Source organism: Microcoleus sp. Pol12A5 (assembly GCF_036701435.1).
Lineage (GTDB): Bacteria > Cyanobacteriota > Cyanobacteriia > Cyanobacteriales > Microcoleaceae > Microcoleus.
The window spans coordinates 1-57,671 of the sequence record NZ_JAUBQU010000026.1; the positions used below are offsets into that span (position 1 = coordinate 1).

General features: G+C 44.8%; 53 protein-coding genes and 2 tRNA genes (1 of these 55 running past the window's edge). 37 read left to right on the forward strand and 18 right to left on the reverse strand.

Translation table 11 applies throughout. The annotated features are described in order from the left end of the window. Positions 1–387: 387 nt before the first annotated feature. The 4 genes from hpsJ-A to rfbB form a co-directional block, all read right to left on the reverse strand. A complete protein-coding gene (gene hpsJ-A, locus QUA45_RS09570) occupies positions 388–1,065 on the reverse strand; it encodes an HpsJ-like protein, cyanoexosortase A-associated (RefSeq protein ID WP_333148783.1) in 678 nt (225 codons plus the stop codon). 171 nt (positions 1,066–1,236) lie between these two features. After that, positions 1,237–1,905: a cyanoexosortase A system-associated protein gene (locus QUA45_RS09575; protein WP_333094411.1), complete on the reverse strand. Its 669-nt coding sequence runs from the start codon at positions 1,903–1,905 to the stop codon at positions 1,237–1,239. Next, positions 1,905–2,756: a cyanoexosortase A gene (gene crtA / locus QUA45_RS09580; protein WP_333094409.1), complete on the reverse strand. Its 852-nt coding sequence runs from the start codon at positions 2,754–2,756 to the stop codon at positions 1,905–1,907. Before crtA ends, QUA45_RS09575 begins: the two co-directional genes overlap by 1 nt. 387 nt (positions 2,757–3,143) lie before the next feature. Continuing rightward, complete coding sequence (gene rfbB / locus QUA45_RS09585) at positions 3,144–4,250, reverse strand: dTDP-glucose 4,6-dehydratase (protein WP_333094408.1); 1,107 nt, start codon at positions 4,248–4,250, stop codon at positions 3,144–3,146. A 357-nt stretch (positions 4,251–4,607) separates the two neighbouring features. Here rfbB and QUA45_RS09590 point away from each other — a divergent pair, with 357 nt between their 5' ends. From QUA45_RS09590 to QUA45_RS09600, 3 genes are all read left to right on the forward strand, one after another. Beyond that, a complete protein-coding gene (locus QUA45_RS09590; protein WP_333094407.1) occupies positions 4,608–5,153 on the forward strand; it encodes a hypothetical protein in 546 nt (181 codons plus the stop codon). A gap of 457 nt (positions 5,154–5,610) precedes the next feature. Then, on the forward strand, positions 5,611–6,216 hold the full coding sequence (locus tag QUA45_RS09595; RefSeq protein ID WP_333159923.1) for a DUF1517 domain-containing protein: 606 nt from the start codon (positions 5,611–5,613) through the stop codon (positions 6,214–6,216). A 118-nt stretch (positions 6,217–6,334) separates the two neighbouring features. Beyond that, positions 6,335–7,219 carry a hypothetical protein gene (locus tag QUA45_RS09600; RefSeq protein ID WP_333094405.1) on the forward strand — a complete coding sequence of 295 codons (885 nt, stop codon included), beginning with the start codon at positions 6,335–6,337 and terminating at the stop codon, positions 7,217–7,219. A gap of 97 nt (positions 7,220–7,316) precedes the next feature. On the opposite strand, the gene QUA45_RS09605 is transcribed toward QUA45_RS09600, so the two are convergent. The 4 genes from QUA45_RS09605 to QUA45_RS09620 form a co-directional block, all read right to left on the reverse strand. Then, positions 7,317–7,694 (reverse strand): transcriptional regulator, encoded by a 378-nt coding sequence (locus QUA45_RS09605; RefSeq protein ID WP_333094404.1) that lies wholly within the window; start codon positions 7,692–7,694, stop codon positions 7,317–7,319. 14 nt (positions 7,695–7,708) lie between these two features. After that, the gene (locus tag QUA45_RS09610; protein ID WP_333094419.1) at positions 7,709–7,804 is read right to left on the reverse strand and encodes a type II toxin-antitoxin system HigB family toxin; all 96 of its coding nucleotides are present in this window, start codon (positions 7,802–7,804) and stop codon (positions 7,709–7,711) included. A 111-nt stretch (positions 7,805–7,915) separates the two neighbouring features. Next, positions 7,916–8,824: a hypothetical protein gene (locus QUA45_RS09615; RefSeq protein ID WP_333094403.1), complete on the reverse strand. Its 909-nt coding sequence runs from the start codon at positions 8,822–8,824 to the stop codon at positions 7,916–7,918. Then, the gene (locus QUA45_RS09620; RefSeq protein WP_249069860.1) at positions 8,821–9,051 is read right to left on the reverse strand and encodes an addiction module protein; all 231 of its coding nucleotides are present in this window, start codon (positions 9,049–9,051) and stop codon (positions 8,821–8,823) included. The genes QUA45_RS09615 and QUA45_RS09620 overlap by 4 nt, the downstream gene beginning before the upstream one ends. A 203-nt stretch (positions 9,052–9,254) precedes the next feature. Here QUA45_RS09620 and QUA45_RS09625 point away from each other — a divergent pair, with 203 nt between their 5' ends. The 3 genes from QUA45_RS09625 to QUA45_RS09635 all read left to right on the forward strand — a co-directional run bounded on the left by QUA45_RS09625 (position 9,255) and on the right by QUA45_RS09635 (position 12,658). Beyond that, positions 9,255–10,097 (forward strand): Uma2 family endonuclease, encoded by an 843-nt coding sequence (locus tag QUA45_RS09625; protein ID WP_333094402.1) that lies wholly within the window; start codon positions 9,255–9,257, stop codon positions 10,095–10,097. Between the two features lie 12 nt (positions 10,098–10,109). Continuing rightward, complete coding sequence (locus QUA45_RS09630) at positions 10,110–11,543, forward strand: DUF3370 domain-containing protein (protein ID WP_333094401.1); 1,434 nt, start codon at positions 10,110–10,112, stop codon at positions 11,541–11,543. 77 nt (positions 11,544–11,620) lie between these two features. Then, the gene (locus QUA45_RS09635) at positions 11,621–12,658 is read left to right on the forward strand and encodes an S-layer homology domain-containing protein (protein ID WP_333094400.1); all 1,038 of its coding nucleotides are present in this window, start codon (positions 11,621–11,623) and stop codon (positions 12,656–12,658) included. 96 nt (positions 12,659–12,754) lie between these two features. Here the strand turns inward: QUA45_RS09635 and QUA45_RS09640 are convergent, their stop codons facing one another. Beyond that, the gene (locus QUA45_RS09640; RefSeq protein ID WP_333094399.1) at positions 12,755–14,320 is read right to left on the reverse strand and encodes a peptidoglycan-binding protein; all 1,566 of its coding nucleotides are present in this window, start codon (positions 14,318–14,320) and stop codon (positions 12,755–12,757) included. Between the two features lie 134 nt (positions 14,321–14,454). Between QUA45_RS09640 and alr the strand changes: the two genes are divergently transcribed. The 4 genes from alr (at position 14,455) to QUA45_RS09660 (ending at position 18,090) form a co-directional block, all read left to right on the forward strand. Further along, on the forward strand, positions 14,455–15,657 hold the full coding sequence (gene alr / locus QUA45_RS09645; protein WP_333094398.1) for an alanine racemase: 1,203 nt from the start codon (positions 14,455–14,457) through the stop codon (positions 15,655–15,657). Positions 15,658–15,868: 211 nt separating this feature from the next. Further along, on the forward strand, positions 15,869–16,717 hold the full coding sequence (locus QUA45_RS09650) for a mechanosensitive ion channel family protein (RefSeq protein WP_333037311.1): 849 nt from the start codon (positions 15,869–15,871) through the stop codon (positions 16,715–16,717). Between the two features lie 47 nt (positions 16,718–16,764). After that, positions 16,765–17,904 (forward strand): patatin-like phospholipase family protein, encoded by a 1,140-nt coding sequence (locus tag QUA45_RS09655; RefSeq protein ID WP_333094397.1) that lies wholly within the window; start codon positions 16,765–16,767, stop codon positions 17,902–17,904. 97 nt (positions 17,905–18,001) lie between these two features. Next, positions 18,002–18,090: transfer RNA gene (locus tag QUA45_RS09660), tRNA-Ser, on the forward strand. A gap of 157 nt (positions 18,091–18,247) precedes the next feature. Here QUA45_RS09660 and QUA45_RS09665 read toward each other — a convergent pair. Further along, positions 18,248–19,186, reverse strand: coding sequence for a serine hydrolase (locus tag QUA45_RS09665; protein ID WP_333094396.1), 939 nt, complete (start codon positions 19,184–19,186; stop codon positions 18,248–18,250). 108 nt (positions 19,187–19,294) lie between these two features. On the opposite strand from QUA45_RS09665, the gene QUA45_RS09670 reads away from it, so the two are divergent. Together QUA45_RS09670 and QUA45_RS09675 are read left to right on the forward strand one after the other, a co-directional pair. Next, complete coding sequence (locus QUA45_RS09670; RefSeq protein ID WP_333094395.1) at positions 19,295–20,026, forward strand: C40 family peptidase; 732 nt, start codon at positions 19,295–19,297, stop codon at positions 20,024–20,026. Between the two features lie 52 nt (positions 20,027–20,078). Beyond that, on the forward strand, positions 20,079–21,083 hold the full coding sequence (locus tag QUA45_RS09675; RefSeq protein ID WP_333094393.1) for a glycosyltransferase family 2 protein: 1,005 nt from the start codon (positions 20,079–20,081) through the stop codon (positions 21,081–21,083). A 126-nt stretch (positions 21,084–21,209) separates the two neighbouring features. On the opposite strand, the gene QUA45_RS09680 is transcribed toward QUA45_RS09675, so the two are convergent. Then, positions 21,210–22,382, reverse strand: coding sequence for an IscS subfamily cysteine desulfurase (locus tag QUA45_RS09680; protein WP_333094392.1), 1,173 nt, complete (start codon positions 22,380–22,382; stop codon positions 21,210–21,212). Positions 22,383–22,478: 96 nt separating this feature from the next. On the opposite strand from QUA45_RS09680, the gene QUA45_RS09685 reads away from it, so the two are divergent. From QUA45_RS09685 to cheB, 10 genes are all read left to right on the forward strand, one after another. Continuing rightward, the gene (locus QUA45_RS09685; RefSeq protein ID WP_333220450.1) at positions 22,479–23,147 is read left to right on the forward strand and encodes a hypothetical protein; all 669 of its coding nucleotides are present in this window, start codon (positions 22,479–22,481) and stop codon (positions 23,145–23,147) included. Between the two features lie 210 nt (positions 23,148–23,357). Further along, complete coding sequence (locus QUA45_RS09690) at positions 23,358–24,680, forward strand: four-carbon acid sugar kinase family protein (RefSeq protein ID WP_333220452.1); 1,323 nt, start codon at positions 23,358–23,360, stop codon at positions 24,678–24,680. A gap of 426 nt (positions 24,681–25,106) precedes the next feature. After that, positions 25,107–26,258, forward strand: coding sequence for a circadian clock protein LdpA (ldpA, locus tag QUA45_RS09695; RefSeq protein ID WP_333094389.1), 1,152 nt, complete (start codon positions 25,107–25,109; stop codon positions 26,256–26,258). Positions 26,259–26,394: 136 nt separating this feature from the next. Beyond that, entirely contained in the window at positions 26,395–28,161 is a 1,767-nt protein-coding gene (locus tag QUA45_RS09700; RefSeq protein ID WP_333220454.1) for a R3H domain-containing nucleic acid-binding protein, read from the forward strand. Between the two features lie 381 nt (positions 28,162–28,542). Then, entirely contained in the window at positions 28,543–30,219 is a 1,677-nt protein-coding gene (locus QUA45_RS09705) for a CheR family methyltransferase (protein ID WP_333220456.1), read from the forward strand. 3 nt (positions 30,220–30,222) lie between these two features. Then, a complete protein-coding gene (locus QUA45_RS09710) occupies positions 30,223–31,353 on the forward strand; it encodes a chemotaxis protein CheW (RefSeq protein WP_333094385.1) in 1,131 nt (376 codons plus the stop codon). A 548-nt stretch (positions 31,354–31,901) separates the two neighbouring features. Further along, the gene (locus QUA45_RS09715) at positions 31,902–33,362 is read left to right on the forward strand and encodes a methyl-accepting chemotaxis protein (RefSeq protein WP_333220458.1); all 1,461 of its coding nucleotides are present in this window, start codon (positions 31,902–31,904) and stop codon (positions 33,360–33,362) included. 347 nt (positions 33,363–33,709) lie between these two features. Then, positions 33,710–35,569 (forward strand): methyl-accepting chemotaxis protein, encoded by a 1,860-nt coding sequence (locus tag QUA45_RS09720; RefSeq protein ID WP_333220509.1) that lies wholly within the window; start codon positions 33,710–33,712, stop codon positions 35,567–35,569. Between the two features lie 105 nt (positions 35,570–35,674). Beyond that, positions 35,675–38,164 carry a hybrid sensor histidine kinase/response regulator gene (locus QUA45_RS09725; protein WP_333220511.1) on the forward strand — a complete coding sequence of 830 codons (2,490 nt, stop codon included), beginning with the start codon at positions 35,675–35,677 and terminating at the stop codon, positions 38,162–38,164. A 269-nt stretch (positions 38,165–38,433) separates the two neighbouring features. Further along, positions 38,434–39,519: a chemotaxis-specific protein-glutamate methyltransferase CheB gene (cheB, locus tag QUA45_RS09730; RefSeq protein WP_333094382.1), complete on the forward strand. Its 1,086-nt coding sequence runs from the start codon at positions 38,434–38,436 to the stop codon at positions 39,517–39,519. A gap of 147 nt (positions 39,520–39,666) precedes the next feature. Here the strand turns inward: cheB and QUA45_RS09735 are convergent, their stop codons facing one another. Continuing rightward, positions 39,667–40,053: a response regulator gene (locus QUA45_RS09735; RefSeq protein ID WP_015175702.1), complete on the reverse strand. Its 387-nt coding sequence runs from the start codon at positions 40,051–40,053 to the stop codon at positions 39,667–39,669. 740 nt (positions 40,054–40,793) lie between these two features. Here QUA45_RS09735 and QUA45_RS09740 point away from each other — a divergent pair. Beyond that, positions 40,794–43,601, forward strand: a complete 2,808-nt coding sequence (locus QUA45_RS09740; RefSeq protein WP_333094381.1) for a GAF domain-containing protein — start codon at positions 40,794–40,796, stop codon at positions 43,599–43,601. A gap of 101 nt (positions 43,602–43,702) precedes the next feature. Then, positions 43,703–43,774, forward strand: a tRNA-Gln gene (locus QUA45_RS09745). A gap of 477 nt (positions 43,775–44,251) precedes the next feature. Here QUA45_RS09745 and QUA45_RS09750 read toward each other — a convergent pair. After that, positions 44,252–45,754 carry a serine hydrolase gene (locus QUA45_RS09750; RefSeq protein ID WP_333220460.1) on the reverse strand — a complete coding sequence of 501 codons (1,503 nt, stop codon included), beginning with the start codon at positions 45,752–45,754 and terminating at the stop codon, positions 44,252–44,254. Between the two features lie 179 nt (positions 45,755–45,933). Between QUA45_RS09750 and QUA45_RS09755 the strand changes: the two genes are divergently transcribed. Next, positions 45,934–47,046 carry an N-acetylmuramoyl-L-alanine amidase-like domain-containing protein gene (locus QUA45_RS09755; protein WP_333220462.1) on the forward strand — a complete coding sequence of 371 codons (1,113 nt, stop codon included), beginning with the start codon at positions 45,934–45,936 and terminating at the stop codon, positions 47,044–47,046. Positions 47,047–47,168: 122 nt separating this feature from the next. On the opposite strand, the gene QUA45_RS29150 is transcribed toward QUA45_RS09755, so the two are convergent. Continuing rightward, a complete protein-coding gene (locus QUA45_RS29150) occupies positions 47,169–47,360 on the reverse strand; it encodes a DUF2809 domain-containing protein (protein ID WP_445304906.1) in 192 nt (63 codons plus the stop codon). A 520-nt stretch (positions 47,361–47,880) separates the two neighbouring features. Here QUA45_RS29150 and QUA45_RS09760 point away from each other — a divergent pair. Both QUA45_RS09760 and QUA45_RS09765 read left to right on the forward strand, forming a co-directional pair. Then, positions 47,881–48,180: an IS110 family transposase gene (locus QUA45_RS09760; RefSeq protein WP_333220513.1), complete on the forward strand. Its 300-nt coding sequence runs from the start codon at positions 47,881–47,883 to the stop codon at positions 48,178–48,180. 36 nt (positions 48,181–48,216) lie between these two features. Continuing rightward, positions 48,217–48,795 (forward strand): transposase, encoded by a 579-nt coding sequence (locus tag QUA45_RS09765; protein ID WP_333094378.1) that lies wholly within the window; start codon positions 48,217–48,219, stop codon positions 48,793–48,795. A gap of 151 nt (positions 48,796–48,946) precedes the next feature. Here QUA45_RS09765 and QUA45_RS09770 read toward each other — a convergent pair whose 3' ends face one another. Both QUA45_RS09770 and rpaB read right to left on the reverse strand, forming a co-directional pair. Beyond that, positions 48,947–49,588, reverse strand: coding sequence for a cofactor assembly of complex C subunit B (locus QUA45_RS09770; RefSeq protein WP_333094377.1), 642 nt, complete (start codon positions 49,586–49,588; stop codon positions 48,947–48,949). 83 nt (positions 49,589–49,671) lie between these two features. Continuing rightward, positions 49,672–50,403, reverse strand: a complete 732-nt coding sequence (gene rpaB, locus QUA45_RS09775) for a response regulator transcription factor RpaB (RefSeq protein ID WP_071587789.1) — start codon at positions 50,401–50,403, stop codon at positions 49,672–49,674. A gap of 164 nt (positions 50,404–50,567) precedes the next feature. Between rpaB and radA the strand changes: the two genes are divergently transcribed. From radA to QUA45_RS09790, 3 genes are all read left to right on the forward strand, one after another. Continuing rightward, on the forward strand, positions 50,568–52,103 hold the full coding sequence (gene radA / locus QUA45_RS09780; RefSeq protein WP_333094375.1) for a DNA repair protein RadA: 1,536 nt from the start codon (positions 50,568–50,570) through the stop codon (positions 52,101–52,103). Positions 52,104–52,207: 104 nt separating this feature from the next. Beyond that, on the forward strand, positions 52,208–52,378 hold the full coding sequence (locus tag QUA45_RS09785; RefSeq protein ID WP_333220464.1) for a DUF2281 domain-containing protein: 171 nt from the start codon (positions 52,208–52,210) through the stop codon (positions 52,376–52,378). A 137-nt stretch (positions 52,379–52,515) separates the two neighbouring features. After that, entirely contained in the window at positions 52,516–52,701 is a 186-nt protein-coding gene (locus QUA45_RS09790; protein ID WP_333220466.1) for a hypothetical protein, read from the forward strand. Positions 52,702–52,786: 85 nt separating this feature from the next. Here the strand turns inward: QUA45_RS09790 and QUA45_RS09795 are convergent, their stop codons facing one another. Together QUA45_RS09795 and QUA45_RS09800 are read right to left on the reverse strand one after the other, a co-directional pair. After that, positions 52,787–53,431, reverse strand: coding sequence for a TraX family protein (locus QUA45_RS09795; RefSeq protein ID WP_333220468.1), 645 nt, complete (start codon positions 53,429–53,431; stop codon positions 52,787–52,789). Continuing rightward, entirely contained in the window at positions 53,428–53,694 is a 267-nt protein-coding gene (locus QUA45_RS09800) for a hypothetical protein (RefSeq protein WP_333220470.1), read from the reverse strand. Before QUA45_RS09800 ends, QUA45_RS09795 begins: the two co-directional genes overlap by 4 nt. Before the next feature lie 136 nt (positions 53,695–53,830). On the opposite strand from QUA45_RS09800, the gene QUA45_RS09805 reads away from it, so the two are divergent. The 7 genes from QUA45_RS09805 to QUA45_RS09835 all read left to right on the forward strand — a co-directional run. Next, positions 53,831–54,016, forward strand: coding sequence for a hypothetical protein (locus QUA45_RS09805; protein ID WP_333220472.1), 186 nt, complete (start codon positions 53,831–53,833; stop codon positions 54,014–54,016). Further along, positions 54,016–54,597, forward strand: a complete 582-nt coding sequence (locus QUA45_RS09810; RefSeq protein WP_333220473.1) for a hypothetical protein — start codon at positions 54,016–54,018, stop codon at positions 54,595–54,597. Before QUA45_RS09805 ends, QUA45_RS09810 begins: the two co-directional genes overlap by 1 nt. 119 nt (positions 54,598–54,716) lie before the next feature. Then, positions 54,717–54,998 carry a hypothetical protein gene (locus tag QUA45_RS09815; RefSeq protein WP_333220475.1) on the forward strand — a complete coding sequence of 94 codons (282 nt, stop codon included), beginning with the start codon at positions 54,717–54,719 and terminating at the stop codon, positions 54,996–54,998. A gap of 2 nt (positions 54,999–55,000) precedes the next feature. Next, positions 55,001–55,198, forward strand: coding sequence for a hypothetical protein (locus QUA45_RS09820; RefSeq protein ID WP_333220477.1), 198 nt, complete (start codon positions 55,001–55,003; stop codon positions 55,196–55,198). A 116-nt stretch (positions 55,199–55,314) separates the two neighbouring features. After that, on the forward strand, positions 55,315–55,701 hold the full coding sequence (locus QUA45_RS09825; protein ID WP_333220479.1) for a hypothetical protein: 387 nt from the start codon (positions 55,315–55,317) through the stop codon (positions 55,699–55,701). 125 nt (positions 55,702–55,826) lie between these two features. Beyond that, positions 55,827–56,963: a hypothetical protein gene (locus QUA45_RS09830; RefSeq protein ID WP_333220481.1), complete on the forward strand. Its 1,137-nt coding sequence runs from the start codon at positions 55,827–55,829 to the stop codon at positions 56,961–56,963. 70 nt (positions 56,964–57,033) lie between these two features. Further along, positions 57,034–57,671: the 5' portion of a replication initiation factor domain-containing protein gene (locus tag QUA45_RS09835; RefSeq protein ID WP_333220483.1), read on the forward strand. 535 nt of this gene lie beyond the right edge of the window; only the first 638 of its 1,173 coding nucleotides appear in the window; its start codon is at positions 57,034–57,036; the stop codon falls past the right edge of the window.

A 57,671-nucleotide genomic window follows, 5' to 3' on the forward strand; every position in this document is an offset into this window, starting at 1 on the left:
TGTGTACCTTAAGGAAGAAACTTTAATGGTTTCTTTATCTTTACTCGTGTTACGATTCAATTACAACCGTGTCTGCGGTTCTATAGTCTGCGATCTACGGTTTGAGCGCCTGACTCTTTTAAGATACAAGGGGCGGGCTGCGCTAACGACGGATTTGCCTCATTCTAGGTTTTGGCGATCGGCAATAAACAAGATTTATTACCGATATCTTTTGAAAACAAGAAGAGGGAGCGCTCCCCCCAAGGAAATTTCCAGAGTTTGAGAGTCTTCTTCACCACTTCTGAGCCGACTGCGTGCACAGGGCGAATCTTAGTCCTCAACAACGCTCTCCGGGTGCGCTAGGCGCACCTTACTAGCTCAAAACTCTCCACTTAAAACTCAATACTACTAGCGAGCCCAGTCAGTACCGCGCCACAGCGTAAAAAACAAAACACTAGAAATCAGCGCGCCCAGCAGCCACTTAACAGCATTTTTAAATAACCCCACGCGCTGATTTGACTGAACCGCAGCACTTTGCGTCTGTAATCGTTCCTTAGCCGGAGTAATTCTCGAAAGAATTTGCTCTTTCAATTGCTGTGGGTTTTGCGTATCCGCTTGTACCCCCAAACGGGTAAGTTCCCCCGCCAAATTCCTTAAATCTTCAGGACTACCGTTCTTTAGCCGATCTTCGACCTGCTGCAACTGAGCTAATTGTTGGTTTGCTTGAGTAGTAATTTGCTGGTTGTTTTGGTTGTTGACATAGATAGTGCCAAAAATTCCCAAAGGCAACATCAAGAGAAAAAGTAGACCTAGCAGCAGACAAACCCAAGACAAAACCTTCAAAAAAACCTCTTCCAAACCTCTGCGATCGTACCCTTCTCCAAAAAATATCAGCGCCATTGCCAGTAAAGGAACGGGAACCCGTTCCACTACTGCCCCAATCGTCTGCAATTCCCAGAGGCGATTGCCAAAATTAGCTGGTATAAGAACTGCAATCGTATCTAATACAGACAAAATTAATAGACCGTAGCCAATCCAACGCAGTCTGTAGATAGAAAAACCTTGTTCGCCTTGTAAGTCATTCATAAAATAATCAGAGTTGTTGTTAAGAAAAATCTCTCTTGACCCCGCCCAATAACGGATACAAGCCCCCGACAACAGTCATGGAGAATCAAAAATTTTAGACTCTTGTTCCAGCTTCCAGATTCACCTGTGGAGTAAATCTAAAAGCTAAAAGCTAAAATCCACTGACTCAACTCAAGGCTCGGGAAATCGCGGCTGCCACCACCCATACCAAGAAACCCAAGCATTCTCTAGAATTTTTTTGGCATCTTCTGGAGTTGTTTTATCCAAAGGCACAGACATCTGAGTCCACAAACAGCGCCGGTCTTGAATATTTCCCCTACCCAACAACCAAAACAGAACACGGTTTGGCTGCCAATCGCGAGTATTTCGATTATATCTAAACTGTTGGGAAGTTACTGTAGGACTGCCATGAGGATTGATACATGAACTCAAATACAGTCGATTTTGCTGTTGCAAAAGTCCGTGAAACCCCGCGCCTTGAGTGCTTGCCAATGCTAGTTTACCAGGATTCGACTTGAGAATAGTATGTCCCTTCATCATACCTTCCACATCCCCAATGCTGTCTACCGCATAGCGCATCTCTATTTCTAGACCCATGCTATTTTTTTGATATTCATATTTCCTGGCAGCTTTGAATTCTGAATTTTCCTTAATTTCCAGAAGCGCGCTATTGTTTAGTTTCCAATCGGCTAGAGGCACCGACTCGGGAAACTCAAACGGGGTTGCCACATTCTTGCCGTCCGATGGATAGAAAACCAATTTTCCGGCAACCAACAAAACCCCTCCCAAAGTAACAGCCAACAGGGAAAGCCTAAGTGGTTTCCAAGAGGTAATAGCCATTAGAAATTCTGTCCTTCCTTATTTTGGGGTTGGTCTTTCAAAATTGCAAACCAGCAGAATAACCCGAAAATAAATACAGCAATCATAGAAAATATTACCGAACCATTTCCTTCGTGCCAGTATTTAAATGCTTCGGGTTGAGATAGCGATACCAGCACTGCCATGAGAGCAACTCGCGCGGCATTAACTAGAAATGCAGTAATTATGGCCACGAATGGCAATACTATTTTCTGACCCGTAGTGGTAGGAAACATCAGTAAGAAAACCAGAGCTAGTCCTAACAATTGTAGCATCGCATTTACGCCCGAACAGCCGTGATACACTTCCACACTGCCATTTTCCAGGATTAGAAAAACCCCTCTTCGCACCACTTCAAATCCTAGATAGTGGAGGAGGAAAGCTGAAAATTTTGCTGTTAATAGGGCGACATCAACGAATACTCCGATCAATCCCGGAGGAATAGCTGTATAGCCAAGAATTAGAAGTTCCTGCCTATATTGTTTTAGTCCTTTTGTGCCGGAAGCCAGCAATGCGAGACTGATTCCCGACAAAAAAGGCGTTGCTCGAATAAAAAAGTCGTATCCAGATATGGATGAACTTTTGAGCAATATTAAAGCAATTAACGATGACCCAAAGAAGCTGGCAAAAACTCCGCTTTCAAAAGTTAAGGATTCGTGCCTTTCCCAAATGAGAAATGCTACGACTCCCCAAAACAGTAACATTGTACCAAACAGGTCTGTGTCGTTTGTTCTGGAAGTTAGAGTTAGGTGTATGGCAATCAAACCGGAGGCGATGCCTAACAGCCAGTATTTAGGTTCTTGGACGTGCTTGAGCCAGTTTATTTCGGTCATTGGTGCTTTTTGTTTTTCCTAAAAGCTTCTAAATTGCTTAATCTTGTAACTCTATTAAAATTATCAGCTACAAACACTTGCATTTATGCGTTTCGGATGATTTTTAACTAAATCTTCACAATGATTGACAAGGGCGAATGTGTGTGATACTTACCTTTCCCTAATTAAATCTGAAATTAGGCGCAAAGATTAAAGAAAACAGGTTTTTTAACTCTGATCGATCGCACTCAACTAAAAATTTTCCTCCCTCAAACCCCGTTTCTGCACCTAGAGTTCAAATGTAAAGCTTGAAGGCAAGACAGAAACCTTTGTTGGACGCACTCTTGAGCTTGAAAACCAGTTTTTTATCGGTGCTGGTTTTTGGTAGCCCGTGCGTCCAAGAGTAGATTAATTAGAGTAGACTTTCCGGTAGTAAGTTTGATATTCCTCCGAAAGCAGGGGTTCCCACCAATCCCGATGGGCTAAGTACCATTCTACAGTCTGTCGCAAACCTTCTTCAACGGTTACTGAGGGAGTCCAACCTAACTCAGTTTTAATTTTGCTGGCATCAATAGCGTAACGCCGATCGTGCCCGGCTCTGTCTTTGACAAATGCGATTAATTGTTCGCAAGGACGGGCGGGTAAATCCTCAGCTAATTCGTCCATTAGCTGACACAGCATTTTTACTAAATCGAGATTTTTTACCTCGTTGTTTCCGCCAACATTGTAGGTTTCCCCAGGCTGACCGCGGTGAATAACGGCATCTAAAGCGCGGCAGTGGTCGAGAACGTAGAGCCAATCTCGCACGTTTTGACCGTCGCCGTATACTGGCAGCGGTTTGCCCAATAGCATATTGATGCACATTAATGGAATGAGCTTTTCTGGGAAGTGATAGGGGCCGTAATTGTTGGAACAGTTGGTGATAATTGTCGGGACGCCGTAGGTGTGGAAATAGGCGCGGGCGAGGTGGTCGCTGCCAGCTTTGGAGGCTGAGTAGGGACTGTTGGGCGAGTAGGCAGTTGTTTCTGTGAAGGCTGGGTCATCAGGACCGAGACTGCCGTAAACTTCGTCGGTAGAAACGTGGAGGAAGCGCATTTGTGCTTTGAGAGAGGGATCGTCAATTGCTTCAAAATGCTTGCGGAAGGCTTCTAAAAGCGTGAAGGTTCCGACAACGTTTGTTTGAACAAAGGCTGCAGGCCCGATAATTGACCTGTCAACGTGGGATTCTGCGGCAAAGTGCGCGACTGTGGTGATGTTTTCTTCTTTGAGCAAGGTATCGACTAAGGTACGATCGCAAATATCCCCCTGCACAAAACGAAAATTTTCTCCTCCTTCCAAAGTTGCCAGGGTTTGTCTGTTTCCGGCGTAGGTTAAAGCGTCGAGTACGATTACTCGATCGCCCGCATAGGTGCTGCACCAGTGATGCACAAAATTTGAGCCGATAAATCCAGCCCCGCCCGTCACCAACAATCGGCGAGGATCTCGCTCAATGCCTTGAGTCGCGTTGTCTGTCATAAAAATAAGAGTTATTCCAATAACTAAGCCTTTACAAAAGTAGCCTTAAAAGTAGTTTGTCACCAAGTGTTTGCCAGTCTGCAACTAAATTTTCTAGTGTCTCACCGCAGATTTTCTAAGTTGGGCGCGATCGAAGTATTGGTTCACAAAAGTTTAACTTTTACCTTTTTTTTGGCCGAAACGCTTACAAAGCAAGCATTGCAAATTTTTAAGCTGGCAAATTTAAATTTGAATTGCGTGAGGCTATAGCTGACTTTTGCGATCGATCTTCGATATGGGTGGCGCGCAGAGTTGATACATTTGTAAAGAGCTGTTACCATTAATTTTTTAATTATCCTTTACAATCTCCAGAGCACCATGAAGAAGTTTCAAGTGTTAGCTGGCATTGCTTCCGTTGTCGCGATCGCAAGCAGTATCGCTGTTTGTGACGCCGCATCTGCTTTCCCCTGTTCCTACAGCAAATCTGGGGCGGCTAAATCTGGTTCTGCGACAACAATCCTAGGTTCCGGCGGCTCGGAGCGAATGAATCCGTGGAAATCTTACAAAACAGCAGCTCTCGGTTTCCTCGGTTTGGCTGGGCTTGGGGGCGCAGGTGCGGCCTACATGAGCTACCGCGCTGGCAAGCGCGCTTCTGCTGCTTGCGCGGCGATGACCGATAATTTTGAAGTTTTTGAAGAGTCGATCGATCCGATCGCAGATGCAGGTGTTTCTGGACACATGGAAATTCCCGTGTTGCTCGATTTGGGGGCGGCGGGTGCTGTAGCTGAGTCAGCAGATGCGGTTGCAGCCGTTCGGGAACACCCAGAAGCTCCGGGCGGCGAGCTGGATTTGCCAGTTTCACAAGTTGCTGAGTTGAGTTTTGAAATTGCGATCGAACAAGTCCAAAGCGCGATCCTCAAATAGTTATCTCAAACCAAAGTATTCGCTTAGCGCACCTCCAATCTTGCCAGATTGGAGGTTTTTTGACTGGAAATTATCTACCCTAAAATTTATTTTCCTGCCGCTCGCAAAGCAGTGCAAACAATTGAGAACAGATGAATCGATAGCAAACAATATCCTATTCCCGCAAAGCTCTCGGAGGGTTTAATTAATATCAGTTTTAAAAAAATTGCTACCATCCTCAATCTTATACCAATTATTAAAAGTTGCTACTGCCCCTCATGACAAGGCTGTGCCATTTCCCTACTGTATTTGATGCGATTGAAACTGCTATAAAATTAGATGAGTCATAGTGAGATAGTATGTTGTGGAGGCGATCGCTAAAAATACTCTTCAGATCAATCTGAGGGTAGACGGCAAGAGTTCAAGTGACCTGTTATCGTTGAAAATATAGCCCTACAGATTACAACTCTAGGTTATTATGAATGCTTGGCGCGATCGATTCAATCAATTTACAGGTAAAACTCGAGTGGCAGTTTGCCGGGTGTTCGTTCACCTAACAGGCGAAGAAGTTGCACCGCTGTTAGGAGTTCTCAACCGCACCGCCAGAAGAGCAATTGATGCCGATGGCGACATAGCAGTTTTAGGAGAAGGTCTTGTAGAAATTTGCAATCACCTGTTGCAGTACGACAACTACTGGCAATCAGCCGCCAATGAAGGCGATGTTTTTTGGAATGAAGGCGAAGCGGGCGATTATGTGGATGAACTTTTCATTGATTCAGCCGATCGCTATCTCAGCGAGCCTCAATACAGTACATCTGTTTACGATAAAAATTCCCCCTTGTCTTTGCCTGTAACTAGAAATGTGGTGGTGATGATCACAGTTGCTTATGAAGGCGAAGTTCCTGCCCTAGAAACTGACCTTGCTGATATCAACGCGCTGAAAGTCGGTTTAAAAGCCCTGATGAATTTACATTACCAAGAAAGGCTCCGAGCTGTGCAAGTTCACTTTTCTCCCGCACAGTTGGGAGACGAACTTACTAACGACCAAGTGTTGGTCAATTTCCCCGAACTTATTCCGATTTAAGGAAGGAAGAAGTTCGGCAACGGATTCAGTAACGGGTGTAATTGATGTAACTGATGTCGGGAAGAAGGAAGAAGGAGCCATTATCAAACAATCCATGCCAAATTATAAATTACTATTTATGATGCTGCGAAAACTGACAATTTATTTAATGGCTTTAATTTTCTTAGCGACGGCAACTGCCTGCGGTTCTCCAAGCAGACAAACTTATACAAATCCTGCTGGGAATCCAAATATTAACACAGTGCGTCCTACACCAAATAATAATAACTTGAGTCCAGGTCAATATCCCGTACAGCAAGCTACCTACGACGATGCTGATGGCGAATACAGTTTAATGTTGTTGAATACTCCCCCCGGCAGTCCCCCAGTTTACCGAACTACGGATTTGCAAATGGCTCGGTTAACGGATGAAGAAATATCGGCAGGCAAGAAAAGTTATCTAAATGTGGATAACAATCAAGCGGTTTTGCATTTGACAGAAGATTTTAAAATTGAGTACGTTCACAACGTTACCGAAACTGTTCCTAATCCTCAAACAGGTCAGCCACAAACCGTAGTAGTGCGACAGCAATCTGGCTTCTGGGCGCCGTTTGCTGGGGCTATAGCTGGTCAGGCGATCGGCAGTTTGTTATTTAGACCGCAATATTATATGCCACCAGTCTATCAGCCGGGAATTATGACAGGATATGGCGGGTATGGCAATACTTACGGCCAAGCTGTTCAGCGGTATCAAACTCGCTACCAAACTCCGCCTCCAGTTGTGAGAAACCGTCAAGTTTTAAGGACGACCGGCCGCCTGCGATCGCCTACATATAACCAGCCAGTAAGACCCTCAGCACGGCCAAATGGCAATCGATCGACCGGTTCGGGTTACGGTGGGAGCACTTTGAGGCGATCGCCCAACTCAAATTCCCGGCAGCAAAGGCGGAGTCCGAGTTTTGGTAGCGGCAGGAATTCTCGTCAACCGAGTCGCAGTCGTTCTTTCGGGAGTAGAAGGCGTTAAGAATGTAGGGTGCGTCGCCCTCGACTATGGGCGCCTTAGTGAGAAGTTTCCCCCAGCGACGCACCATATAACTATCAAGGTAGATCGAGTTATATTGTTACGCGGGGATTTTTACCGACTTATAGGGTTGGATGAGAATTTCAGCGGGAATCCCCAGTTCTTGATTCAACTTCCGAATCATCTCCAATGTCAAGGAACGTTTACGAGATAAAACCTCGGATACCCTAGCCCGACTACCGAGACATGACTCTACATCGCGACGAGACCATCGGCGAGTTTCCATGTAATAATCAATCGCTTCGATCGCATCGGGGATTGCGATCGGTATGTGTTTCTTCTCGTAGGCTTCCACTAAGGTGCTGAGTAAATCTAATCGATCGTACTCAGGAGTGTTTGGGGCTGCATTAAACAGTAATTCGATTTCTCGAAGGGCTTCCTGATAGTCGGTTTCATTTCTAATTGGGCGCAATTCCATACATCCACCTCTGTTTAGACTATTTCTGCATCTACTTTGTCATACTTGGCATGAGTGCCAATAAATCGGATGAAAATAATACCAAGGTCATAGTGAATTGCCACAAGCAGCCGATACTTCTATCATAACGCGATCGCATCTTGCTTACTAGAAGGTAAGGTTTGCAATCGGGCGATCGCTCGTTGAAGTAACTTTGACCATGTGCATCACTGACCATTTTTTCACGGATGCAAAGATGCACGTAACTTTTCAATATCATCATCCTGAAAGCACTTGGAAAAAGAACGATCTTTGTAGGCATTTGGATGTGGAAGGAAAGCAAAAAATCTTTCACTGCTCCCTATCTTTATTGCCTCAGACACTGAGATTTTTTCAGGGATATTGAATTGACTTTGAATTGCTTTCCTTGCACCTACTCCCAGCACCACAATTACTTTTGCCCCTGCCAGTTCTAAAGTCCTCAACAAATAGGCTTCAACACATTTATATTGCGCTCGTTCTACGCCAATTTCATTATGGGATTTACAATGCACTATTTCGGTAAGCGCATAATCAATTCCTGGAACCACATCCCGTTCAAATAACTCCATAGCACGTTGCCGGACTGCTGCCCAGAACTTAACAGCATGGCTATATGTCCCGTCCATTAGTAAGGATTTCGTACCATTGACGATCCATTCCTTGCGTCCCCCTCCAAAACGATAACTGAAGTAATCTTCCATATCATCGTCTGACCAAGACCAATTTGGGTAGTTTTCAACAGAGCCAATTGATGGATTTGAACTCAGAAAAAGAATAGGAGCTTTCTCTATATGTCCACTCCAAGGCTCAGGTACTTGAAACTTGTCTAAATTGAGCGATCTTTGATAATCAACAATTTCGCTACATGGATGTTCAGCAGCAGGATTTTCTCGACAGAACCGTGCATGGGGGCAATGAGCAATTTCATGTAGCAGAGTTATCTCAGACATTTTAAATGTTGGATTGCTGAATGTTTTAATTATTTGTGGCTTTTCCAATACCCAGGCTCTCGACTGCAATGCGTTACTGCGAGAATCAAAATGTACTACATAGTATTGGACAGCTTCAGCATATTCGGCAAGTGCTTCAGGATGAAATACATACTTCATGGGTCAAGCAACAGCCTCACTTGAGCTAAGGCTTCATCCCCGGGAATTGCTTGGACAGCACCGCTTCGGATCTCGTTACGTCGTTTATGAGCCTCAGTTGTCCAAGCTGCCTGAATTATTGGGTCGATATCGAATTCTAAACTTTCTGCGAGTTTTTCTGCCAAAAGCGCTCTTGATGCACTAGGCAGAGATAAAAGCTCTTCTGTTAGTTGTTCAATTGACCGCATAGCTTGTCGCCAAATGCTTAATTACGATCGTAATGTAACAGATTTTAGACCCATAGAAGGTCATCTATCCGGGGTTGATGTGCTTCGCTATCGCGGCGATCGAACAGCGTAGACAAACAGTTTATCAGACAGTATAAAACCCCTCAATCTAAAATTGCTATGCTGTAACAAAGCATCTGTCCTTTCACGATCGGATAGCTGACATGACCCAAAGCTTCAACCCCACAACAATACCCCCCGCCTTTCCCGATCACACGCAACTCCCCGACTCCGACGGCACTTTTGTACATAACTTCCAAGAACATCCCCAGAGTATCCTACTCACCGACTCCCTGGAAACTACCCTGCAAACCCTCCACCCGGACGGACAATATGCGATCGGGCAAGATTGTGGCATTTACTGGCGCGAAACCGACCCTCCAGAAAAGGGAGCCGAAGCGCCTGACTGGTTCTACGTTCCCAACGTTGGGCCCCTAATAGATGGGGAAATTCGCCGCTCTTACGTGATTTGGCGCGAGTATATTGTGCCATTAATTGCGATCGAATTTGCAAGTGGAAATGGGGCTGAAGAACGAGATAATACTCCTTTATCTCGCTTACCAGAAGGTATCAACCAGAAACCCGGAAAGTTTTGGGTATACGAGCAGATTATTCGCATTCCTTACTATGCGATTTACATCATTAAAACGAGTGAATTGGAAGTCTATAACTGGGTGAATACTCGCTATCGCCGTTTGCAACCAAACGATCGCGGGCATTATCCGATCGACCTGATGGGAGTAGAGTTAGGTGTGTGGGAAGGTAGCTATCAAAATCAGCATCAGCGATGGTTGCGTTGGTGGGATAATCAGGGGAATTTGTTGTTAACTGGTAGCGAACAAGCTAAACTAGAACGCCTCCATACCGAACAGGAACGCCAAAGGGCCGATCGCGCAGAACAAACCCAACGGGATGCGATTCCCCAACTGCTGGCAATGGGTTTAACCGTAGAGCAAGTGGCTCAGGCGCTGTCGCTGTCGGTGGAAGATGTACAGAGATTGGGCTGACAGTTAACTTTCATGATTCAGAAACCAAATCTCTTTTCTCGAATTGCTGGCATTTCTACGATCGTCCTTTGTGCAGCCGGCGGATTGTTGTACGTCAAAAAACCCGTACAATCTGTTCCCGCAAAACCAGCACCCGCAGAAATTGTACAAGCTGCGGAAGTGCGCGAGCTCCCCGGACAACTAGACAGCATCCCCCTCTTCAACAGCGACAGTCCCGAATGGGTCAAAAAAGAAGGTATTTTGCTCTCAACTTTTCCCCCAGACGGCAAAAAATTCCCCGCAGCTCACCTGAACTTTGCCTTTCAAGGACAATTCAACCTGTTTGCTCACCACTTTTCTCACACTCCGCTGAATTCGCGCACGTTGTATATAGGAGCTTTGTTGTACAACCCCAGTTCCGCGCCCGTGACGGTGGAAGTATTGCAGGCAGCCAGTTACCTGATGGAACCAGACGCACCGTTCAAACAGAAACCCGCACTAAGTGAGAATCCCGACGGCGAAGTATATTCCGGCCCTGGGATTAGGGCTGTCGATAGCGTTTTGCGGGGAATGCGGCAGCCGGATTTTCCGGCAAAACTGCTCGTTGCACCGGGAGAAACCGCATTGTTGATGAATCGCCCTATTCCCGTGCGGGGTCTGGAAAAGCCGATAAATGGTCGTTCTACCTTTATGCGGCTCAAAAGTAGCGGCAAGGTTTATGCCGCTACTTTGGCAATGTATGCACCTCAAAATGCTGATGGGGGCGATCCTCTTCGAGGGCTGCGCGAACGCGCGCCAACTCTGGAAGAATGGCAGCAATTGCTGAATAATGGCGGTTTGGCAGGCCCCCGCGACAAAACCCCGACTCCCCCCGACGCCACTTCCGGAAGCCTGATTTACGGCCGCGTGGCAGGGGTGCAGCAAGGTTCTGGATGGGAAGCGGAATTAGTCGATCGCGATGCTAAAAATCTGGCAATTCCCCAGACTGGAAAAGCGATATCCTATGCGATCTCTACCTTGCGCGGGGGCACTTTGGGAACCCAACAAGTGCAAGCCGGAAAAATGCTGGCGCGCTATCCCGACACCGCTTACGAAGCCCACGGCAATTACGGCGTACACTACAATCTGATTTTGCCGCTGCACAACACTGCCCAAAAACCGCAAACGGTAGCGGTGAGTTTGGAAACGCCTTTAAAAGAAGATCTACTCTCAAAAAATGGATTGCGGTTTCGTCAACCTCCCCTAGATTTTCCCTATTTTCGAGGTACTGTGAGGCTGCGCTACCAAGATGATGGAGGTTACGATGTAACTCGCTACTTGCATTTATGGCACCGTGTCGGTCAAGTTGTGGAACCGATGGTAAAGTTGAGGTTAGCTGCGACAGAAACGCGATCGGTAAAAGTTGATTTTATTTATCCTCCCGATTCCACGCCGCCGCAAGTATTAACAGTGAGAACTTTGGAATAGTTGATTTATTTATTTGAGTCACTACCAGACCCAAAAAATATGTGATTTAATTTCTACATTGGTATGTAGGTGACAATATGTCTTCTTCACAACCCCCGTCAGGGGAAAGAAATCCTCTAGGATTGGATGAATTGATTGCGATCTTGGTTGCCTTCGGCACGATGGGAGCAATTTTATTTTGGGTAACAGGTAAAAATCCCGAGCGATTGAATGCCAGAAATTGGCAATTTCCAGCCGTTTTCTCTCAACCTGCTGTGACGCCCGCGAGCCCGGGACTATTAACACCTGCGTCGCCCAATTCGGATTTGCGATCGCCCGCTACAACCCTGATTCCCTCAGAACGGGAAGTCGCACCTGTGACACCTTTAGGACCGATTTTACCGCAAAATCCTCCGGTGGGTGTAATCGTTGTTCCTCCCAACCAGCCAATTGCGCCATCGACTCCCGATCCAGCAATTACCAAACCGAAAACCGATAAACCCAAAGCCGATAAACCCAAAGTTGGGCCCGTTAGATTCTCAGATGTTCCAGACAAATATTGGGCGCGTCCGTTCATTGTCGCTTTAGTCGATCGGAAAATTTTTGCTGAGTCCACCGACAACAAATTTCGCCCCGACGAACCGATGACGCGAGCCGAACTAGCGCGCTTAATTCAACGAATGTCCGACGACAAAGAGCCGATCAGAAAACCAATTGATTTTAAAGACGTAAAAGACAAGAGTCCTGCCGCTCCTGCGATCGATCACACCGTCAAAACTGGATATCTTAAAGGATACCCAAACAATGAGTTCCGTCCCGACAAACAGATTCCGCGTGTCGAAGTCATCGCAGCTTTAGCGAGCGGTTTGAGCCTGAAACCATCAACAAAAGCAACCAAAACTTTACAAGTTTATACAGACAGGGCAAAAGTGCCGAAATGGGCAGTTAACAAAGTAGCATCAGCCACAGAAGCTGGCATTGTTGTTAACCACCCGAAGCGCACACTTTTGCAGCCTAATAGAACAGCAACTCGTGCTGAAGTAGCAGCCATGATTTACCAAGCTATGGCTAAAAAAGGCAAAGTCCCTGCTAAGTCTTCAGAGTATGTTGTGAAGCCTTTAAAGTTGCCCAAATAATATTTTAGGGGCGTTGCTCCGAGCAACGCCCCACAATAACATTTAATCGTTATTGTTTGTAGTCAGGACTCAAGCCTTCACTACAAAGCAGCTAAATTAATCTTGAAACACCATAATACTGCCCGAATAGCACGCTACCCAAACCTGATTAGTTTCCGGATCGTAAGTAATCCCGATCGGACTTGAATTAACCTTCACTGTTTGCAGCACTTTCATATCGCTCGTCCTAACTTTGCTAACAGTATTCGAGAAATAGTTAACCACATAAAGCAGTTTTCCCTGATTGGAAATTGTCATGCTGCGAGGTGCTTTTCCTGTCGAAACTTTATCAAGCACTTTACCAGTTTTTAGGTCAATTTTTGCCACATTTCCTTCACCATTTAAAGTGGCATACAAATAATTTCCATTGGGATCTATCGTCAAATGACGCGGCGCATTGCCAATATTCTTCAGCCATTCTACCGAAAAGTCGATGAGATTCACTTTCGCAATATCGGAAGAACCCATGATAGCAACATAGGCATTTTTTGAGTCGGGAGTAACAACAATTCCGCGAGGGTATGCACCCAGTTTCACTCGCTCGATTTCGAGATTTTTATTGATATCTACTACGCTCAAATCCCAACTGCACCAATTGCTAGATAGCGCGAAGCGATTGTCAGGCGAAACAGCATTGAATTTCGGAACAGCACCTACAGGAATTACCTTTTCTATTTTCAAAGTTTGGGTATTGATGCGGTACAGAAAACTTTGATCGTGTTTGGCCGCTGGAGAACACCTGTCGGTTCCCGGATTGCTAAACCCGGAACCGTACATTTTGTAGTTGGAGACGTAGGCATATTTGCCATCGGTTGAAAAAGCTGCTTCTACGGGAGAGCCTTTATAATTGCCTTTGAATTTAGAAAAGCCGAACTTCGACAAGTTTACTGTATCGGGAATAGTCTTGACTAATTTAAAGTTCCTGTCGTAAACTGTGATTGTGTGACGGTACATCATGTTTTGAGCAAAAAACAAACCCGCTCCCGAATAAACTATTGACTTTGGCGATATGTTACCGTAAATGGTTTTTTTCAACGTCATTTTTCCTTGAGTATTATCAGGAGGATTTACGAGATCTGTGGGTGGAAACTCACTTTCTTTATCCTCGGAATTTTCAGTTTTAAAGGGCGGCAAAGAGGGTTCTTGGGGCTGAGTTTGAGTTTTATCTTCGAGTTCGTTTGTATTATCTGTGGCGGTAGGAGATGGCGAAGATCGATCGACATTTGGCGCGATTTTTTCCGCAGCTTCAATACTCGCCTCTTCCGGCTTACCTTTGAGTGCTGACAAGGTTTTAGGGCCAACAATTCCGTCAACTTTCAGGTTGTTCTCTGCTTGAAACTTTTTCACAGCAGCCTGGGTGAGAGAACCGTAAAATCCTGTAGGCTTACCGCGAAAATAGCCTGCGTTTTGTAGAGTTTTCTGGAGTTCGGCTACTTCCGCGCCGGAATCACCTTTTTTGATGGCGAGTGCGGGATTGACTAAATTGAAAATTGTGAGAGCGATCGTAAAGAAAAGTAAAGGAGTATATGCTAAATTCCGGTGCATTTTTGAGTGGGTCGATCGAGTTTGACCCGCAGCCGTTTCCCAAGTTTCAGCTAAATGTAGGTAGGCTAGTCCGTCCATAGTTTTTACCGGGTATTTTTGGTGCTATGATACACCAGTTAACTTTGATGAAAGAGAGAATCTTATTATAATCAAACTTAGGGTAAAATCTCCAAGCAGTTTTTAATGGTGTAAGCAAGTAGGAGCGATCGACAATGTGGAGTGGGGAACAAACAACCGCAGAATCAACGACAAAAGAATCCCGCCAGACGTTGCTGTGGGACGATAACGGGGGACTTTGCCAGCGGGCTTGGGTAGAAATCGATTTAGCAGCTTTAACTCACAATGTAAAACAGCTTAAAAAGCTCTTATCTCCCCAGACAGAACTGATGGCAGTTGTGAAAGCGGATGCTTACGGTCACGGTGCTGTTGCAGTCAGTCAAACAGCATTGCAAGCAGGTGCTAGTTGGCTGGGAGTGGCGACAATTCCCGAAGGCATAGAATTGCGAGAAGCTGGGATAGAAGCGCCGATTTTGCTGTTGGGAGCAACCCATACAGCCCAACAGGTAAAGGCGATCGCCCATTGGCACTTGCAGCCCACTATTTGTACTGCCAAACAAGCCCTAATTTTTTCGGAAGTTCTCGCAGGCATTAACCAATCTTTGCCAGTTCACGCTAAGTTGGATACGGGAATGTCTCGCCTGGGTACGCCCTGGCAGGAAGCTACAGAATTTGTGCAATTAGTCAAGCGGTTGCCCAATTTAAAATTAGCGAGTATTTACTCTCACTTGGCAACAGCAGACAGTCCCGACCCCGCAGTTATGAGAGAGCAGCACCAGCGGTTTCAGCAGGCGATCGAGCAAATTAAAATAGCAGGAATTAACCCCCCTCGCCTCCACTTGGCCAACTCTGCTGCCGCCCTCGCTGACCCGGATTTGCACTACGATTTAGTGCGAGTCGGTTTAGCTACCTACGGTCTTTATCCAGCACCTCACTTGGAGTCGATAGCCAATTTGAAGCCCGCAATGCAGGTAAAAGCTAGGGTAACGCAGGTGAAAACAATTGAACCAGGAACCGGCGTCAGTTACGGCTATCAATTTATAGCTCAGCGGCAGACACAGATTGCCGTAATTGGTATCGGCTATGCAGATGGTATTCCGCGCAATCTTTCTAATAAAATGCAGGTTTTAGTCAGGGGTGAATTCGTGCGGCAAGTGGGAGCAGTGACGATGGATCAATTAATGCTGGATGTAACTGATATTCCCGATTTAGAAGTCGGCGAAGTGGTGACGCTGTTGGGCAAAGATGGGGAATATCAAATTACTGCTGACGATTGGGCCGCGACTTTAGGAACTATTTCTTGGGAAATTCTCTGCGGTTTTAAACACCGATTGCCCCGCGTAGCAGTAAACTATTAACAGTAGTCCGGCAGGGGTTTAAACTCCTGACTCATAGCTAAAGTCGGTTTAAACCGACTCAAGAGTTTGAAGGATAAAATTATCGATTTTAGTCCTCTTTTAGAGGACTTCCGCTATGAGACAGGGGTTGAAAACCCCTGTCGGACTCTCGCAATAAGCGATAAGACTGAGACTGCAATTCTCAATTTCTAATTCCCAATTCCCAATTAACATGACAGTTATTCAGACGTTTTTACCAATAGCCCAAACCTTCTATTCTCAGCTAAATGCAGAAAGAACACAAGCCTTGGAAGTAGCCCAAGAATTCTCAAAAAAATTCGTAGAATTGGGGTTTAAAATTGTACCTCAACTGCTGTGGGCGATCGGCATATTGTTAATTACGCGATTTGCGATCGGCTTTGCGGGCCGCGTGACTCGCCGAGCACTGAGTCGCACCGAAGCCACACTGCGGAAATTCTTAGTTCAAGCTGCTGAAATTACGATTTTGGTAGTGGGAGTAGTCGCCGCTTTGAGTCAGTTGGGCATTCAAACTACCAGCGTGGTTGCGGTGGTGGGTGCCGCGGGTTTGGCCATTGGTTTGGCGTGGCAAAATACTTTGTCGCACTTTGCTGCTGGGGTAATGTTGATTAGTTTGCGCCCCTTTGAAGTCGGAGATGGGATCGAAGCTGGGGATGTTAAGGGAGTGGTGGACAGCATCGGGATTTTTTCAACAACCGTGGTGACAGACGATCGGATAAAAATTATTGTCCCGAACAATCAGTTGTTTAACGGTACATTGAAAAATACAACGGCAATGGGAACGAGGCGAGTAGACTTGAAGATTGATATTGGCGATCGGCCAATTCGTCCAACTGTAGCTGAGTTATTAGAAATTGCCCACTCTCACCCGCTGGTGCTGGAGAATCCGCCCCCGACTTGTTTGGTGGCCGAGATTACTCCAGATACAACTATTTTATCTCTCCGACCTTGGTGCGCGTCGGTGGCTTACGAACAAGTGCGATCGCAAGTTCAACAATACGTCAAAGAGGCAATGGATGCCGACAACAATCAAGAACAATAGATATAAATCTAAAATCTAAAACCCAAAATTTATCGGAGGTATTTCCCATGAGCAAGTGGTATCCGCAGCAAATTTTGCAAGAACCCGGTGTCAGGATCACCGCCACCGAGAAAGAAACAATTCTCAGCAAATTTCCGCCTGCCGATGAAAACGGTCAAATCTATGCCGACGGAGTTTTTGAAGGCGGCGGCGTGCGGGGAGTTGCATTTTTAGGAGCACTCAGGTGCTGTAGCGATTTGGGCATCCGGTGGCGAAAATTGGCCGGCACTTCAGCAGGTGCAATTACTGCTGCTGTATTGGCAACCGACTTGTCAATTGATGATTTAGAGGAAATTTTAGGACAGCTCGATTACAGCATATTTTTAACTCAAAAAAACAGTCCTCTCATTTTAAACGGCGACCCCGCCGACGACTTGCAATCTCCTGCTTGGACGCTGCTTTTCCTAACAGTTAGCCGTCAGATGGGAGAATATTCGGCGCAGCCGTTCCGACAGTGGCTGGAAGCAATGCTCGGTCGAGGTAACTTGCACACTTTTGCCGATGTCAAACAAATCGTAAAAGACCGGGAATTAAAAGTAGTAATATCCAACCTCACTCGCGGTGAAATGTTGGTACTGCCCGATGATTTACACCGACGCGAATCGACCGATTCCGATACTTTGTATGAGCAGTTGCGACTCCAAAGCGCTGAACATTTTAGCGTTGCTGAAGCTGTTCGATTGTCGATGAGTATTCCCCTATTTTTTGAACCCGGAAAACTCGGCGATGACTTAATTGTAGATGGCGGAATTTTGAGCAATTTCCCCCTGTGGATTTATGACAAACAATCCGTCGGTTCGACTCCTGCACCGCCGCGCTGGTTTACCTTTGGGTTTCGATTAGTCGATACCGGAATTGAGACTAAAGCTAAGATTGATACTCCCCTGTCGATGCTGGCGGCGATGTTCAGAACGATGATGAAAGCAAGAGACCGCTATCACCAGCGAGAAATGGATAAGGGCAGGGTGATTAATATTGATGTGACTGAAGCTGGGGTGACGACGACGGACTTTAATCTCGATGCCGATCGCAAGGCTCACCTGTACCGCTTGGGATATTTGTATACTAAGAGGTTCTTTTTGAGTTCCAATTTTAGTTGGGAGAAGCACTTGAAGGCTAGGGGCTTTGGGGAAGAGGCTGAAGGTTGAGGCCGCGAAAAGTATACAGAGTAAGGGATTGAGGAATTTTTCAATAAGGGGTTGGCAAAAAGAAGATGTGTGTGCTATAGTTAGTTACTGTCATCTTGGAGAGGTGGCTGAGTGGTCGAAAGCGGCAGATTGCTAATCTGTTAAGGGTGTTAACATCCTTCGAGGGTTCAAATCCCTCCCTCTCCGTTTTAAAGCTTCTAGGAAAAAATTCCTTTTAATCAAATTTTTGGACGCTGCTCAAAGCCCATCCCACAAAATTTTGTGGGATGGGCTTTGAGCAGCGTCCAAATAAATTATTTTTGCAATTCAAGTCTAGTCTAGCCGCAATAATCCACTACTAAATCTAATTAAGCACTTTCATCGCTTCGACAAATTGCCGCGATATAAATGGCAAAATCTCTTCATTCTTGCTATTCTCTTTGCCCTCGGTAAATACAACCAACAAATACGGCCGCAAACCCGCTATTTCAATATAAGCAGCATCGTGACGAACTTGGCTTGTCAGTCCCGCTTTTGACCACAATTTTGCTGATTCTGGCAATCCCCCACCTAAAAAACCTGTAACTTGATTTTCGGGATCTGCCTCTAATTCTGCTGGATCTAAACTGCGTTTCATTAAACCCATCATTTCTTGCGATGCTTGGGCAGAAACAGCTACGCCGCCAATTATACTGTGCAGCAAACGCGCCGCTGCATTTGTGGTCAGCATATTTCTATTTTCCATTAATTCTCCCAGAACTGCTCGCTCGCGACCGTAGGGGCCGTCACACCAGGTTTTCTGATTGACGTTAATATTTTCTAATTCTGGCCAATCTAATGATTGAAAGTAACGGTTGACGATGTTTCGCTGCTGTTTCCAAGTTTCAAAGGGGGCGGGTGATAATTCTGGGCCGCTGGTGGTGCCGGTGAGGGCGTCTACTACTAAACTGGTGGCGTCGTTGCTGGAATCAACTATCATATCTCGGACGGCGCGTTCTAATTCTGGGGATGTTTGAATCATGCCTTTTTGCGCCCATTCCCAGATGGCAACGAGGTAGAATAATTTGACGATGCTGGCGGGATAAATTCGTTCGGAAGCTCTAGCGCTAAAACCTCGCGGTTGATATTTCCAAAATTCTTCTGGACTCAGGGCGCCGCCTGTATTGACTCGCACCGGCGGATCGTAGACTACCCAGGTAATGGCTGTACGATCGCCACTTAATCCTGTAAATTTTGACAATGCGGAGTCTATAATGCTACTGCCGAGGGTTTCTAATTGTTCGTCTTTGTGAAAAAATGTCATGGTTAATGGCTGACGCTTAACGGTTAACGGCTAGCAGCTAATGGCAATCTCTCGTTAAATGCGAACAATAAATGCGAACAATTAACAGCAAACAATGAGCAATTAGCAATGGCCAATTATCAATTATCAGATGTTGTGGAGTACCGAGCCCGATCGCACATAAATATTTACGATTCCCCAAAGTGCGATCGATTGGCAACTCAAGCAGCGCTGGGGCGACATTTGCGAGTAGTTGACCCCCCCCAGGTTAGGTCGGGGGAGAGAAATGGCATAGACTCGTTTGTTGAGGGGGATACAACGGCTGTGATGGTGCGGCTGTGCGAAGATGATTATCCGGGATGGCTGGATATTCGAGATGTTGAGTTGCTCGATGTGGCCGAAACAGTGTATCATCCTCTGGTGATTTCTGAGGCAGAAGTTAGGGAAAATTTGCCAATTGCAATTAGTTTTGCTTGTGAGGCTATGAACCAATCCAATTATTATCTTTGGGGCGGTACAGTCGGGCCAAATTATGATTGTTCGGGATTGATGCAAGCTGCTTTTGTGGCTGCGGGCATCTGGTTACCTAGGGATGCTTATCAGCAGGAAGCTTTTACTAAACCTATTAGTATTAGCGCTTTAGAACCGGGTGATTTAGTATTTTTTGGTACGCCGGAAAAAGCAACTCATGTAGGATTGTATCTCGGAGATAATCGCTACATTCACAGTTCGGGACAAGCACAAGGTCGCAACGGTATCGGTATCGATGTTTTGTCGGAGGGTGGGGATCTAGTCAGTCAAGCTTATTACCAGCAATTGCGGGGATATGGTAAAGTTGTGGCAAGTTATCAACCTAGTTAGTTGTTGACGGTTGACTGTTGACGGTTGACTGTTGATATTATCGAATAAAAAAATGGACGCTGCATTATTTTTGGAAAAATTGGCTGCACAGCAAGCTGAGGCTGAGGTTGTTCTTGATGTTTCGGTGGTGGTGCCGGTCTATAATGAGGTGGAAAGTTTGCCTCATTTGATTGAGGCGATCGCCTCTTCTATCCAACCATCGGGACTCAGCTATCAAATTATTTGTGTAGATGACGGTTCTAAGGACGGTTCTGCTGAACTTCTGCAGCAGTTAGCCAGCACTCGCGATGACCTTTGTGCTGTAATTTTGCGCCGCAATTACGGGCAAACTGCTGCCATGTCGGCAGGTTTCGATCGCGCTCGCGGCCGTGCTATTGTTACCCTTGACGGCGATTTGCAAAATGACCCGGCTGATATTCCGCTGTTGTTGGCAAAGTTAAATGAAGGCTACGATTTAGTTAGTGGCTGGCGCAAAAATAGGCAGGACAATACTATCAGCCGCCTGATTCCTTCTAAAATTGCGAACTGGTTAATTGGTCGCGTTACAGGCGTAACTCTGCACGACTACGGCTGTTCTTTGAAAGCTTATAAATCCGAGTTGGTAGCAGACTTGAATCTGTACGGGGAATTACACCGCTTTTTGCCGGCATTGGCGTTTATTGAAGGGGCGAGAATTGCAGAACTGCCTGTGCGACACCACGCCCGCCGTTTCGGTCAAAGTAAGTACGGAATTTGGCGGACTTTTCGGGTGTTGATGGATTTGTTAACTATTTCTTTTATGAAAAAGTTCCTGACTCGACCGATGCACGTTTTTGGACTTTTGGGACTGAGTTCTATGACGTTGGGAACGGTTTTAGGAATTTATTTAACAGTCTTAAAATTGGGTTTTGGTCAAATTATTGGAAATCGTCCTTTGCTGATTTTGGCTGTAGTTTTGCTGTTGACTGGCGTGCAGTTATTTTGTTTTGGTTTGCTGGCGGAAGTGATGATGCGGACTTATCACGAGTCGCAGGGAAAACCGATTTATCGGGTGCGCGAGGTGTTTGGTTCTAAGTAAGGGGTCGATACCAATTATACTCCGCCATAAAAAGAGGGAAAGTTTTGAGTTGTAAGTTAAATAATTTAAAACTCAAAACTACTTCCTAATCTTCAATTCTCTCATCTAAAATCTCAAATTTCAAATCTAAAATTGATTGACTTTTTGAGCTTGTCGGAGAGATGTAATAGTTGCGATCGCGTGTTCGGCGACTGCATCTATTTCGGCTTCAGTATTGAAGCGGCCAATACCAAACCGAATTGAAGCATAAGCTAATTTGTCCGATCGCCCGATCGCTGCTAAAACATGAGATGGAGATATTTTCGCCGAAGTGCAAGCAGATCCCGAAGAAACTGCCGCCGCCGGTTGCAAACCCAACATCAACGCTTGACCGTCAACCCCGGCTACACTAATATTGAGATTCCCCGGCAATCTCTTCGTAGCGTGACCGTTGAGAAAAACATCGCCTAATTCACTCAATTTTTCCCACAAACGCTGCCGCAAATTAACCACTCGTTCGGTTTCCGACTCCATTTCTGCAATTGCCAATTCTACTGCTTTGGCAAATCCAACTATTTGCGGCGGGTAGAGAGTTCCCGATCGCATTCCCCGTTCGTGGCCTCCTCCGTGCATTTGCGGCGCTAGTTGCACTCTCGGTTTGTTGCGGCGCACGTACAGAGCACCGATCCCTTTTGGCCCGTAGATTTTGTGGGCTGTCAAGGACATTAGATCGATATTCATCTCCTCTACGTCGAGGGGAATTTTGCCGATCGCCTGTGCCGCATCTGTGTGAAAAATAATGTCATTTCCGCGACAAATTGCAGCAATTTCTGCGATCGGCTGGATGACGCCAATTTCGTTGTTAGCCGTCATCACGGAAACTAAAATTGTCTCTGCGCGAATCGCTTTAATCAAATCGCCTATATCAATCAGCCCGTCGCTTTTCACTGGTAAAACAGTAATATCAAACCCCAATTTTTGCAAATAGGTACAGGGGTCAAGAATTGCATTGTGTTCGGTTTTTACAGTGATAATGTGCTTTCCTTTACTGAAATAAGCTTCAGCAATGCCTTTAATCGCTAAGTTATTTGCTTCGCTTGCGCCGCTGGTAAAAACAATTTCTTCTGGGGAGGCATTGATCGCTTCTGCTATGATTTGTCGTGACTGTTTTACCGCTGCTTCTGCTTCCCAGCCGTAGACGTGGTTGATACTGGCTGCGTTGCCGAATTGTTCGGTGAAATACGGCAGCATTGCCTCAAGTACCCGTGGATCTACCTGGGTTGTGGCGTGGTTGTCGAGGTATATAGGACGTGCGGACATAGTGCAGTTTTTGCTGAAAAAAGTGTTAGGTTTATTGTAGACGACCCCCTTCTCGTACTACAAAACTTTATAATTAACATATATTTGTGAAGATTTATGCGAGCTGACATTCAGGGATTAGAAATTACTCTCGGTGAGCTCAAGCACCTCACCGGCGCGGGGCCCCATCGCGTATACCGGCCCCCGACAGCGACTAAGTTTGCCCGCGAAGCTTTGAAAACAGTCGGTTTAATTGTTTTGGTTCTCATCAGTTGTTGGCTGCTAGTTGCGATATTTCCTAGAGCTTATTTGTTGTGGTTCGCCCTTCACTTCGCTGCCATAGTTGGTTTAATCTTTGAGGATGCCTGGAAAATTCGGTGCAGCCGGCAAAACCAACATTTAATCAATCTTTTTGATGATGTCGATCGCTATAATGCTATAATCAAAGCGATTGAAATTAATGACAAGATAGAAGATGCTGGCAATGCGGAAGTCAAAATCGGCGATCGCGCAAAAGTTATTCAAGCTTTGCAACTAATCAGAGACGATTTAGTTCGAGCTTTGAAAACTGAAAGAATTCTTAGGGAAAACAAAAAATTTGTCGCTACTAACTCCGAATTGTTTGCCAATAACTTAAGAAATTTGACTGCCCTGCAAATTAGCGATCGAGCCAGCGAACAAGGACGATTGCTCAACGAAGCTTTGCACGTAGCCGTGGAAGTTCAAGCAGAAATGAAAAAGTTGCAAGATCGAAACGCTGCTAATTTTAAAAATGGCAAAACTTAGTAGCGAACACGGCTGCGTGCGCCTCTTACCCCGTAGCAATATGCAGGTTACTGAACGGATATAACTCAAACATATTCTCCAAATTATAAGTTATGAGAAAATTATAATTTATGAGAATTGTGAAAAAAATATCATAACTATTGTAAATTTTTACCTGTTACGTAACAGGTAAGGATATCTTGGAAATGTGACGTTAACAACCAGGTCAGTATGTCTTCTGTTAAACCCAAGATTATAGTTCTCGACGACGATCCGACTGGTTCTCAAACCGTGCACAGTTGCTTGCTGCTGACACGTTGGGACGAAGACACCCTGCGTTTGGGACTGCGGGACAAGTGCCCGATTTTCTTCATACTGACAAATACTCGATCGCTAACTCCCGAAAAAGCAGCCTCCGTCACCCGCGAAGTGTGCCAAAATCTAAAAAGGGCGATCGCCAGCGAAGGAATAGAAGACTTCCTAATAGTTAGCCGTTCCGATTCTACCCTGCGCGGCCACTATCCCATCGAAACCGACGCGATCGCCGAAGAACTTGGCCCCTTCGACGCCCATTTTCTGATTCCCGCCTTTTTTGAAGGAGGCCGAATTACCCGCCACAGCGTGCACTACCTAATAGTTAACAGCGTCCCGACACCAGTACACGAAACTGAATTTGCCAAAGATTCAGTCTTCGGGTACAGTCACAGTTACCTGCCAGACTATGTAGAAGAAAAAACCAAAGGTCGCATCCCCGCTGATGCAGTCGATCGCATTTTACTCGCAGACATTCGCTACGGAAGTTTAGATCGACTGATGGACATGACAGACAACCAATGTGCGGTTGTTGACGGCCAAAGCCAAGGCGATTTAGACACATTTGCCAAACACATTCTCAATGCAGTCAGTCAAGGCAAAAAGTTTTTATTTCGCAGCGCAGCGAGTATTTTAACATCCTTAGCTGACCTCGGCCCGCAGCCAGTAGCAGCCGACGAAATGGCAAAATACGTGAGGGATGGCAAACCTGGTGCAGTAATAGTTGGTTCCCACGTTAAGAAAACTACGGAACAATTGGAGCGCTTGTTAAAAGAACCCAATATAGTTAGCATTGAAATAGATGTATCTCACTTGGTAGAAGATTCACTAGAGTCTCGCGCTCAAATGCTGGATGAAATTCTCGAAAAAGTCCGCACTGCTCATGCCGATGGCAAAACGCCTGTAATTTATACCAGCCGTAAGGAACTCGAATTTGACAATGCAGAAACCAGGTTAAAATTTGGAGAGGCGGTTTCTGCTTTGTTGATGGATATCGTGCGGGGACTGCCCGCAGATATCGGGTTTTTGATTAGCAAGGGTGGCATTACTTCTAATGATGTTTTGAGTACAGGTTTGTCGCTCAAAAGTGTCAGGCAAATCGGTCAAATTATCGCAGGTTGTTCGGTGGTGAAAACCGAGGCTAATCATCCTCTGTTTCCCAATTTGCCAGTTGTTTTGTTTCCGGGAAATGTGGGGGATAGCCATGCTTTGGCTACGGTTTACAAGCGGCTGAGCAAGTAGTATAGCTCGACCAATCGCAGATTAACCCAGATGAATTTAGCTTCGAGTCAGGGAGGAGAATGTTCATCTGCGGTTGGTCGATGGGTTTCAATGCTCGATCGAACTTTATGGCAATTGCCACTGCGCGACCACTGCAAAAAAAATTTCTAGCCTACTTCTTTCTTGCCAAATCTATCCAAATATGATACAATAGAGGGTCTGTCTGTAAGCCAAACCGATCGCCAAAGTTGAAAATCGCCTCATCGTTAGGCACTATCAAAAAAATTAGATTTCTCAAAAATACTTACCTCAGAACTCTACATATAGGGCAAACAGCACTAGAGCTACTGCTATCAGTAGCGTTTCCAGCTTGTATCAGCGTAAATTTTAAAATTAAGTAGAAATTTCCACATAGTAATTTTTAGCTGAAAGGATTAGCATATAAGGGTGACAGAACATTATCATCCCCTAAACTCATTAAAAAATGGCCATTGGTTCAAGCTGATCTGTGGGGCGAGCTTTCAACACCTGCCTGCTGTACGGAATCTCACCTTGGCTTACACCTTAGCAGGCGCTGACTGTATCGATGTCGCGGCAGATCCCGCCGCCGTCGCCGCAGCGAAAGAAGCCCTACAAGTGGCCAGCGAATTACAGGCAAGAACTCAAAACCGCAGGTTTGGCGGCAAAGGGTTGCCGTTGCTGATGGTGAGTTTAAACGATGGGGAAGACCCGCATTTTCGCAAAGCCGAATTCAACCCAGCCGATTGTCCGGCGGACTGCTGGCGGCCGTGCGAAAAAATATGTCCAGCCGAAGCAATAGTTTTTCAGAGTGCTGGCAGTGGTTTTTCCGGGGTGATAGACCAGCAATGCTATGGCTGCGGTCGCTGTCTGCCGATTTGTCCGAGCCAACTAATTTATACTCGTTCTTACGTGTCTGCTCCAGCCGCGATCGCACCTTTAATCTTGCAATCCGGTGCGGACGCCCTAGAAATCCACACGCAAGTAGGCAGAGAGGCAGATTTTGCGCGACTTTGGTCGAGTATAGCTCCCTGGGTCGCTCAACTCAAGGTAATAGCAATTAGTTGCCCCGATGGAGACGGTTTGATTGATTATTTGCGGACACTGTATCAAATAATTTCCCCCCTTCCTTGTCCCCTAATTTGGCAAACTGACGGTAGGCCAATGAGCGGAGATATCGGAACAGGAACTACTAGAGCCGCGGTCAAACTCGGTCAAAAAGTTTTGGCTGCCCAGTTGCCGGGATACGTGCAACTTGCAGGCGGCACTAATGCTCACACTGTCAGCAAGCTGAGAGCCGAGGGACTGATGAAGGATGGCGGGAAAAATTTGTCAGTTCCCCCTGTCCCATACATTGCAGGTGTAGCTTACGGCAGCTATGCCAGGGTTTTGCTATCGCCAATTTTAGAACAATTAGAAACAATGCAGATCGATCGAGCCTATGCCGTTCCGGTGGCAGTGGCGCGGCCAGCAGCCGAAGTTCAAACATCTCGGCTACCTCAGCTCGAAGCCGTCCCAGAACTTCTCTCGGAGGCCGTGAGTTTAGCTTGTTCTCTAGTTTCCCAGCTCAAAGAATTTTAGTCAGAAGTCATTAGTTATTAGTTATTAGTCAGAAGTCATTAGTTACAAGTAAAAAACAACTGGCAACTGGCAATTGATAACTGTTAACTGACAACTGACTAAAAAGTTGAAAACGTCACCGAACACATCGAGGCGAATGCAGATTACAGACGACCTCAACAGATTATTAGACATCGTGCCAGATGAGATCCGGCAGCCCTTAGAGCAGCACCCGCAGCGCAACAATCTCATTGAGATTGTCATGGATTTGGGCCGCCGACCTGAAGCTCGTTTTCCATCCTTGGCCGAACCTCTTTCCCAAACGCCAGTTTCCAAGGCAGACCTCAACTATTGCATCGAGCGAGTCGGCCACTTCGGCGGCGACAATCGAGCCGGTATCGAGCAAACCCTGCACCGAATTAGCGCCATACGCAACCGCAGCGGCGAGATTATCGGCTTGACTTTGAGGGTGGGCCGCGCTGTGTTCGGGACGATCGGTATTATCCGCGATTTGGTGGAAACCGGTCAGTCAATTTTGATGCTCGGCCGCCCCGGAGTCGGCAAAACCACGGCCCTGCGAGAAATTGCCCGCGTGCTCGCCGATGACTTGGAAAAACGGGTGGTAATCATCGACACCTCCAACGAAATTGCCGGAGATGGAGATATTCCCCACCCAGCGATCGGCAGAGCTCGCAGAATGCAAGTTTCCCGTCCCGAACTCCAGCACCAAGTCATGATCGAAGCAGTGGAAAACCATATGCCGCAAGTGATCGTGATTGACGAAATCGGCACGGAACTCGAAGCTTTGGCGGCTCGGACGATCGCCGAAAGGGGCGTGCAGTTGGTCGGTACCGCCCACGGGAACCGGATCGAAAACTTGATGAAAAACCCGACTCTGGCAGATTTAATTGGGGGCATCCAAGCGGTGACGCTGGGAGATGACGAAGCAAGACGGCGCGGTTCTCAAAAGACGGTTTTGGAGCGCAAAGCACCGCCAACTTTTGAAATTGCCATCGAAATGCTGGAACGCCAGCGCTGGGTAATACACGAGCGAGTTACAGATTCGATCGACACTCTGCTGCGGGGACGCGAACCGAGCCAGCAAATCAGAAGCGTCAGCGAGACTGGAGAAGTAATTATCGAGCAGGAGTCGGCCACTCCCCCCGCCCGGTTTCCGGGGATGGCAGCTTCCAGCGGCCCGGCTGCGGTATCGGCAATCCGACCCGTCACACCGCTCTCTGGGTGGCGGAGTGCTGGCAAAATGGTGCCGATGCCCGCTCCCAGCGAGAACTTCGCTGCTAAAAGCGCGCCGGTTGCTGAGACTCGGTATTTCGAGCAACTGCTCGAAGAATCCCTGTCCGTCGAGCCGGTACCTAAGCCCGGACGTTTTTCCCAGAATGTCGGCCCTAACGGCGAAGATTTGCCCCTCCACGTTTATCCTTACGGCATAGCTCGCCACCAGCTCGAACAGGTGATTTCGACGCTGAACCTGCCGGTACTGCTGACGAAGGATATTGAGAGCGCTGACGTGGTTTTGGCTTTGCGATCGAACGTTCGGAACCAGTCGAAATTGAGGCACTTGGCCAAAACTCGCCAAGTTCCCCTGCACACAATTAAGGCCGGCACTATTCCCCACGTAGCGAGAGCTTTGCGGCGCCTGTTGGACATGGATGACCCGGGCACCCCGGAAGTGGCAGACCTCGCCTTATTCGCCCGCAGCGGTTCTTCTGACGAGCTCGAAGCTCTCGAAGAAACGCGCTTAGCAGTCGAGCAAATTGTCATTCCCAAGGGACAGCCGGTGGAACTCCTGCCCCGTTCTCCCAACGTCCGCAAAATGCAGCACGAACTTGTGGAACACTATCACCTGAAATCCCACAGTTTTGGGGAAGAACCCAATCGCCGCTTGCGGATATATCCAGCTTAAAGTTGGAGAGTAGTGCCTTTGAAAGCAGAAGGTAGAAGGCAGAAGGGATAATTTTTTCCTGGCTTCTGTCTTTTACCTGTTGCCTTTTTCCTTTAAGTAGCTGGCCACTTTCTGATATGATGTTCTGTGACATTGTTCTTGTTAATGCGATCGGCTAAATTTCTAATTTCCAATTCTCCAATTTCCAATTACCAATACTTCGACTACACGCTCTTACAAGTTCCCCAATTCTCAATAGTTCAGCTACGCACTTCCCTTCAGCTCCCTTCGGCTTTGCGAACGGATGAGCCGCAGGCTAGCAGCTATGCTCAGCACAAACTCAGCACCAGCTCAGTAAAATTTGCACTTCCCAAATTATTAAATTAATCTCCCTAAGTTGACATGAATGATTCCATAGTTCAGCTATTTATCAACTTAATTACTACTGAGATTGGTGTGCGAATTAGGTCCCAAGATCGAGCTGGTCTGTCTCATAAAATTATGACTCGAATGAGAGCCAAAAAAATCGCCGAACCCGAAAAATATTATAAGCTTTTAACTGCCAAAAATTGGGAAAGTAAAAATGAATGGTCAGAATTAGTATTGCTATTAACAACAATTGAAAGTTATTTCATGCGAGATAAAGGACAGTTTTCTCTGTTAAAAAAAATAATTTTCCCTGAATTGATAGAGCAGAAAAGAAACTTGCACAAGACATTGGGAATGCAGCCGACACTGCGAATCTGGAGTGCGGGCTGCTCTACCGGTGAAGAACCTTATTCTTTAGCTATTGTTTTAAAAGAATTGATTCCAGATTGGGAACAATGGAAAATATTAATTTTAGGTACAGATATTAATGAAAAAGTAATCAAAAAAGCGCCCCAGGGAGTTTACAGTCATTGGTCATTTCGCTTGGTTGAACCGCAGATACAAAAGCAGTATTTTCATCAGAGGCAAAATGATTGGCAAATCAATCAAGAATTGCGCGAAAGTGTAACCTTTAGCTGTGTAAATTTAATCACAGATGAGTTTCCTAATATTTACCAAAATCTTTATAACATAGACTTAATTTTGTGTAGAAACGTTTTTGTTTATTTTGAACATAAGTATATTTCACTGGTACTGAAAAAATTTGCCAATACCCTGAGACCTGGAGGATATTTAATGACCGGTCATGCTGAAGTTTACGGTCAAATTATGAACGAGTTTGAACCCAAGATTTTCCCGGAGTCGGTGGTTTATCAGCGTCGGGATGCAGTAATGGAGGAAGGCTCTCAAATAGAGTCTAGGGTTGCGACGGTAGGGGAAGCCAACTCGGCATTTCGGGAATTGCCGAAAGCAGATACTATGGGCGATGATAGTGGTGAGTTGCTAACAGGGGAAACTATGCCACCTCGTTTTACTACTAACAGCAATTTTCCCGAGATAGAGATGCCGCCCGTATTAAAAATAAGTAATCCGCTGGGGAAGATGCTGTCCTCTCCCTATCTGGAGCAAGGTTTGCCGAACACTGCCGTGTCAGTTACAGAAAAAATAATAGCAGAAAATACTCAAACTAAAACGCCTCAAATGCTAATTTTAGAGGCCAAAAAATCCTTTAAAAATAAAAATTATGCTGAGGCAATTAACAAGGCACAAGAGGCAATAGACTTGCAAGGGCATAATTTTGATGCTTATTTTTTAATCGCTCAAGTGCAGGCAAATGCAGGCAATTATTCTCAGGCAATAGAATACTGTAATCGAGCTAGAAAAGTAGAGCCTGGATCAGTATATACTGATTATTTACAAGCTCAAATAGCTGAAGAACAGGGGCAATTGGAAATAGCAAAAAAACTATTAAAGAGGACTATTTATATGTGCCCATCTTTTGTTTCAGCTTATATAGAACTAGGGAATATATACAATAAAGAAGGTCAAGTAAAAAGAGCTCTGAAAATGTACAATTCATCTTGTGAAATCCTGAAAGCACTACCGCCAAACACTCCCATAGATTCACAGGGTAAAATGACAGCTAGTCAAGTGCTGATGAATGTTAAAAAAAAATTGTTACAATTATACAGTAAAGAAGCTGTACACTAAAATATGGAAACTAAACCGTATCTTATCTTTGAACAGAACGGTTTTCTCTGCGGTATAGAAGCTTGCTACGTTCGGGAAATTTTCTTTCTGCCGGAGTTGACAGCAATTGCAGAAGCACCTCAAGATATTGTTGGGGCGATCGACCTTCGGGGCGAAATTCTCCCCGTGATGGATCTGAATCTCCGTTTTGGATACGCTTGGCAGGATTATGCTGTGACAGATAGTACGATCGTCATCGAGTGGCAAGAATCCAAAGTCGGTATAATTGTCAATCAAGTTCGCGAAGTTAAGGAACTCTCAGAAGATGCCATCACTCCGCAGCTATCTTACGGGCGAGACAATTCAGAAGCTACTCATCATTTTGTATCTGGATTTGCCCGCTGGGAAGCCGATATTATCATGCTGCTGAATCTCGATCGCTTAATTCGATATTCTCCCAAAAATTCCCAGGAGATCTGGCCTGTTTTTCCAAGCAATGCAGGTAGTGAGTCAGCAGCAGGTGAGGCAAAGACGGAAAATTCACACTGGCAAATAAATGCAAAATTGTTAGGCAAAAATCCTAAAAGTTTGAGCACTCGTGACGTTTTTTGCCCGCAGGCTACCCCGGAAGAAAAAGCAATTTTTCAATCGCGCGCTAATCATTTGAGACGGCGAGGCGGGGGGGAAAATGATGCTGCCATTAATATGTCCCTGGCGGTGTTTGTTTTGAAGAGCGAATACTTTGGTATTCCTTTGGAGCTAGTGCGCGAATTTACGGATATTAGCCAAGTAACTCCGGTTCCTTGCACTCCCGACCGCATAGTGGGGAATATAAATTTACGGGGAGAAATTGTGACGCTAATTGATATTCGCAGTGTTTTAAATATGTCTTTAAATATGTTGGATACTGCAAATTATCTCTCTAAGGCGATCATTGTTGAAGTGGCGGATTTAGTCGCTGGTATAGTTGTTGAAGAAATATTAGATATTATATACTTAAATGTGTCGGAAATTGCGGCTGTTCCGGCAGCACTGCATTCTGCTAACCGCGAATATCTACGGGGGACAGCTATTTATGGGGAAAAAATGATGGCTATTCTAAATTTGCAAAAACTGCTGACAAAAGGAGGAGTAGTTGTTGATGAAGAGGTTTGAATCAAGAACAGGGCTTACGCAAAGCATATATCTTATGAGTCAACTGAAGCATCTGGCTTGATAGTTCATTTTCTTCGCAATCCAGATTCAACGCAGAGATCGAGGCTGGTAACCAGCAGGACTTAGCATGAGAGAATTATGTTGAAATGCGTCCAGGACTAAAGAAGTTAGTTATACCACAATACGGTTGAGTTAAGCTCGATCCCCCCTTGAGAAAGCAGGGCGGTTTCATTCGACCTACGGGCACACCCCCGTGGTTGCCCCGATATTTGAAACACCGATTCCCTGGTCCGTGGAGGAGGTAGGCACGGGGGCGCTACCCCTACAAAACGATGATTTCCTTGAGAATGAAACAGCCCTGTCTTCTCAAGGGAGGGACAAGAACTTACTCAACGTCCTCGCAACGATGGGTGGTATGCGAGGGGGGTCTCTGAGGAAGAAATAGTTTTAACCCAAGCGTATTAAGTTATACCAAATCCGCTTTTAAAGCGAGATTTGACTAAGCAATCTAATTGGTGTATTCACGTACTTAAATTAAGGAGAAAAATATGTTTTCTAAGTTAATAAAATTAAATATTAGAAATAGAATGCTGCTCGCCTATGTAGCACCAGCAACTATATACTTGGGTTTTCCTCTGCTAGTTTATACAACTACTAATCAGGTATTGAATAATTTTAAAGAAGTGGAAAGGATAGAAAATGTGATCAGATACACAAATGATATGTCCGCAGGTGCTGAACAAATGGTACGGGGGATGCGTGGGTATTTAATTAATAAAAATCCGCAGTTTTTAAGTGATTTTCAAACAGGTGCAGAATTAGCCCGCCAGTCGGGCAAGAGTGCGGAGTTGAGGATCGAAAATCCTGAGCAGAGAGTTCGTTTAGAGAATATGCTACAACTTTGCAACGAATATTATAATGGTTCCAACCAAATAGTTGTTTTATTACAACAAAATAAGAAAGCCGAAGCATTGGCTATATTTAATACAGGAGAACAGACAAAATTTGTGGAGGAATTTGTGGCTATAAATAAGCAATTTCGCGAAATAGAAGTAAATGCGATTAAGCAAGCTACAGAAAAAACGAAGCAATCTTTAGTTTTCTTGATCTCGGCATTGGTATTTGGTTCTGTATTTTTATTGGTGTTAGGTGCGGTTATAGCTTGGCTGATTTCGTCAGGAATTGCCCAAACTATCGATCGGGCAATTAGCTCGATCGCCTCTTCTTCCACTGAAATTGCAGCCACCGTAGAAGAACAAGAACGCATGGCAAGTCAGCAAGCAGCTTCCGTAAATCAAACTACTACTACAATGGACGAATTGGGAGCATCTTCCAGGGCGACATCACAGCAGATAGAAACAGCCGTGGTTCAAGCAATGCAAGCTTTGAATTTAGCTGGAGGTGGCACAAAAGCTGTAGAACAAACTTTAGAAGCAATGGCAACTCTGAAAACTAAAGTTCAGGATATCCAAGGACAAATTATAGAGTTGAGCGAACAAACAGATCACATTGGTAATATCTCAACTGTAGTTAGCGATTTGGCCAATCAAACTAATATGTTAGCCCTCAATGCTGCTGTTGAAGCGGTGCGGGCGGGAGAAAACGGCAAGGGTTTTGGCGTGGTGGCGTCAGAAATTCGCAAACTTGCCGATCGCAGTAAAAAGTCAGGAGCTCAAATTAATCTATTAGTTGCTGATATTCAAAAGGCGATTAACTCAACGGTAATGGTGACAGACGAAGGAACTAAAACAGTGGAATCTGGCGTGAACATTGCCTCAGAAACCGCAGCGGCATTTGCAGGAGTTGCCAATGCCATTAACAATGTGGTTTTGAGCTCTCAGCAAATTTCGCTGAATGCCAAACAGCAATCGATCGCGATCGAACAGGTAGTGCAAGCTATGAACTCTCTCAATCAAGCCGCAGCCCAAACCGCTTGCGGTATCAGTCAAACTAAAGTCGGAACTCAAAAATTGAATGAAGCAGCCTTAGATTTGAAGGCAGTTTTGTAGGAGATCGATGAATTATGAGTAGTTCCCAAAAAGTGCCAAATATATCCTTAAGAATTAAACCAATCGCTTTGGCGATCGACCTCGCTACAATTCCAGCGACATTAACGGAGTAATAATTTGTTCCTGGTCAAATAAAAATTTGATCTTAAATCAGCATTGTAGTTAGTTGTGAGTTGTGAGTTATTATTAGGGAGTTGTTATTTTTTCTTTACTACCCATTCCCAATTCCCAATACTTCGGCTACGCGATCGTACAAATTTCCAATTTCCTATACTTAGACTATGCGAGCATACAAATTACCAGTAACCAATTTATAGTAACCAATGATTAACAAATTTTTCCAAAAAATGCAGCACCGACTGTTGCTACTCCTAATTTTAAGTACCTTAATTCCAGTATCTATTGTTGGTTGGTATGGAATTTATTCTTCAACAGAAGCACTGCAAAATTTAGCATTAATAACCCTTAGTGACAGTGTTAATTCTACCGCAAATCAAATGATTAACAAATTTGAGAATATGAGAGCAGATATTTTGTTTCTCCCCAAAACTCCCCCTGTTCAGGGAATGATTAGAGCTAAAGAAGGAAATGGAGTAGACAAACAAACTAATTCAACTTATAAAGATTGGCTTTATCGAATGCAACTCACCTTTTTAGCTATGATGGAAGCCAAGCCATATTATATGCAATTGCGTTACATAGATAACAGTGGCAAGGAGATCGTGCGCGTAGATTCTGACGGCACAAATATCCAAGTTATTCCAGAGTCTCAACTACAAAATAAAGCAGACAGAGATTACTTTATGGCAACTATGAAGCTAAAATCAGGAGAAGTCTATGTGTCTTCTTTAGAGCTGAATCAGGAAAGGGGGAAAATAGAAATTCCTTACAAGCCAACAATTCGCTACGCAACTCCAATTTTTAATCCCAAAGGAGAAAGACAAGGTGTTTTGATTAGCAATGCTCTGGGTAGCACTCTGATCGATAGGGTTAAAAATTTTAATCATGAATTCTCAGATCAATCTTTTATCTTAAATCAAGATGGATATTATCTGGCTCATCCCAATCCTAAAAAAGCATGGGGATTAGAACTTAAAACCAAGGAAAATGTTAAAAACGATTATTCAGCAGGCATTGTTGCTAAAATACTCTCAGGTGGTGAGGGAAATATTGATAATAGGGATCTAGTGATTAGTTATAATACAGTTTTTCCCAGCAAACAAAATAAAAACAAATTTTTAGTAATTGTGGATAGTTCACCCAAAAAAATTCTATTTTCTTCTATTGATTATCTTCAAAAAATCGCAGCTATTATTGCTATTATTTCTCTGGCTATGGTGCTGGGCTTTGGATGGTTTTTTTTGCAAAAAATAGTTGCTCTAATTCGGGGTCTTATTTACGAAATATCGTCATTTTCAATGCAAATAGAATCTAATATGAACGGGCAAGAGCAAATAGCAAATAGACAATTTTTCTCGGTTAATCAAACAACTATAACTTTAGAAAAATTGGGCAGATATTCTCAGGAAACAGCCGAGCAAGCTGAGTCTGTTGCCGTTGCCGCTCGCCAAGCTTTAAATCTAGCAGAAGAAGGTACTAAAAAGGTAGATCAAACTCTCAATCAAATGCTGAATCTTAGAGAAGCTGTGGTGGCAATTTCTAAGCAAAATCATCGACTCGACGACAGCACGAGTCAGATTGGCAATATATCGACTCTCGCAAGTTTGGTTAGCGATTTAGCCAGCCAAACTAATATGCTGGCTCTCAACGCCGCTGTTGAAGCAGTCAGAGCCGGCGAGTACGGTAAAGGTTTTGGGGTGGTAGCAAGCGAAATTCGTAAGTTAGCAGATGAAAGCCAAGAAGCAGCACAAAAGATTAATGGTATTATTCCAGAAATTAAGGGTGCGATCGACTCAACGGTAAAAGCAACTGAAGATAGTCGCAAAACGGTTGCAGAAGGGGTGAAAACAGCACAAGATACGGCAGAAGCTTTTACGGGTGTGAGGGAAGCTTGCAATATGGTGTTTGCTAGCAACCAGCAAATTTCCTTTAACGTTAAACAGCAGGCGATCGCGATTCAGCAAGTAGGTGAGGCTATGAGTTCTATGAAGGAAGCCGCGTCTCAAACAGTCAGCGGTATTACTCAAGTTAAAATCGGTACTCAACAACTCACAGAAGCTGCATTTAATCTTAAAGAAGTAGTGTAGTAATTAGTCATTAGTCATTAGCAATTGACTGATTATTCAACATAATTATCATTAAGAATTACCCATGAACCTTGTTCTATTACCTATTACTCAAAAACATATATGATGATTGAAGATCAAGAACTTCGAGATGTATTTAAAGTCGCGAGTCAAGAACACTTACAGAAACTAGACGACGGATTGCTGTACTTAGAACAACATCCGAGCGACTTAGGTAAGTTAGAACAATTGTTGCGAGAAACCCATTCTCTTAAAGGTGATGCTGGGATGCTAGGCGTAAAAGATGTAGCATCTTTAGCTCATCAAATGGAGCATATTTTGGGAGACCTCAAGCGGGGAGAAACTCAACTGAATTCGGATATTAGCGATCGACTTTCGCAAGGTTTAGAAGCCATGCGGAAACTCGTTAACGAAGCCGTTACCGGGGAAGATTCCGGCGTTAATACTTTTTACATCCTCGCTAGCATGATGGGTGCTTCTACTGAGCCACAGCCAGCAGCCTCAATAGTAGATGCCTCATCTTCACAAGTACCAGAAGAACCGTTGGTAAAACCGCAATTTACTGAGCCTGCTACCCAAGAACTAGAAACAAATGTTGAAACTTCTCAAGTTCTTAACTTAGAGAAAAATTCCTCTTTTTTACAATTACAATCCAAGCCTGAATTTCTAGTGGAAACTCAAAACCTGCCTGCACCTTCTGAACCAGCCACTGCGTCGGCTTCGCAGTCGACAGTTACTGCCTCCTCAACCTCATCTTACCGCATTGAAACCATTCGCGTTGCTACTCAAAATTTAGACGATTTAATGACTCAAGCGGGGGAACTTACTGTCACAAAAACTCGGCTAGGACACCGAGTTGCAGAGATAGAACAAATTACAACTTTGTGGGAAGAGTGGAGCCGAGAATATTTTGTAACGAGGTTGACTGTCGATCGGATGCAAATAAATGAAAACGGTATTAAAGCCAACGGTAAATTTAGCCAATTGCAGGATTACTATCAACGTACAGAAGAACGTTTAGAAAGTCTCGGAACTTTAGTTAACCACTTGAAAAATAGAGTTTATGAAGATACTGCCAGACTAGAATTAATCGCTGAGGCATTAGAATCAGGAATTCGCACTTTGAGATTGCTGCCTTTGTCTACTATTTTTAATTTATTTCCTCGAACTGTTCGAGACTTAGCGAAACGGGAAGGTAAAGAAGTTGCGTTGGTGATTGAAGGAGGCGAAACTACAGCCGATAAACGCATTTTAGAGGAAATGAAAGATCCTTTAATGCACATGATTAGAAATTCGATAGACCACGGTATTGAGACTGTTGAGGAGCGGAAAAAACTAGGTAAACCTCCCGTGGCTACTCTCCGAATTAAAGGCTATAATATTGCTAGCAATATTATTATTGAAGTTGCTGATGATGGCCGGGGACTAAATCTAGAGAGCATTCAACAAACGGCTGTAAAACGTAATATTTGTACAGTTGAAAAACTGGCAGAAATGACAGAAAATCAAATACAGTCTTTGATTTTTACTCCGGGTTTTTCGACTAAGAAATTTGTTACAGAAGTATCGGGGCGCGGGGTAGGTTTAGATGTAGTTCGCACTAATGTTGAAGCCCTAAAAGGTAGTATTCAAGTAGAATCTTTACCGGGTGGAGGATGCACTTTTAGACTGCAAATCAGCACGTCTTTAGCTACAGCAAATGTATTAATTGTCATAGTTGAAGACATTCCTTATGCTCTACCAGTCGAGTTTGTAGACACGGCTCAACAGGTGTCTCAGTCTGAGATATTTGCTATAGAAGGTAAGGAAACTATACTTTCAAACGGTCAGCCTCTTTCAGTTGCTCATCTAACAGATTTACTAGAATTAAACAATAGACAAGGATGGCAAAAAAATCGGTATTTGAGGCAGGAAAGCGGGAGCGAAGATCTGAGAAAAAATCAAAACTACTTCCTAAATTCAACTTCTTCAAAAATGCCTTGTATTGTTTTGAAAGTTGGGGAGGAAAGATTGGGATTATTTGTAGATGCTTTGATAGACGAACAAGATGTGGTGATGAAACCTCAAAGTCAATTGCTGAAACGGGTGCGAAATGTTTCGGGTGCTACAATTCTGGGGACTGGGGAAGTTTGTATGGTACTCAATCCCCACGATTTGATAAAATCTGTACGCCAGCAAGTTTCTTCCCGTATGGTTCCTGGTGCGCGATCGCAACTTGAGACTGCCAGCAGAAAACAAGTTATACTATTAGCAGAAGATTCGATCGCTACGCGCACTCAAGAAAAGCGCATCCTGGAAGGTGCGGGTTACGAAGTTGTGACTGCGGTAGACGGATTGGATGCTTTCCATAAATTAAAAACTCGCAACTTTGATGCTGTGATTTCTGACATACAAATGCCAAATTTAGACGGTTTGGCTCTGACTATAAAAATTAGGGAGCAAAAAGAATACAGTGAGTTGCCGATAATTTTAGTTACATCTTTAGCCTCGGATGAAGATAGAAAAAGAGGAGCTGATGCGGGGGCAAATGCTTATATTCCTAAAGGTACTTTCAATCAAGATGTGTTGGTAGATACACTAAAAAGGTTAGTTTAGTCATGAGTCATTAGTCCTTGGTTATTAGGCATTTGTTATTTACTACCAATTAGCAAGGCCCAATACCCAGTGCACAATTACCAGTGCATCGATGCTTACTTAATACCCAATACTTTGACTACGCGGTTACTGAGGTAGTTGTACTGAGCTTAGCCACTCGCTCTGCGCGGCTTGCCCGCTCACTAAGCCCAGGGGAAGTAAGTCGTAGGGCATTACAAGTGCCTAATTTCTCATTCCCCATTTCCCATACCCCATTTTCCAGCAAACAGATGTTATCGCCCATTAAACTATTGTTAGTTGAAGATTCTCCAGTAGTTACGATCGTCCTAAAACGAATTTTTGAGTCCTCGCCAGACATCCAAGTTGTAGGAACCGCTTGCAACGGACTAGAAGGACTAGAATTAATCCCCAAACTTCAGCCCCAAGTAATCTGTACCGATTTGAACATGGCACCAATGAACGGGTTAGAATTTACGGAAGAAGTAATGAAGAAATATCCGCTACCAATTTTAGTAATTAGTGCTTCAGTGCAAGCGAATGATACTCAGAATGTATTTCAAGTGTTAAAAGCTGGTGCATTGGATGTTTTTCCTAAACCGATGGGCGGGCTGGTATCAGATTACGCTATTCTAGCCAATCAATTAATAGCTAAGGTTAAAATACTCTCAGGAGTTAAGGTATTTACACGGCATCAAAAAAAGATGCTAACACCAGATAACAATCCAATTGTAAAAATCAATGAAGCACCAGTTTCTAGTTACAAGTTTTCCAATGAAAATGTTAAATCTTCCACTATTAAAGTATTGGCTATAGGGGCTTCTACAGGGGGACCGCAAGCACTATATACAATTATTTCTAAACTTCCAGCTAGTTTTCCAGTGCCTATAATTTGTGTCCAGCACATCAGTGAAGGTTTTTTGCAAGGATTAGTTGATTGGCTGGGTTGTGAATCGAAACTGCCTGTTAAGATAGCTACTTTTGGGGAATTACCACAAGCAGGAACTGTTTATTTCCCGCCAGAAAAACGTCATTTAGAATTGGACTCTCAAGGGCGATTTGTTTATTCAGAAGCTGGTCATGTCGCGGGACACTGCCCTTCTGTAACCGTGACATTTAAGTCAGTAGCTAATTTTTATAGTCGGGGAGCAGCGGGGGTTTTGCTGACAGGAATGGGTAGAGATGGTGCTGACGGAATGTTGGCGATTGCCAGACAAGGGGGGTTGACAATCGCCCAAGACGAAGCTACCTGCATTGTCTTCGGAATGCCCAAGGAGGCGATCGCCCTCGGTGCCGCCCAATATATTCTACCTGTCAGTGCGATCGCCCCCCTACTCCTGGCTAAATTAAAAATTTAGGACTTACCTCGCAAATTGTGCAGAATACCCCGCCGCCAGACTTGTTAAAGAAGTCGAGGTTCAGAGAGTACCCTGGCAACTTTTTAGTTCATTAATTACTCAAATTACTTCATTAATTACTCAAAACTAATTTTTTTCTAAGTCCGCTTATTTGATTTTGATAAACTTACCAATTACCTCGCGCAACTTATCAGCATCAAACGGCTTAGTTAAATACTCTGTTGCTCCCGCCAAACGCCCCTGTACCTTATCAAAAGCTCCATCTCGCGCTGTCAGCATTACGATCGGCAAATTCTGAAACTGAGGCAAGCTCCGCACCGTGCGGCAGAGTTCCAATCCGTCAATACCCGGCATCGAAACATCCAGCAACAAAACAGAAATTTGTTCGTGATAAATAGTTGACAAAGCATCCACTGCATTGTCGGTTACGAGAACTCGAAACTCTTTGCTTAAGGCCTGTTTAACAAGTCCTTGCATCACGACACTATCATCAACTGCCAAAATAGTTGGTACTTGACTGCTACTTGCAGACATATTCTTCTCCCTGTTTATTTATAGTTCTTGAAAATACAAAACATACTTCCTGCATTTATTTTTTGAGGGTTGCCTCTATACAATAATTGTCAACCCCGTTGGAGCGTTAGTTGAAACATTACCCCTGTTTTTTTACCTCAAACTCGAAAAAAGGAATTGGGAGAGTGGTCGATCGGCAATTACAACAGTTGCCAAATGTGCATCCGGGCCCAGAAACCCTAAAGGTCGAGTTTGAACAACTATTGTTACAAAGTTTAACATCTTACCAATCTTTTGTAATTCATCTCCTAACAGTAGTTGAACTCCCGGCTAAGGCACAGCTCGGTAAAGGACACTGGTATTGTTGCACAAACCCCTGATTTAAATCTACCAGCAAGCCAGCTACCCACGATTAGACAAGTCTGTTAAAATACAATTAAACTGATAAAAAAATTATAGGTAAGCAATAGTCATATATTTTGGAAAGCGGCTTCCTCCCAACAGAGGCTCTTAAATTTAGAGAGCCGGAGGTATTCAAAAGCATAGTCAACTGGAAGTATAATTTATATAGTCTAAGATTTGGGGTGCTCTAACTCCGATAACTCAAAAGTTTCCCGATCAGTCAAGAGGTTAGTCTGAATTCGGCGCAAGCAACCTGCGCCGAATTTGCGCCCAGAGTCTCCCAGCACAGAATTCATAGCTTGTTTTTCAAGGGAAGTATTGAGAAGGGCGGTTGCCAGCAACTAGACGGGCAGTTACATATGATGAAAGCACCCTTGCCTCTTGGTAAAAAAGTGTTCAAGCTCCATAACATTGACTTGTATCAACTTCTAGGCTCTGCTCCAGACGCTTGCTTAGACAATTTGGTAGGTTTGGCAGCTCAAATCAGCCGAACTCCTATTGCTTTCTTGAGCTTGATTGACGGTAATCGCCACTGGTTGAAGTCGCAGTTAGGTATCGATCGAACTTTGGCCCACCGTTACCTGAATTTTTGCGATCGCGCCCTGAACCAAACTCCCGAAGAGTTCGCCCAGAGATCAAACTCAAACTCGGAATTTGACCGGGCAATTTCCCTGCAACAACCGCCAGTTGCTCCCGAATTGGCGGTTGAACTCCCTATAAATTCCTTTAAAGAACTGCCCGCCGCCATTGTCCGAGACGCTTCCACAGATGTGAGATTTGGCGAACACCCGCTGATCGTTTTCTACCCCTTCGTGAAATTTTACGCCGGCATCCCAGTTGTCAGCTCTGATGGCCAGGTGCTGGGAGTGCTATCCGTCATGGACTCGGTGCCGCGAGACTTGACAAAAGAAACGATAGAATCTCTACAAGCTTTGAGCCGGCAAGTTGCGAGTTTGGTGGAGTTGCGCTGGCAATTAGTCAAAGCTCAAAAACAGTTGCCAGAGGTAGAAGATATTAGCTCGGACAGCCAGCAAGTCTCGGAGTTAGTTCGTCGTGACTCGAACCCCTCCAGCTTGTGTGCGGTACATACGCCACAGAGCAGCATGAGAATATACGCAACAAAAAAGCTCCCGACGCTCGATGAAACAGGCAAATCTCAATATTTGTGGGAAACTTCAGCGAGCATCGGGCGTGCAGACGATACCAAACAAATCGGAGAAATTGATGCCGGCCCGCGGGACACCTCCGGTCAACTAACGGCCGCGTCGCTAGAAGAGCGATTGCGCTTGGGAGCTCTGCAAGCTAAAGTCGGTGCCGCCCTCGGACAAGGTGGGAAAATATCGCCCATCCTCAACCGCTGCACCGAGGCAATGGTAGATTACCTCGACGCCAAAGAGGCGAGTATCTGGACGTTCAACCCGCAGACAGAGCAGTTAGAATTGCAGGCCGATTCAGGACTCAGCACCGAAGGGTGGCAACGGGAAATAGAAGATTGGGTGCGAGCAGAACCGGGAAAACTCCAAACGGCTCCTGTATGCCTAATGTCGAACCCGTCTCTCTGCGCCATTGCCTATCCGCTGATAGTGGAGGAGCGACTGGTGGGAGTGATGGCTCTGTGCAGTAGCGCTTTGGTAAGTGAGGGAGCGCTAGAAGTTCTGAGCTGCATGGCTAACGCCATCGCCGTGGCGATCGATCGCATCACGGCCCGAGAAGAATTGTTGAGCCGCCGGGAAGGCTTGCTGTTCGGCCTCGCCAGCCAGATGCGAAATTCCCTCGACCTCGACAAAATTTTAGATACGGCTGTCAACGAAATTCGCAGCTTGTTGCAGGTTGACCAGTGCTACTTTTTGTGGTACTCCATCTCGCGAGACGGGCAGCCAAGCTTTGCAATCACCCACGAGGCGGCAAATCCCGAACTGAAGGAGCGGCTCACAGAATACCCGATCGAACAAGTAACCCTGCTGGCCGAGAAAATTTGCCACCGCCAAACCCTCCGGATCGGGGACGCGGCAACAGCACTGTGCATAGAACCGCCCACGCGAGATTTTTTGACCCGTATGGGGATTGTTTCTAACCTGCTGCTGCCGCTCAAGACTCGCTCCGGTCAAATGGGTGCTGTAGTTTGCAACCATTACAGCAGCCACCGTTCCTGGGCGACGAGCGAAGTGGAATTGCTGCAAGCGGTGGTGGATCAACTGGCGATCGCGATCGACCAAGCCGAACTCTACGCCCAAACCCGCGCGGCAGCCTTAGCAGCCCAAACTCAAGCCCGCCAACTCACGGAAACTTTGCAGCAGTTGCAGCAGAAAGAAGCTCAGCTCATCCAAAACGAAAAAATGTCCTCTCTTGGTCAAATGGTCGCCGGCGTCGCCCACGAAATTAACAATCCGGTTAATTTTATTTACGGCAACTTGACTTATTGCAAGCAGTACATGAAAAATCTGCTGGATTTGCTGCACTTGTATCAAAAGCACTACCCCGAGCCTTGCCCCGAAATACTCGACAAAAACGAAGAAATCGATGTTGATTTCATAGCGCCGGATTTGCTGAAAATTCTGTCTTCAATAGAGATGGGAACTGAACGCATCCGCCAAATTGTCCTGTCTCTGCGGAACTTTGCACGGCACGACGAAGCCGAGATGAAGCGGGTGGACATTCACGAAGGGATTGACAGCACGCTGCTGATTTTGCAGAGCCGCTTGAAGTCAAATGGGATCATACCGGGAATTGAGGTAATTAAAGACTACGGCAACTTGCCGAAGGTAGAGTGCTATCCCGGGCAGCTAAACCAAGTATTTATGAATATTTTGGCGAATGCGATCGACTCTTTGGAAAATCAGCCTCCACCCAAGACGATTAAAATCTCGACGGCGGTGGTGGGCCCAGGCTCGGAGGCTGATGATTCAGGAAAGTCAAGCGGTCAAGTTGTGGTGATTCGGATTCAAGACAGCGGGCCCGGATTGGCCGAAAAAGCTAAATGCCACTTGTTTGACCCTTTCTTTACCACTAAACCTGTGGGCAAGGGTACGGGACTTGGCTTGTCTATCAGCTACCAGATTGTGGTGGAAAAACACGGAGGAAGCTTGAACTGTATCTCCAAACCAGGAGAGGGAGCGGATTTCAGGATTGAAATCCCGGTAGCTCGCCCGCGTGCGCTCAAAGAATAAACCTGCGGGCGATCGGTTTCAAAAAGATTTTTTAAATTTTATTGTCAAAATGCTTGACAGATTGCTGTGTTTGAATGTTAAGATAGTGAAGGTTAAGACGTTGGGGCGTCGCCAAGTGGTAAGGCAGCGGGTTTTGGTCCCGCCATTCAGAGGTTCGAATCCTTTCGCCCCAGTTAAATTGTTTGATGTCAATCAATTATTTAACTCATAGTTTAGAGTTAGTTCTTGACAGACGATATAAAAAATACTCCATAACTACAAACGTAATTAGGAGTTGCTCACAGGATATAAGAAACCGGCTTTCTTGCGGCGGGTTTTACCTAAAAGCCTAGATTTGTGGTCAAGAAATTGGTTTTTTTGGTCGTCAGTACCCTTTTTTGGTAGAAACCGTTGTTTTTGCGTAAGATCGCTTCTGAGTGCACCGGAATTGTAAAATCGAGTCAACATTCAACACTCATATCAAATCGGGTTGCATTGGAATGATTAAACCGCTCTTGACGCCGAAAAAACAGAGAAAGAGAACACAGAGATGAATAATTCCCATGCTACCGGATTTGATATCAACCATCCTTCAGTTTTTCGACTAACGGTCAACAGTCAACTTTTCGACTAACAGTCAACAGTCAACAGTCAACCCGCCCTACTCCATATCACTGCACAGTGCTGGGGCCACGAGCATTTAGTCGATCGAAAACGTATCGGGAAATTGCCGGAAATGCTGTTTCGTCCTTGGCATAAGCCGGATCGTCTGCAAAAACAACTAAGATATAAATCGCGCGATCGTCTAAAGTTCTAACAAATGCCGCTTCGCTGCGGGATTTGGAAGTATAGCCTACCTTGGAACCAAAATAAATATTAGTTGGTAAAGATTCGCCGAGAAATCCTTGTATCGAATTGCTAGGGTCATTTTTCCACGCCTTGGGGTCTAAGTCTCTCGTTAGCAAGTAAGCCATTTTGCGGCTCGCGACGCTAGAAACCGCTTGCCTAGTATAGATTTCATATATTAATCGGGCGGCTTGGTCGGTAGTTACTTGATTGCGAATCGGCTGGGAAGCATCGCCCCGCAATTGCAAGTCGCGACCGATAGGACCTTCTTGCCTCAAATAGTATATGGGATAATTTTTGGTGCTTATACGAATATCATTGTAGCCTGCAGACTGGAAAAATGTGTTAATTTGAGTGCGCTTTTTCAGCCAGGTTTGCAATTCTTCTCCTGCGAGCCGTCCGCCGGATTTTGTATCTGTGATTTTGTCTAAAATCCTGCTGGCAGCATCGTTGTTGGAGACGCGAATCATTTGATCTAGGTCGTTTTTAAAGGTAGATTCTCGTTGCTTAATAATGCCTTTTTCTATGGCTGAGTAAAAGGCTGCCATCCAAAATAACTTGGCAACGCTAGCGGGAAATCGGAGAGTTTGATTTTGATATCCGGCGAAAGTATGAGTTTTAGGATTGCTGACATCAAATAAGGTAATTGATAGCCGTTCTGCCGGCAGTCCTTTACTGGTTGCAATCTTCACAGATTCATCAACAATCCCTTGCAATTCTTGAGAGTAAACGGGATTGGGAGGCGTTTTGATGTTGTAGCTAAAGGTAGGCTCGCTTTGACGATCGGCTAAATTTTCCGATGGTTCAATTGTCGGAGGCGAGAGTGTTTCTTGAGGCGAGATGGGCTGTTGAGCTAAGATGACTGGCGGTTCTGGGGGACGGCGAATTCTGAACGGTATTGTGACAATCCAACCGATCACGATCGCCCCGGCAATTAAGCACAGGATGTTACGGTATTTTAACCGAGAAAATTTCGTCCTCACTCGGCGACGGGATTGGACTGGACCTTCGCTGCTTTGGCGTCGGCGTCCGACTGGGCGCTGGCTGCTTTGGCGTCGGGATTGGATTAGACCTGTTGCATGAATCTGAGCTCGATCGGTCAACCGCAGATACAAGGGAGATGAACGCAGATGAACCCAGATAATTTCAAGAATTGAGAGCGACTTTTGCAAGAGGTCTATGGGGCGTCGGGTCTGGATTGGGCGACGAGATGGGACTGGGCGCTCGGTGCTTTGGCGTCGGGACTGGACTGGACGCTCGCTGCTTTGGCGTCGGGACTCGATTGGGCGTTGGGGCCCGATGGGGCGGCGTCGGCGTTCTACTTGCATTACAGTTTTGTGCTATCAAACTCGCACGATCAGTTTATAATAGGGCGGCATCTAAATGACAAGTGTATCGATCTAGTCCGCTGTTGCCAATTTTATCGGTCTACTAGGCTGATTGAGACTTCTAGTAATTGTAAAATTTTCAGGATAGCACTGAGTTGAAGCAAAATCCTTTGAAAAACATGAGAATTTTTTTGAGTCTGGCTGTTTTGGGATTTGCGATCGTCGGCGTGAATAATTCTTTGATACCTGATGTTTGGGCATTTCAGTCTCAATCTGCTACGGGATATGTTGTCGAGCGACAAACAGCAAGACAGGGCGCGGATTTAGCGTTTTCCTTGACGGGAAAAAGCAAAAATCTGGAAATAACAAACAAGCAAACTGTTTCCAGTTTTCCGAGTATGTTGTGGGACTTCAACAATTTAGCGGAAATTTCCTATTCCGAATTGCTGAAGGTGCTGGCGAGACGACCTGAATCAAATAATACGGAGAGAGAAACCGTTGCACAGCCTGAAGACATAGCACCTTTTGAAAAGGTGGTACAGTATGCAAAACAACAAAATTTGCACGATCGCTCGATCGGAGAAATCGTCCAGGCGATCGCCGATAATTTCCTAGGAAAACCCTACGCCGCTGGTTTGCTGGACGAATCCGGCGAAGAAAAGTTGATCGTAACTTTGAATAAATTTGATTGCGTTTTGTTTGTAGAAACCGTTTTGGCGATCGCCAGGGGCATAGCAGTACAAGATTACGACTATCAAAATTTGGTCAATCGCATAGAAGAACAGCGGTATTTAAACGGTAAAATGAACGGTTATTGCAGCAGACTGCACTATTTTTCCGACTGGATTAACGACAATCAAAAACGGCAAACTGTGGAAAATATCACCGCTGAATTAGGTGGAGTACCCATGAATAAAACACTAAATTTCATGAGCCAGCACCGCAGCAGTTACGCGCAAATGGTCAAAGATGAAGCAACTTATCAGTGCATAGTCAGCCAAGAAGCAGAATTAGCCAAAACTACTGTTAATTACATCCCGACAAATCGGATAAAAAGTGTTTATTCTCAGTTAAAACCAGGGGATATTGTAGCAGTAGCCACGGATGTTAAAGGATTGGATGTCACGCACACAGGTTTAGTTTATCGAAATGCTGACGGGAACCTCGGTCTAATTCACGCTTCGCCTGCTGGGGAGGTGACAGTTGCTTACGACTTGCAGAGATATATTAGGAGAGTCGAAAGTGCGATCGGGATAGTAGTCGCTAGGCCGATAGATCCTAGAGAAAGATGATATGTGAGGTTATCAAAAGAAAGGACTAAAGTCCTTACTACAAACCTGTTATCAAAAGAAAAGACTAAAGTCCTTACTGCGAAGCTGTTATGATTTTTGGTGTATTTTCAGGATTTTATGCTTCAGGCAAACCACCAAAACCCAGTCCAGAATACCTCCCAAAATATAGGCGATAAATCCTCGCAAGCAAAGCCGCTACCGATAAATAAATGCCCGAATAATGTAGCCCTAATCCATTGCAAAAAATGAGGATGCCACAGTTGGCTAAATTCAATTACGGAGTTAAAAATGAAAACTCCCCATTCTTTGAACAACAGATTATCAATAAACTAGGTTTATTGCCGATCCCCTACCCCTGGGATGACGCAACTGCCTCGTTAGCGCAGCCCGCCCCTTGTATCTTAAAAGAGTCAGGCGCTCAAACCGTAGATCGCAGGCTATAGAACCGCAGACACGGTTGTAATCGAATCGCAGACACGGTTGTAATTGAATCGTAACACGAGTAAAGATAAAGAAACCATTAAAGTTTCTTCCTTAAGGTACACATGACAGTAAAAAGTGTTGTGATCGGACATCAGAAATTGGTGAAGTTGGCCCGCCCCTTAGACACTCACAAGTCTGTTGCGTAGATAAGCTCCCATGACTGATGACAGGCGCATATAAAAAGCACAGGCGGTATCTTAGGCTCTCGGTATTATCGGGAAAGCCTGCATTGACAAGGTTAGTCTTCTATTGCCTGTCGGTTCTTTTATAAATCGGAGTACTCGGGAGCAAACAATGACATCAACAGTCTTAGGCATAGACATCAGTAAAAGAGACTTTCATGTCTGATTACTGAGAGAAGGTCGTGCGACTAAACCAAAAAAGTTTACCAACAACATTCAAGGGTTTGAAAGTTTACATAACTGGCTGAAACAACAAAATGTAGTCGAACTCCATGTTGGCATGGAAGCTACTAGCATTTATGGAGAAGCCTTAGCTGAATTCTTGTATGGAGAAGAATTTCAGGTGAGCATAGTCAATCGGGTCCGAATTAAAGGGTTTGCCAAAAGCGAACTTCTGAGAACTAAAACAGACTCCGTAGATTCCGCATTAATTGCTCGTTTTTGTGCAGCTATGAAGCCGTCTCAGTAGACACCAACCGCACCTGAAGTTAAGGAATTACAAGCTTTGCTGCGGCGGTTCGAATCAGTCACAGAAATGATGACGAGCGAACAAAACCGTTTAGAAACAGCTACGCCCACAGTTGCTGTCCTTACCCAGGAACATTGGGAGTATCTCAAACAGCAACAACCACCGATCAAAAAACTGATTAGCGACCATTTTGACCAACATCCACATTTAAAGCAACAGCGCGATCTCTTGACCTCAATTCCCGGAATTGGTCAACAGACAGCCTCCGTATTGTTAGCTGAAATTCGTGATGTTTCAGATTACAACAATGCCCGTCAATTAGCGACTTATGCGGGTTTAACACCCTGTGAACGCAGTTCTGGCACTTCGGTTAAAGGCAAGACTCGTTTGTCTTGTACTGGAAACGTCCGACTACGGAAGGCTTTGTATCTGCCTGCGGTAGTGGCGATGCGTCACAATCCGTTACTCAAGACGATGAGTGACCGATTATTGGGTCGCGGCAAGGTCAAAATGCAGGTGATTGGTGCTTTGATGCGGAAGTTGGTGCATTTGGCTTTTGGTATTTTAAAGTCCCAAAAGCCTTTCGACCCCAATTATTTGACTGCTACCCCTTGACTTGTCTAGACAGTATCTACGGGGGCTACACCAACTAAGAAGATCGCACCTTGAGAGGGCTGGCCTTGTGCAATCCACAATCTCAAATCCACAATTTAAAACCCACAATCTAGAATCTCAGACCTAGAATCCACAATCTAACATCTACAATCTAAAATCGATTGATGGTATTTTCTAGTTTGTCGGCAATGCCTTCAACCCAGTTTTCATCTTGTTTTGTATAGCTGCGGGGTGCGTTAGCACCTACAATTAAAACGCCTTGGGTGCCGATCGGCTGACAGATAACTCCTTGAGTATTTTCTGGCAAATAGTCAAATTCTATTCTACCAGGATAAATATTGAGATTTACTAAATAAACTGGTTTATTTTTGTCGAGCACTCGCTGCAATATCGGCCCCGGTTTGACTTCAGGATTGATGCCTAAAATACCGCGCCGCAATAGGACTTTTCCCTGATAGACAATTACGATCGACCTTGTGGCGGTATTTGTCAACAGCAAACGCGACGACCAGGCTAATTCTATTTTCACAGCCTCCGGCAAATCCGGCGCAAATTCAAAACCTTCTTCGCCGATAAGTTTTACGGAATCGGGCGATCGCGCTTGCACCTGCTGCCACAGCAAACCTGTTAAAATCAGCAAAGCGCTGACAATTACTCCCAAAGCGTCCGATCGAGCTTGAGAATCTGTGATTTGCTCTGTCAGCAAGCGGTTGACCATTAGCAGCGTACCTGCTAATCCTCCTGCAACTAAGGGCAATTGTCGCAAAACTCTATTGGGATCAGATTTAGTCATTACTCAGCAATCATTAGTCATTAGTCATTGGTAATTGGTAGTTGGTAATTTAACTAATGCCAACTGCCAACTGCCAACTGACTTTATCCTACTTCTCCAATTTCGACAATTCGCTGGAAGAGATAGCCGGTGCCGCGGGCGGTGAGAATTAATTCGGGATTGCTGGGGTCGTCTTCCAACTTTGCCCTAAGTCGCGAGATGTGAACATCCACTACGCGGGTGTCTACGTGGCGTTCTGGCGTGTATCCCCACACCTCCTGCAAAATTTCCGATCGCGAAAAAGGCTCTCCAGAACGGCTGACAAGCAGTTCTAACAGGCTGAATTCCATGCCCGTAAGCCGAATTCGTTCGTCGCCTTTGTAAACTTGGCGCTTGTTGGTGTCAATCCTAATATTGGTGACGTGGATGACTCCGGAACTGGGAATTCCCGATGCTCCGTTTTTGTCAACCCTCCGCAGTACCGAACGGATGCGGGCTTCGAGTTCTTTGGGAGAGAAAGGTTTGACGACGTAATCGTCGGCGCCCAATTCTAAACCGGTGATGCGATCGGCTACGTCTCCCAAAGCAGTTAGCATGATGATGGGTACGTCGGACTCTTTACGCAACTCCTGACAGACGCCGTAACCGTCTAGCTTCGGCATCATCACGTCCAAAACCACTAAATCGGGTTCGGTGTTGCGAAATGTTTCGAGAGCTTCTTCGCCGTCAGCAGCGGTGACGACATCGTAGCCAATCATGGAAAGGCGAGTCTCCAGAATGCGGCGGATACTGGCTTCGTCATCGACTACCAGAATTTTTTCTTTATGGTTTTCCAAGTTACCGAGCACTCCTTAAGTTACATTTCAGATAATGTTATTTTTTTGTACCCTATCATAGAAGACACAAATTGAATCATGTGTGGCGATCGGTCTGAAAGCTTGATAATTGCTTTAACTCAGACTTTTCTAAATGTTAGGGTGACTATTTATCATAGTAAACAATGCCTAAGCCTCGAATACAATATATTTGTCGGGAATGCGGGTATGATTCACCACAATATTTTGGCAGGTGTCCTAGCTGTCAGAAGTGGGATTCTTTTGACGAGCAGTTAGAACAACCTACTGTTGGTGTGTCGCGGGCTGGTTTAACAGGGGTGACAACTAAGACAGTGGGCGGTTCGCCCCGTGATAAGTCGAAGGGTCAACCCAGGGTATCTTTCAGATTATCGCAGATTTCCGACCAAACTCAGTCTCGCTGGCCTTCTGGTTACGGGGAGCTCGATCGAGTTTTGGGAGGCGGGATTGTTCCGGGCTCGCTGGTGTTGATTGGGGGGGAACCGGGAATCGGGAAATCGACGCTGCTGTTGCAGGTGGCGAATATGTTGGCCCGCAAGGATCGGATACTGTATGTCAGTGCGGAGGAGTCCGGCCAGCAGGTGAAGTTGCGATCGCAGCGTTTGGGCGTGGCTAATCCGGTTGAATTGTCAAGCAACGGCGGGCATAAATCTGGCAGTAACGGGGAAGCTAAAAAGGATTCGGAGGATCATTCAGCGGAGAATTTCTATTTGCTTCCAGAGACGGATTTAGAGGTTGTTTTGCGGGAGTTGGAAGCGTTGAAACCGAATGTGGCGGTGATTGACAGCATCCAAACTATTTATTTTGCTAGTTTAACATCGGCTCCGGGTTCGGTGGCTCAGGTGCGGGAATGTACGTCTGCTTTGATGCAGGTTGCGAAAAGGGAAAATATTACTTTATTTATTGTCGGTCACGTTACGAAAGATGGAGCTTTGGCGGGGCCGAGGGTTTTGGAACACTTGGTAGATACTGTACTGTATTTTGAGGGCGATCGCTTTGCTTCTCATCGACTTTTGCGATCGATGAAAAACCGTTTTGGCGCGACTCACGAAATCGGTGTTTTTGAAATGGTAGCCAACGGTTTGCGAGAAGTAGATAATCCGTCGGAGTTATTTTTAGGGAATAGAGATGAATTTTCTCCAGGTACTTCGACGACGGTTACTTGCGAAGGAACTCGACCGATTTTAGTGGAGATTCAGGCGTTAGTCAGCCCTGCAAGTTTCGGTTCGCCGCGCCGCACTACTACTGGTGTGGACAATGCTAGATTGCAGCAAATTTTAGCTGTTTTGGAGAAAAGGGTGGGGATTCCTTTATCTAAGTTAGATGTGATTTTGGCGACGGTGGGCGGGTTGAAGGTGGATGAACCGGCGGCGGATTTGGCAGTTGCGATCGCCGTTGTGGCCAGTTTTCGCGATCGGGTGGTTGATGCGCGCACTGTTTTGCTTGGGGAAGTTGGTTTGGGAGGACAGGTGCGGCCGGTTTCCCAATTAGAATTGCGGCTGAGGGAAGCGGCGAAATTGGGTTTCAAAAGGGCGATTATTCCTAAGAATCAACCGGTGCCAGAGTTAGGAATGGAGATTATTCCGGTGGCTAAGGTAATCGATGCAATTATTGCAGCGATTCCCGCTACTCCCGCTCAGTTACAGTCTGTTGATTTGGAGGAAGAGGATTTGTTTAATTGAGTGAGAATGGTGATGTTATAAATTGATAGTAAGGAGGCACGAATTATGATCAAGTAGACATTGTTGAGACCAAAGAACAGCTTCTGGAATTAATCCCAGCGGCTATGAGAGGCGAAGAAGTGGCGATTACTCAAGATAACCAGCCTGTTGTAAAATTGGTAGTAATTCCCAAACAAGCTAAACCAAATCGGAAAACAGGAAGTTCTAAAGGAATGGTTGGGATATCCGATGATTTTGACGAACCTCTAGAAGAGTTTAAGGAGTACAGGTCATGAGGTTGTTGTTGGACACTCATGCCTTTATTTTGATGCTTATGTGCGGGTGTGGTGAATTAAGTTAGTTTAAAAATAAAGAGGCAAAAAGGAGGTAATCGCAACGTGAGCGTTAGATTACCTCCCATGCTCAAGCACGATTGATTGAGCGAGGTGCAACTGAGGCCGAATTAATTGCTACTGTAGAAAGTGGCACAACTTTTCCGGCTCAATTGGGCAGAACCGGATTTAGGCGTAACTTTTCCTTCAATGCTGAGTGGCAGGGAAAAGTTTATGCTATGAAGAATCCCCAGCGGTATAATGTTGATGGAAGGATTTGGCGATAGCCCAGGTTAGGCTCTGTCATGCGAACCCATGAAGTCCAGCAGCTTAAGCTCCTCTCAAGTTCGATTCTTGAGCCTTCCTTTATATTTATAGAATAGTTCTTAGCGCTGCTAGCCCTGCTAGGTGGATTGGGTAGAAGTAGTAAAAAAATCTTTTCTCGATCGCACTTGGTTTTCGTTCTTTATTTGGGTCGTGGTAAGCCAATATCAGTGGCGTTAAGATTGCAAATATCTGAAGTAAGTAACCTGATGTTATTGCGTACACTCCGTTTATTAGACACCAACTAATCCACCACATTCGATCGCCTTTGCCTTTGAGGTTAATCATTAGCAGCGGGCAAGCTACTGCGTACCATCCATAATTTACTCCCCACAACTGAGCTGCTGTTAATCCCAGTATCATTATTATGAGTTTTCTATTTGTTTGAGCTTTGTGAATTTGTGTAAATGTTATTACAACCAGTGCGAAGCTAATCAATATATTAAAATCTAATTTATTGAATAGTATTATGTATGGAATTTGACTGATTATTCCAAACAACAGCAATCTCGTGATTAAAGGTTTAGCGCTACTATTTGGTTCTCGTCGTTTCCAGTTTTGAGCCAATATCCAAGCAAACAGCGGAAAACTTAAGCGTCCAATAATTCTTATTGGCTCCATTTCTAGCAAAAAACCTACGTGGTCAATTACCATTAATAACGTTGCTAACCATTTGATTTGATTTTGACTCATGCTGAAATTCCTATTAATTGATTGATAAATTCACTAATTACTTCGCGACCTTCTTCAGAAATTATGTAGACTTTCTCTCCTTGCTTCCACTCGAATTTCACTAAATTTTGATTTCCTAATACATTATTTAATCTTTTGTAAATTCCAATTCGTGACGGCGGCTTAGTTAAATTGATTTCTCTTACCTCTTCCACAATTTGTGATAGAGATAGTTTATTTTTTCGAGATAATACTGCTAATACAAATGCATCAACTCTACTCATAAGCTTTCTCAATTCATTACTTAGATATTAGTAAATACTTTTATTTAAAGCAATGGGTTTCCAAAAAGATAAGTGTGATTACCGTTGTGTTGACCATCTATCCCTCCGAAGATGGATTTATTGATTGGGCAACAAAATGATTGAACTGATTTTAGCGGTTTCGATCGCAACTACGACAATGCCGCCACCCCCACCGGTTGCGACTCCTCAACCACAGCCTATTTATACTCCCCCGCCCAAACCCACTGTTACCCCATCCCCTGTTCCTTCAGAATCTTGGCGTGACAAAATGTGGCGGCGCTACAAGGAGAATTCTAGATAATGGCTGTAACTAAAGAAGGTCGCGAGTTAATTTCCAGCATTCTTAGGGTTGGAGACACTGGCCCTGAAACGAATGCTCGTCAGGGAATGAAAACAACTAATGTCCCGGGCTATCCCGTGATTTTGTGTTGGGCCCGCTGGGGAGGTTCGGAGTTGAATTCTTCTGGCAATAACAAAGCTTTTCTGTTTTTGCCATATTTGCAGACTGGTCAGATGCCCCTGACAAAATATAACGGTTCAACTTCTGTCGAGACTCCCCTTGATATGGTGATGTCAGAGGTTGCTAACCCCTACAACTGTAAAGTTGGTGTTACTCCTTCACTCAATATTAGTAAATTAATTGAGGGAGAATATTACAGTTTTGTTTTGGCTCTTAAGCCTGCTGCGGTTGGCAATGGGAATAATCCTACTCCTTACTGGGATGGGTGGATTAAGGCAGTAGGCGCTACTCCCAGCGATGTTTTCAAGGATTATTTCGCATTATTTAACATCACTAAAACTCAGTGGTCGAAAATCAAAGTTTCTCGTGACGGCGATGAGGAGGAGGAATTGGATGATACTCCTGACCACGTACAGCAATGATGATTTGATATCACTTATTGTTCAGTTCATTTGGTCTAATCTTTTCATTTTACTGACTCAATTTTTTTGCCTTGCCCTGATTCTTCGTATAGTTCGGCTGTTTATTGATTGAGGTGCCAATGAATGCCTATCGATTTAATGGTTGTCATTCTCGCCGTTTGGCCGCACTTTCTATTGTTCTCGGTTGTGGTTTTTGGTTTTTGGGCGATACTTTCAGCTTTGCAGTAGCAGGCGATCGGATTACTGGAGCTCAGGCAGTGGAGAGAATATCGACTGTTTTGGGTTCCCCTGAACAATTTGCCGAAAATATGAAATTGAGCACTCAAGATTTTATCGCCGATCACTTTGGCAGTATGGCGATTGCCTGCGCTTTTGGCATAGCTATAAGAATGAGGTCTTAACTATGTGGAGCGCTGCTTTTCTTTCCGTTTACTTGATGGCTGCTCCCAGCATTGCAGGCAGTGCTGCTGAGGCGATGAATTTTGTCAAAGAAGATATCAAGCCTGTGATTGAGTTTTCCATGGACTGGGCAATGAAAGCTGCTTTAGCTGCTACTTCTACCCATGCGTTTATTGTGTTAGCTAAGAGGTTTATTGATTGATGAAAAAGTTTATTGATTCAGTAGTTGATGCTGCTGCGAGATACCGTTTCAGGGTTGCGGTATTGGTGGTTAATCCCTGGTTTTTTCAATTCATTAGTCTTTTTTAGGTAGCAAACATGGTTCAAGTACAAGACCGAGTGCGGGATGAGGTTGCAGATGAGATTTTTTCATCTATTGATTCTGAGCAAGTTCGCAAACTTAACGAGCTTTTTTGGAAAGTTGAGCAAAGTAAATCAGCTCAGTCTGTGGCTGTTTCTGGTGCCGCTTTAGCTGTTGGGGGGGCTGTTTTGACTGCTGGCGGTGCTTTTGCTACTACTGGCGGCGCAGGCGGTGATGCTGCTGCTGCCGCTGCACAAAGTATTGCTGATGGCGTGACCAATGCCATCAACATGATGATTCAAGCCATCGACGGTATTGGATTGGCGGCTTTTGGGGTAGCTCTGGCTCCCATGGGCTTTATGGTTACGCTCCGCGTTCTAAATATGGTTTTGAGCCGCGTCTAGATTTCGGAGCGTAACTATTTTGATGAGGCGGTCGTTGTGTTTGGCGATCGCCTTTTAATTTAAAGGAGTTTGCTTTGCCGTTTACTGCTATTTACGGACTTCCCGGGCGGGGAAAGAGTCTTTTGATGCTGCAGCACGGACTGCGGATAGCTGAAAAATACAAACTTCGGCTTGTGACTAATTTTAACCTCGACCCTTTACCTCTTGCTTATTACTGCAAAATTAATAATTTAAAATGGCTTTGGCAAAATATACCCAAAGGTATTATTTATTATGTTTCTAGCAACAAAAACTTTGCTCAGTTTTTGCAGATTCGCAGGGCTGTAATTTTGCTCGATGAGATGGGTTTGTACGCTCCCAGCGCGCAGTCTTGGACTCTGCCGGCTGAAGCGTTTAACGCAGTAGATAACAACCGTAAAATGTGCCAGCATATTGTTTACGCGGCACAATATCCTACTCAAGTGCATTCATCGCTTCACCAAATTTGTTCGGAGATTTTATATGCCGAAGGTACTACTATTTGGAGCGAAGAGCTGGGCAACGAGCGTTTGCTTTTTAAAGACTGTCATTTATTCATGCCCAGCGAGTTTGAGGTGTGGTTTAGGGACCCGAAAGTTCGCAAAAACCCCATTAAAGTTTGGGTTTTGGCTACGAAGCACTGGAAGGGAATTATTAGCGCTTTGGATAATTTGACTTTTCAAATTTATGACAGTTTTGGTTTGCTGGAAAAACAGGATGATAAGGTTTCGCTTGACAAGACTTTTGGTTATCAGCCTTATATTATAGATTTGGCTTGTTCGGTTGAACTTTCCGCACAGGATTTGCTTGATGAAGACCATAGTTTTGACGAGATTGAAGAGAAGCTAGACCAATATTATAAAGCTGATAGATTTAACAAAAAGCGCATTTATGAAGCCAGCAATAATTATCCTTTCGTTGCTTGGAAGTTGCAGGGTGATATTCCTTTTCCAGGGCCTCATATTTTTCAAAAAAAACTGATTCCTTTGTGGAATATGCTTCCTGCTGCCAGTTATCCTGGATTGAAAAAACTTGATTTGCGAATTACTAAGGAGTGTTTAATTTGGGATAAATTAGATAAACAGACTAAAGATGGGTATAAAATAATGTGGAGGGTGTTTATAGGAGTAATTTTGTGTTTTATTAGTTCGCTTGTGATTAACGTGTTTCTACCTAGAAATCCTTTGATAGCTTTTGTTTGTTTTGCAGGTTCGTTTTATTTGCCCGTTCAAATGTTTAAGTGATATGAAATATTTACCTCGGAATATTAGAATTGATTGGTTGCGATTTCAGGTTTCAAGTTATCATCCTAGTATGCTTCGACAAATTCAGCGTACTTTGGGATTACCATTTGAGCGCAAGCAGCAACAATTGCAGGATGTTCGCGATACTAACATTCTTGCTTTAAATAAAGTTTGGCACGAAGTTCATGAATTTCAAGGTAGTTTGATAGGTACTCGCTATCCGGCTTCTGGAAGTCACGAACCTTATAAGCATTTTGTTGACCTTAATGGGTCTACTCTTTCAGGAGTTACCTTTGATAAGGTTGCAGCTCTTTTGGCTTTTTGTCAGTTTGAGGAAGAGTTTATTGGTAATAGAATTGACATTGCTCTCGATTTTCCCGTTCAAACTCCTCGGTTGTCGCGTCGCTATTGGGAGGTATTTTTAGCTGACAATTTGCTTGTTGGATATCGCGCCGTCAAACGTGTTTCCAATTGTGGTAATAATCGACCTGGCACTACAGTATATTTGGGTTCTCGCGAGTCAGAGCGATTTGTGAGGATTTACGATAAAAACATTGATGGAATTGATTACGATCGTCTTGAGATTGAATTCAAGCGTTCTCGTGCTGAATGGATTATGCAGGAGATGGTCGCTTGTCCTGTTGAGGAATTGCCTAAATTTTTAAACGGTGTGGTTTGCGGTCAAATTAATTTTTCCCGACAGCGCGA

Bases quoted from the DNA above. Each gene is read 5' to 3' on its own strand.
- QUA45_RS09700 (WP_333220454.1), top strand. From the start codon at position 26,395: ATGCAGATTACAGACGACCTCAACAGATTATTAGACATCGTGCCAGAT.
- QUA45_RS09715 (WP_333220458.1), top strand. From the start codon at position 31,902: ATGTTTTCTAAGTTAATAAAATTAAATATTAGAAATAGAATGCTGCTC.
- QUA45_RS09595 (WP_333159923.1), top strand. From the start codon at position 5,611: ATGAATGCTTGGCGCGATCGATTCAATCAATTTACAGGTAAAACTCGA.
- QUA45_RS09770 (WP_333094377.1), bottom strand. From the start codon at position 49,588: ATGACTAAATCTGATCCCAATAGAGTTTTGCGACAATTGCCCTTAGTT.
- QUA45_RS09785 (WP_333220464.1), top strand. From the start codon at position 52,208: ATGAGAGGCGAAGAAGTGGCGATTACTCAAGATAACCAGCCTGTTGTA.
- QUA45_RS09620 (WP_249069860.1), bottom strand. From the start codon at position 9,051: ATGCGGTCAATTGAACAACTAACAGAAGAGCTTTTATCTCTGCCTAGT.
- hpsJ-A (WP_333148783.1), bottom strand. From the start codon at position 1,065: ATGAATGACTTACAAGGCGAACAAGGTTTTTCTATCTACAGACTGCGT.
- QUA45_RS09830 (WP_333220481.1), top strand. From the start codon at position 55,827: ATGCTGCAGCACGGACTGCGGATAGCTGAAAAATACAAACTTCGGCTT.
- QUA45_RS09710 (WP_333094385.1), top strand. From the start codon at position 30,223: ATGGAAACTAAACCGTATCTTATCTTTGAACAGAACGGTTTTCTCTGC.
- rfbB (WP_333094408.1), bottom strand. From the start codon at position 4,250: ATGACAGACAACGCGACTCAAGGCATTGAGCGAGATCCTCGCCGATTG.
- QUA45_RS09725 (WP_333220511.1), top strand. From the start codon at position 35,675: ATGATTGAAGATCAAGAACTTCGAGATGTATTTAAAGTCGCGAGTCAA.
- QUA45_RS09615 (WP_333094403.1), bottom strand. From the start codon at position 8,824: ATGAAGTATGTATTTCATCCTGAAGCACTTGCCGAATATGCTGAAGCT.
- QUA45_RS09755 (WP_333220462.1), top strand. From the start codon at position 45,934: ATGAGAATTTTTTTGAGTCTGGCTGTTTTGGGATTTGCGATCGTCGGC.
- QUA45_RS09825 (WP_333220479.1), top strand. From the start codon at position 55,315: ATGGTTCAAGTACAAGACCGAGTGCGGGATGAGGTTGCAGATGAGATT.
- QUA45_RS09590 (WP_333094407.1), top strand. From the start codon at position 4,608: ATGAAGAAGTTTCAAGTGTTAGCTGGCATTGCTTCCGTTGTCGCGATC.
- QUA45_RS09685 (WP_333220450.1), top strand. From the start codon at position 22,479: ATGCGAGCTGACATTCAGGGATTAGAAATTACTCTCGGTGAGCTCAAG.
- QUA45_RS09800 (WP_333220470.1), bottom strand. From the start codon at position 53,694: ATGAGTAGAGTTGATGCATTTGTATTAGCAGTATTATCTCGAAAAAAT.
- QUA45_RS09750 (WP_333220460.1), bottom strand. From the start codon at position 45,754: ATGCAAGTAGAACGCCGACGCCGCCCCATCGGGCCCCAACGCCCAATC.
- QUA45_RS09690 (WP_333220452.1), top strand. From the start codon at position 23,358: ATGTCTTCTGTTAAACCCAAGATTATAGTTCTCGACGACGATCCGACT.
- radA (WP_333094375.1), top strand. From the start codon at position 50,568: ATGCCTAAGCCTCGAATACAATATATTTGTCGGGAATGCGGGTATGAT.
- QUA45_RS09665 (WP_333094396.1), bottom strand. From the start codon at position 19,186: ATGACATTTTTTCACAAAGACGAACAATTAGAAACCCTCGGCAGTAGC.
- QUA45_RS09600 (WP_333094405.1), top strand. From the start codon at position 6,335: ATGATGCTGCGAAAACTGACAATTTATTTAATGGCTTTAATTTTCTTA.
- QUA45_RS09720 (WP_333220509.1), top strand. From the start codon at position 33,710: ATGCAGCACCGACTGTTGCTACTCCTAATTTTAAGTACCTTAATTCCA.
- QUA45_RS09795 (WP_333220468.1), bottom strand. From the start codon at position 53,431: ATGAGTCAAAATCAAATCAAATGGTTAGCAACGTTATTAATGGTAATT.
- QUA45_RS09820 (WP_333220477.1), top strand. From the start codon at position 55,001: ATGTGGAGCGCTGCTTTTCTTTCCGTTTACTTGATGGCTGCTCCCAGC.
- QUA45_RS09650 (WP_333037311.1), top strand. From the start codon at position 15,869: ATGACAGTTATTCAGACGTTTTTACCAATAGCCCAAACCTTCTATTCT.
- QUA45_RS09635 (WP_333094400.1), top strand. From the start codon at position 11,621: ATGTCTTCTTCACAACCCCCGTCAGGGGAAAGAAATCCTCTAGGATTG.
- cheB (WP_333094382.1), top strand. From the start codon at position 38,434: ATGTTATCGCCCATTAAACTATTGTTAGTTGAAGATTCTCCAGTAGTT.
- QUA45_RS09625 (WP_333094402.1), top strand. From the start codon at position 9,255: ATGACCCAAAGCTTCAACCCCACAACAATACCCCCCGCCTTTCCCGAT.
- QUA45_RS09675 (WP_333094393.1), top strand. From the start codon at position 20,079: ATGGACGCTGCATTATTTTTGGAAAAATTGGCTGCACAGCAAGCTGAG.
- QUA45_RS09805 (WP_333220472.1), top strand. From the start codon at position 53,831: ATGATTGAACTGATTTTAGCGGTTTCGATCGCAACTACGACAATGCCG.
- QUA45_RS09605 (WP_333094404.1), bottom strand. From the start codon at position 7,694: ATGGAATTGCGCCCAATTAGAAATGAAACCGACTATCAGGAAGCCCTT.
- QUA45_RS09705 (WP_333220456.1), top strand. From the start codon at position 28,543: ATGAATGATTCCATAGTTCAGCTATTTATCAACTTAATTACTACTGAG.
- crtA (WP_333094409.1), bottom strand. From the start codon at position 2,756: ATGACCGAAATAAACTGGCTCAAGCACGTCCAAGAACCTAAATACTGG.
- QUA45_RS09575 (WP_333094411.1), bottom strand. From the start codon at position 1,905: ATGGCTATTACCTCTTGGAAACCACTTAGGCTTTCCCTGTTGGCTGTT.
- QUA45_RS09735 (WP_015175702.1), bottom strand. From the start codon at position 40,053: ATGTCTGCAAGTAGCAGTCAAGTACCAACTATTTTGGCAGTTGATGAT.
- QUA45_RS09815 (WP_333220475.1), top strand. From the start codon at position 54,717: ATGAATGCCTATCGATTTAATGGTTGTCATTCTCGCCGTTTGGCCGCA.
- QUA45_RS09680 (WP_333094392.1), bottom strand. From the start codon at position 22,382: ATGTCCGCACGTCCTATATACCTCGACAACCACGCCACAACCCAGGTA.
- QUA45_RS09655 (WP_333094397.1), top strand. From the start codon at position 16,765: ATGAGCAAGTGGTATCCGCAGCAAATTTTGCAAGAACCCGGTGTCAGG.
- alr (WP_333094398.1), top strand. From the start codon at position 14,455: ATGTGGAGTGGGGAACAAACAACCGCAGAATCAACGACAAAAGAATCC.
- QUA45_RS09740 (WP_333094381.1), top strand. From the start codon at position 40,794: ATGATGAAAGCACCCTTGCCTCTTGGTAAAAAAGTGTTCAAGCTCCAT.
- QUA45_RS09640 (WP_333094399.1), bottom strand. From the start codon at position 14,320: ATGGACGGACTAGCCTACCTACATTTAGCTGAAACTTGGGAAACGGCT.
- QUA45_RS09670 (WP_333094395.1), top strand. From the start codon at position 19,295: ATGGCCAATTATCAATTATCAGATGTTGTGGAGTACCGAGCCCGATCG.
- QUA45_RS09630 (WP_333094401.1), top strand. From the start codon at position 10,110: ATGATTCAGAAACCAAATCTCTTTTCTCGAATTGCTGGCATTTCTACG.
- QUA45_RS09810 (WP_333220473.1), top strand. From the start codon at position 54,016: ATGGCTGTAACTAAAGAAGGTCGCGAGTTAATTTCCAGCATTCTTAGG.